General features: G+C 72.7%; 49 protein-coding genes, 1 tRNA gene and 2 riboswitches. Of the genes, 15 read left to right on the top strand and 35 right to left on the bottom strand.

Going from position 1 to position 46,649, the window contains the following annotated elements; translation table 11 throughout:
- Nucleotides 1–125 precede the first annotated feature (125 nt).
- Nucleotides 126–611, bottom strand: a complete 486-nt coding sequence (locus tag ACNAW0_RS21555) for a peroxiredoxin (RefSeq protein WP_416289752.1) — start codon at nt 609–611, stop codon at nt 126–128.
- Between the two features lie 83 nt (nt 612–694).
- Here ACNAW0_RS21555 and ACNAW0_RS21550 point away from each other — a divergent pair, with 83 nt between their 5' ends.
- Nucleotides 695–1,423 (top strand): SDR family oxidoreductase, encoded by a 729-nt coding sequence (locus ACNAW0_RS21550; protein ID WP_416289751.1) that lies wholly within the window; start codon nt 695–697, stop codon nt 1,421–1,423.
- A gap of 34 nt (nt 1,424–1,457) precedes the next feature.
- Here ACNAW0_RS21550 and ACNAW0_RS21545 read toward each other — a convergent pair whose 3' ends face one another.
- Nucleotides 1,458–2,630: a discoidin domain-containing protein gene (locus tag ACNAW0_RS21545; RefSeq protein WP_416289750.1), complete on the bottom strand. Its 1,173-nt coding sequence runs from the start codon at nt 2,628–2,630 to the stop codon at nt 1,458–1,460.
- Nucleotides 2,631–2,864: 234 nt separating this feature from the next.
- Here ACNAW0_RS21545 and ACNAW0_RS21540 point away from each other — a divergent pair, with 234 nt between their 5' ends.
- The 5 genes from ACNAW0_RS21540 to ACNAW0_RS21520 all read left to right on the top strand — a co-directional run bounded on the left by ACNAW0_RS21540 (nt 2,865) and on the right by ACNAW0_RS21520 (nt 8,415).
- A complete protein-coding gene (locus ACNAW0_RS21540; RefSeq protein ID WP_416289749.1) occupies nt 2,865–3,788 on the top strand; it encodes a hypothetical protein in 924 nt (307 codons plus the stop codon).
- A 75-nt stretch (nt 3,789–3,863) separates the two neighbouring features.
- Entirely contained in the window at nt 3,864–4,880 is a 1,017-nt protein-coding gene (locus ACNAW0_RS21535) for a tyrosine-type recombinase/integrase (RefSeq protein WP_416289748.1), read from the top strand.
- A 282-nt stretch (nt 4,881–5,162) separates the two neighbouring features.
- Nucleotides 5,163–6,311 (top strand): NRAMP family divalent metal transporter, encoded by a 1,149-nt coding sequence (locus ACNAW0_RS21530; protein WP_416289747.1) that lies wholly within the window; start codon nt 5,163–5,165, stop codon nt 6,309–6,311.
- Nucleotides 6,312–6,416: 105 nt separating this feature from the next.
- Complete coding sequence (locus ACNAW0_RS21525) at nt 6,417–7,442, top strand: hypothetical protein (RefSeq protein ID WP_416289746.1); 1,026 nt, start codon at nt 6,417–6,419, stop codon at nt 7,440–7,442.
- A riboswitch (ZMP/ZTP riboswitch) is annotated at nt 7,441–7,523 on the top strand. (Overlaps the previous gene by 2 nt.)
- Before the next feature lie 13 nt (nt 7,524–7,536).
- Nucleotides 7,537–8,415, top strand: a complete 879-nt coding sequence (locus ACNAW0_RS21520) for a bifunctional 5,10-methylenetetrahydrofolate dehydrogenase/5,10-methenyltetrahydrofolate cyclohydrolase (protein WP_416289745.1) — start codon at nt 7,537–7,539, stop codon at nt 8,413–8,415.
- Between the two features lie 9 nt (nt 8,416–8,424).
- On the opposite strand, the gene ACNAW0_RS21515 is transcribed toward ACNAW0_RS21520, so the two are convergent.
- From ACNAW0_RS21515 to ACNAW0_RS21505, 3 genes are all read right to left on the bottom strand, one after another.
- Complete coding sequence (locus tag ACNAW0_RS21515; protein ID WP_416289744.1) at nt 8,425–9,447, bottom strand: alpha/beta hydrolase; 1,023 nt, start codon at nt 9,445–9,447, stop codon at nt 8,425–8,427.
- Between the two features lie 3 nt (nt 9,448–9,450).
- Nucleotides 9,451–10,398 (bottom strand): hypothetical protein, encoded by a 948-nt coding sequence (locus tag ACNAW0_RS21510; protein WP_416289743.1) that lies wholly within the window; start codon nt 10,396–10,398, stop codon nt 9,451–9,453.
- A gap of 116 nt (nt 10,399–10,514) precedes the next feature.
- Nucleotides 10,515–11,303 (bottom strand): endonuclease/exonuclease/phosphatase family protein, encoded by a 789-nt coding sequence (locus ACNAW0_RS21505; protein WP_416289742.1) that lies wholly within the window; start codon nt 11,301–11,303, stop codon nt 10,515–10,517.
- Nucleotides 11,304–11,489: 186 nt separating this feature from the next.
- Between ACNAW0_RS21505 and ACNAW0_RS21500 the strand changes: the two genes are divergently transcribed.
- A complete protein-coding gene (locus ACNAW0_RS21500) occupies nt 11,490–12,263 on the top strand; it encodes a sulfite exporter TauE/SafE family protein (RefSeq protein WP_416289741.1) in 774 nt (257 codons plus the stop codon).
- Between the two features lie 159 nt (nt 12,264–12,422).
- Nucleotides 12,423–13,196: a GNAT family N-acetyltransferase gene (locus tag ACNAW0_RS21495; protein WP_416289740.1), complete on the top strand. Its 774-nt coding sequence runs from the start codon at nt 12,423–12,425 to the stop codon at nt 13,194–13,196.
- Between the two features lie 65 nt (nt 13,197–13,261).
- Here the strand turns inward: ACNAW0_RS21495 and def are convergent, their stop codons facing one another.
- From def to ACNAW0_RS21480, 3 genes are read right to left on the bottom strand one after another with little or no spacing between them, the layout of a single operon-like run.
- Nucleotides 13,262–13,771, bottom strand: coding sequence for a peptide deformylase (gene def, locus ACNAW0_RS21490; RefSeq protein ID WP_416289739.1), 510 nt, complete (start codon nt 13,769–13,771; stop codon nt 13,262–13,264).
- A gap of 50 nt (nt 13,772–13,821) precedes the next feature.
- A complete protein-coding gene (locus ACNAW0_RS21485; protein ID WP_416289738.1) occupies nt 13,822–13,998 on the bottom strand; it encodes a hypothetical protein in 177 nt (58 codons plus the stop codon).
- Nucleotides 13,999–14,032: 34 nt separating this feature from the next.
- Entirely contained in the window at nt 14,033–14,521 is a 489-nt protein-coding gene (locus tag ACNAW0_RS21480) for a MarR family winged helix-turn-helix transcriptional regulator (RefSeq protein WP_416289737.1), read from the bottom strand.
- A gap of 51 nt (nt 14,522–14,572) precedes the next feature.
- On the opposite strand from ACNAW0_RS21480, the gene pip reads away from it, so the two are divergent.
- On the top strand, nt 14,573–15,520 hold the full coding sequence (pip, locus tag ACNAW0_RS21475; protein WP_416289736.1) for a prolyl aminopeptidase: 948 nt from the start codon (nt 14,573–14,575) through the stop codon (nt 15,518–15,520).
- 37 nt (nt 15,521–15,557) lie between these two features.
- Here the strand turns inward: pip and ACNAW0_RS21470 are convergent, their stop codons facing one another.
- Entirely contained in the window at nt 15,558–16,751 is a 1,194-nt protein-coding gene (locus tag ACNAW0_RS21470) for a chorismate-binding protein (RefSeq protein ID WP_416289735.1), read from the bottom strand.
- 123 nt (nt 16,752–16,874) lie between these two features.
- On the opposite strand from ACNAW0_RS21470, the gene ACNAW0_RS21465 reads away from it, so the two are divergent.
- The gene (locus tag ACNAW0_RS21465; RefSeq protein WP_123239682.1) at nt 16,875–17,075 is read left to right on the top strand and encodes a DUF5999 family protein; all 201 of its coding nucleotides are present in this window, start codon (nt 16,875–16,877) and stop codon (nt 17,073–17,075) included.
- Nucleotides 17,076–17,187: 112 nt separating this feature from the next.
- Here ACNAW0_RS21465 and gcvP read toward each other — a convergent pair whose 3' ends face one another.
- A complete protein-coding gene (gcvP, locus tag ACNAW0_RS21460) occupies nt 17,188–20,010 on the bottom strand; it encodes an aminomethyl-transferring glycine dehydrogenase (protein ID WP_416289734.1) in 2,823 nt (940 codons plus the stop codon).
- Nucleotides 20,011–20,082: 72 nt separating this feature from the next.
- Nucleotides 20,083–20,182: riboswitch (glycine riboswitch) on the bottom strand.
- Nucleotides 20,183–20,246: 64 nt separating this feature from the next.
- Nucleotides 20,247–21,125 carry an NAD-dependent protein deacetylase gene (locus ACNAW0_RS21455; RefSeq protein ID WP_416289733.1) on the bottom strand — a complete coding sequence of 293 codons (879 nt, stop codon included), beginning with the start codon at nt 21,123–21,125 and terminating at the stop codon, nt 20,247–20,249.
- A 95-nt stretch (nt 21,126–21,220) separates the two neighbouring features.
- Here ACNAW0_RS21455 and ACNAW0_RS21450 point away from each other — a divergent pair, with 95 nt between their 5' ends.
- A complete protein-coding gene (locus ACNAW0_RS21450) occupies nt 21,221–21,877 on the top strand; it encodes an NAD(P)H-binding protein (RefSeq protein ID WP_416289732.1) in 657 nt (218 codons plus the stop codon).
- Between the two features lie 78 nt (nt 21,878–21,955).
- On the opposite strand, the gene ACNAW0_RS21445 is transcribed toward ACNAW0_RS21450, so the two are convergent.
- From ACNAW0_RS21445 to ACNAW0_RS21385, 13 genes are all read right to left on the bottom strand, one after another.
- Nucleotides 21,956–22,684 (bottom strand): DivIVA domain-containing protein, encoded by a 729-nt coding sequence (locus tag ACNAW0_RS21445; protein ID WP_416289731.1) that lies wholly within the window; start codon nt 22,682–22,684, stop codon nt 21,956–21,958.
- A 52-nt stretch (nt 22,685–22,736) separates the two neighbouring features.
- On the bottom strand, nt 22,737–23,903 hold the full coding sequence (locus ACNAW0_RS21440) for a globin domain-containing protein (RefSeq protein ID WP_416289730.1): 1,167 nt from the start codon (nt 23,901–23,903) through the stop codon (nt 22,737–22,739).
- A 2-nt stretch (nt 23,904–23,905) separates the two neighbouring features.
- Nucleotides 23,906–24,301: a group I truncated hemoglobin gene (locus tag ACNAW0_RS21435; RefSeq protein WP_416289729.1), complete on the bottom strand. Its 396-nt coding sequence runs from the start codon at nt 24,299–24,301 to the stop codon at nt 23,906–23,908.
- A gap of 475 nt (nt 24,302–24,776) precedes the next feature.
- Entirely contained in the window at nt 24,777–25,370 is a 594-nt protein-coding gene (locus ACNAW0_RS21430) for a MerR family transcriptional regulator (protein WP_416289728.1), read from the bottom strand.
- Between the two features lie 215 nt (nt 25,371–25,585).
- Nucleotides 25,586–26,050 (bottom strand): bifunctional nuclease family protein, encoded by a 465-nt coding sequence (locus ACNAW0_RS21425; RefSeq protein ID WP_416289727.1) that lies wholly within the window; start codon nt 26,048–26,050, stop codon nt 25,586–25,588.
- Nucleotides 26,051–26,255: 205 nt separating this feature from the next.
- Complete coding sequence (locus ACNAW0_RS21420; protein WP_416289753.1) at nt 26,256–26,957, bottom strand: MerR family transcriptional regulator; 702 nt, start codon at nt 26,955–26,957, stop codon at nt 26,256–26,258.
- 50 nt (nt 26,958–27,007) lie between these two features.
- Complete coding sequence (locus tag ACNAW0_RS21415) at nt 27,008–27,457, bottom strand: FHA domain-containing protein (RefSeq protein WP_416289726.1); 450 nt, start codon at nt 27,455–27,457, stop codon at nt 27,008–27,010.
- 217 nt (nt 27,458–27,674) lie between these two features.
- The gene (gene gcvH / locus ACNAW0_RS21410) at nt 27,675–28,055 is read right to left on the bottom strand and encodes a glycine cleavage system protein GcvH (RefSeq protein ID WP_262284244.1); all 381 of its coding nucleotides are present in this window, start codon (nt 28,053–28,055) and stop codon (nt 27,675–27,677) included.
- A 55-nt stretch (nt 28,056–28,110) separates the two neighbouring features.
- Entirely contained in the window at nt 28,111–29,025 is a 915-nt protein-coding gene (locus tag ACNAW0_RS21405) for a DUF881 domain-containing protein (protein WP_416289725.1), read from the bottom strand.
- A 10-nt stretch (nt 29,026–29,035) separates the two neighbouring features.
- Nucleotides 29,036–29,368: a small basic family protein gene (locus ACNAW0_RS21400; protein WP_416289724.1), complete on the bottom strand. Its 333-nt coding sequence runs from the start codon at nt 29,366–29,368 to the stop codon at nt 29,036–29,038.
- A complete protein-coding gene (locus ACNAW0_RS21395) occupies nt 29,365–30,309 on the bottom strand; it encodes a DUF881 domain-containing protein (RefSeq protein WP_416289723.1) in 945 nt (314 codons plus the stop codon). The genes ACNAW0_RS21400 and ACNAW0_RS21395 overlap by 4 nt, the downstream gene beginning before the upstream one ends.
- Nucleotides 30,306–30,947: a CDP-alcohol phosphatidyltransferase family protein gene (locus tag ACNAW0_RS21390; protein ID WP_416289722.1), complete on the bottom strand. Its 642-nt coding sequence runs from the start codon at nt 30,945–30,947 to the stop codon at nt 30,306–30,308. Before ACNAW0_RS21390 ends, ACNAW0_RS21395 begins: the two co-directional genes overlap by 4 nt.
- A gap of 312 nt (nt 30,948–31,259) precedes the next feature.
- Nucleotides 31,260–32,012: an SAM-dependent methyltransferase gene (locus tag ACNAW0_RS21385; protein ID WP_416289721.1), complete on the bottom strand. Its 753-nt coding sequence runs from the start codon at nt 32,010–32,012 to the stop codon at nt 31,260–31,262.
- A gap of 128 nt (nt 32,013–32,140) precedes the next feature.
- Between ACNAW0_RS21385 and ACNAW0_RS21380 the strand changes: the two genes are divergently transcribed.
- From ACNAW0_RS21380 to ACNAW0_RS21370, 3 genes are all read left to right on the top strand, one after another.
- The gene (locus tag ACNAW0_RS21380; RefSeq protein ID WP_416289720.1) at nt 32,141–33,022 is read left to right on the top strand and encodes a universal stress protein; all 882 of its coding nucleotides are present in this window, start codon (nt 32,141–32,143) and stop codon (nt 33,020–33,022) included.
- Between the two features lie 64 nt (nt 33,023–33,086).
- Nucleotides 33,087–33,296 carry a phosphatidylethanolamine-binding protein gene (locus ACNAW0_RS21375; protein ID WP_416289719.1) on the top strand — a complete coding sequence of 70 codons (210 nt, stop codon included), beginning with the start codon at nt 33,087–33,089 and terminating at the stop codon, nt 33,294–33,296.
- A complete protein-coding gene (locus ACNAW0_RS21370; protein WP_416289718.1) occupies nt 33,293–33,769 on the top strand; it encodes a hypothetical protein in 477 nt (158 codons plus the stop codon). Before ACNAW0_RS21375 ends, ACNAW0_RS21370 begins: the two co-directional genes overlap by 4 nt.
- Here ACNAW0_RS21370 and ACNAW0_RS21365 read toward each other — a convergent pair.
- Complete coding sequence (locus ACNAW0_RS21365) at nt 33,766–33,975, bottom strand: hypothetical protein (RefSeq protein WP_416289717.1); 210 nt, start codon at nt 33,973–33,975, stop codon at nt 33,766–33,768. The genes ACNAW0_RS21370 and ACNAW0_RS21365 overlap by 4 nt on opposite strands.
- Nucleotides 33,976–34,101: 126 nt before the next feature.
- On the opposite strand from ACNAW0_RS21365, the gene ACNAW0_RS21360 reads away from it, so the two are divergent.
- Entirely contained in the window at nt 34,102–34,755 is a 654-nt protein-coding gene (locus ACNAW0_RS21360) for a hypothetical protein (protein WP_416289716.1), read from the top strand.
- Between the two features lie 62 nt (nt 34,756–34,817).
- On the opposite strand, the gene ACNAW0_RS21355 is transcribed toward ACNAW0_RS21360, so the two are convergent.
- From ACNAW0_RS21355 to fdh, 10 genes are all read right to left on the bottom strand, one after another.
- Complete coding sequence (locus tag ACNAW0_RS21355) at nt 34,818–35,003, bottom strand: hypothetical protein (protein WP_416289715.1); 186 nt, start codon at nt 35,001–35,003, stop codon at nt 34,818–34,820.
- Between the two features lie 135 nt (nt 35,004–35,138).
- Complete coding sequence (locus ACNAW0_RS21350; RefSeq protein WP_416289714.1) at nt 35,139–36,416, bottom strand: hemolysin family protein; 1,278 nt, start codon at nt 36,414–36,416, stop codon at nt 35,139–35,141.
- A gap of 24 nt (nt 36,417–36,440) precedes the next feature.
- Nucleotides 36,441–36,638, bottom strand: a complete 198-nt coding sequence (locus tag ACNAW0_RS21345; protein WP_416289713.1) for a hypothetical protein — start codon at nt 36,636–36,638, stop codon at nt 36,441–36,443.
- Between the two features lie 235 nt (nt 36,639–36,873).
- Nucleotides 36,874–37,596 carry a hypothetical protein gene (locus ACNAW0_RS21340; RefSeq protein WP_416289712.1) on the bottom strand — a complete coding sequence of 241 codons (723 nt, stop codon included), beginning with the start codon at nt 37,594–37,596 and terminating at the stop codon, nt 36,874–36,876.
- Nucleotides 37,597–37,626: 30 nt separating this feature from the next.
- On the bottom strand, nt 37,627–39,390 hold the full coding sequence (gene selB / locus ACNAW0_RS21335; protein ID WP_416289711.1) for a selenocysteine-specific translation elongation factor: 1,764 nt from the start codon (nt 39,388–39,390) through the stop codon (nt 37,627–37,629).
- Nucleotides 39,391–39,393: 3 nt separating this feature from the next.
- Nucleotides 39,394–40,686, bottom strand: a complete 1,293-nt coding sequence (gene selA, locus ACNAW0_RS21330) for an L-seryl-tRNA(Sec) selenium transferase (protein WP_416289710.1) — start codon at nt 40,684–40,686, stop codon at nt 39,394–39,396.
- 97 nt (nt 40,687–40,783) lie between these two features.
- A tRNA-Sec gene (locus ACNAW0_RS21325) sits at nt 40,784–40,879 on the bottom strand.
- 45 nt (nt 40,880–40,924) lie between these two features.
- Complete coding sequence (gene nrfD, locus ACNAW0_RS21320) at nt 40,925–41,995, bottom strand: NrfD/PsrC family molybdoenzyme membrane anchor subunit (RefSeq protein WP_416289709.1); 1,071 nt, start codon at nt 41,993–41,995, stop codon at nt 40,925–40,927.
- Complete coding sequence (locus tag ACNAW0_RS21315; protein ID WP_416289708.1) at nt 41,992–43,026, bottom strand: 4Fe-4S dicluster domain-containing protein; 1,035 nt, start codon at nt 43,024–43,026, stop codon at nt 41,992–41,994. Before ACNAW0_RS21315 ends, nrfD begins: the two co-directional genes overlap by 4 nt.
- Nucleotides 43,023–46,295: a formate dehydrogenase gene (gene fdh / locus ACNAW0_RS21310; RefSeq protein ID WP_416289707.1), complete on the bottom strand. Its 3,273-nt coding sequence runs from the start codon at nt 46,293–46,295 to the stop codon at nt 43,023–43,025. Before fdh ends, ACNAW0_RS21315 begins: the two co-directional genes overlap by 4 nt.
- Between the last annotated feature and the right edge of the window lie 354 nt (nt 46,296–46,649).

Below are 46,649 nucleotides of genomic sequence, written 5' to 3'. Positions count from 1 at the left end.
GTGCCGTTCGACCGCAGGGTCACAGACACCCGTCCAGTATGCAGCATCGCGCTATCTACTGCACGCGCGGGTTGACGCGCTAACCCCACGGCTAAAGCCGGAGGTCTGCGCGCTACCCAATTCGATCAACCCCCCAGCGCACGCAACGCCGCGTCGGCGTGCGCGTTCATGCTGAACTCACTGCGCACCACCGCCAGCACCCGCCGATCCTGGCCGATCACGAAGGTCATCCGACGCGTACTCAACGCACCGAGCGGCACCCGCCGCCGCACCCCGAACGCCTTCGCCACCACCCCGTCGGCGTCCGACAGCAGCGGATAGTCGAACCCGTGCCGCCGCGAAAACTCCGCCTGCCGCTCCACCGGATCCCGGCTGATCCCCACCCGCTGCGCGCCGACCGCCGCGAACTCCGCCGCCAGATCCCGGAAGTGACAGCTCTCCGTCGTGCACCCCGGCGTCATCGCCGCCGGGTAGAAGAACAACACCAGCGGACCCGCGGTCAGGAGCTCCGACAACCGCCGCGGCGTCCCCGTCTCGTCCGGCAGCTCGAAATCCTCGACCAGGTCCCCGACATCCACACCCACCACACCCTCCAGCCGATCCCACGCCATTGTGACCAACCACTCCACCACACCACCGGAGCGTGCCGGCAACGGTAACGTCACCGGCACCAGCGGGGCAGGGGAGAGGTCCATTGACTTTCGTAACAATCGTCACCGGCGGCAGCCGCGGCATCGGCGCCGCCACCGCCCGCCGGCTCGCCGCCGGCGGCCACGACGTCGCGGTCGCCTACCACCGCGAACACACCGCCGCCCAGGCCGTCGTCGCCGACATCCACCGCCTCGGCCGACGCGCCATCGCGGTCGCCGCCGACACCACCAACCCCGACCAGGTGCAACACCTGTTCGACACCGCCGCCGACCTCGGCTCCCTCACCGGTTTGGTCAACAACGCCGGCATCACCAGCCCGATCGGCCCCTTCACCGACCTGCGCTTCGACGACCTGCGCCGGGTCGTCGACGTCAACCTCATCGGGTACGTCCTCTGCGCCCAGCAGGCCGCCCGCCGGATGACCGACGGGGGCGCCATCGTCAACGTCTCCTCCGCCGCCGCCACCCTCGGCGCCCCCAACGAATACATCCACTACGCGGCAGTCAAGGCCGCCACCGACGCCCTCACCATCGGCCTGGCCAAGGAACTCGCGCCGCGCGGTATCCGGGTCAACGCCATCGCCCCCGGCATCATCCGCACCGACATCCACGCCCTCTCCGGCGAACCCGACCGTCCCGACCGGGCCGCCGGACGCATCCCCGTGGGCCGCGCCGGCGAACCCGACGAGGTTGCCGGTGCCATCGCCTTCCTCCTCGGCCCCGACTCCTCCTACACCACCGGCGCCGTGCTGCGCATCGCCGGCGGCCTCTGAACCGACCGACCCGGCCGGCTCCGGCCAACGACGGCTACGACCAGACGGCGAGCTCGGCCAGCTCGGATATCACGTACCCCCCATCCTCGGACAGCCGAACGTATCTGGCATCGACTCCAGATGACAGGACGGCTTCGAGGAAACGTGACTGACGGACGTCAGCCCGTCGCGACCATGAGGTTCCGTCGTCACTCGTCTCAATCACGGTCCGGCTCGAAACAGACAGGCCATGCGCGAACACGGCCGAAACCGGACGGCGGGCACCGAGGTCGATCTGCACGAACGTGTTCGACCGGCAGGCCTTCGCCGATCTTGTCGGCTGCGGGCTCGGTGGGGCGCCGGAAGCCTCCGTATCCTGGCACGGCTGCTGGCGAAACGACGGCCCGTATTCGCCGTCGGTCAGGGAACACGGTACGAGGGGTTCCGGCTCACCCTCGCGCCCGGCGACCGCGCAGCCCGTGCCGCGTGACTGCGGCGGTCCGAGAACCCCCACCAATCTGACACTCTGGCTGTCGTGGAGCGTGGTGAACTTCGTTCCGCTGCCCTCGGCCTCGGCCGTTGCCGTCACCCGGAGGTAGCCGCGAAGATCACCAATCGCGCGCGCGTCCAACGCTCCGCCCGGCCGCATGTCCTCGGCCACCCACACCACATCGTTGGCGTCGTTGTCGGACGTCGCGGTGACGCTGTACCGCAGGGACTTCTGGACTTCCTGAGCGGGCCGGCCAGACCATTTGACACTGACCTTGGCGCGGTCCGCGCGGGCCACCAGGTCTGCCGGTTCCCAGAAGGCGAGCGTCGGGACGGCCACGACAGCCTGTTGGACCTTGAAACGGGCTTGCACGGCGGGCCCGAGCGCCGTTCCGCCCGACAGTCGGGCACTGATGCCCATGGTGGACGCCGTATTGAACGTTCCCTGCGTGTCTCGGCCGGTGAGCCGGAACGTGTACGTGCCAGCGCTGTCGGTCGTCACCTTTCTGGCGCCCTTGCACAGCTCCACGGCGCGAGCAAGACAAAGAAGGCCGAGGCTGGTCACGGTGGCCAAAACGCCGCCGGCGACTTCGCCCAGGTCGGGTTCCTTGTACAGCATGACGCTCACTCCGGCGGCAGGCGCGCCGTCGGCGCGAGTCAGCCGTCCGGAGATGGTCACCTCGGCGTCTTCCGGGATCTTGCTGGCTGAACATCCCGTCACCAGCAGAGCAACCGCCATGGATGAGGCTAGCCGGCGGCGCAGGCGAGTGGCGCGGGAGGCACGCATGGCGGGCAGCCTATAGCGACATCGGTCAGCGCTCCGCCCGCATTCGATAATGTACATTATGTCAAGTTGGGTGGGTGAAGCCTCCCTCGCCGGTCACTACATGCGCCGACGGGCAGCGGATCGGATGATCTTCAGAGGGCCGGGTGACTGTTCCATGGCAGCCCCCCGCACCCGTACCGTCGTCCGGTGGACAGGCGCAAGGTCATCGTGGCAGGGCTCGGGGTTTTCGCCGCCGAACTGGTCGCCAGTGTCTGGTATCCGGTGCCGGTCTACATCGCCTGCTCCGCGAGCGGGCTGATCCTGTTCGTCGCGGCCATGATTCCCGCCTGGCGACGCAGCAGGCGGCCCTGGGCGACGTTCCTGGTTGCCGAGGGTGACCGCAGCTTCCGGACGCCGGTGCACGCCGATAACCTTCTCCTCGGCCTAGCCGCCCTGCAGTTCGCCGGGTTGGGCCTGGCGGTCAGCCGTGAGATCTGGGCTGGCCTCGCCGTCGGGCTGTTCTTCGGCGGCGCGGTCGCTGGAATGTGGCGGGCGCTGTGGCGCGGCGCCGGGTTGACCCTGCGGCCCATCGGGATCGAAGCCGACAAGGCGGCCGGTGCTCTACTCATTCCCTGGGAAGCGCTCGCCCCGAACCAGTCGGGCGGCGGCGACAACTGGTGGCGGCTCAAGCTGCACTACGTCCGGCCCGAGCTGGTCACCTCGACGGGATGGACACTGGCGCGCGACGAGGTCTTCTTCGAGGACGGGGACCGGGACTTCCTGGCCAAGGTGATCGCCACGTACGCCGCGGAGCCGGACCGCCGGCACGCGATCGGCACCCTCGCCGAACTCGAGCGCCTGCAGGCAGGCGTACCCGCGCAGCGACGACGCCGGATCCGGGAGACCGTCGAACCGGCGCCGACCCGCACGACCGTGCGGCGGGTGATCACGGGGCTGGTTCTGTTAGCCATCAGCGCCGCCGTCGACGCCAACGTTGCCGACGACAGGCAAAACTGGCCGTACCTGCTCGCCAGACTGTTCGGCGGGATCGGGGTGGGCCAGATCTATTGGGCGGTCGCCGGATGGCGGGCGGCCCGCCGAGCCCGGCGCGGCGCGGCCGAGTCCGGCTGAGGAACGGCCATTGAACACGACGCACTCCCCTCGGCCCGGCTGACCCGAACGCGAAAATCATGCATAATATGCCTTATGCATGACAAACCGGACGAGTCAGTTACAAACCTGATCGAGGAGTTCCTGACCGCCCGGGCGACCCGCAAGCCCTCCCCCCACACCCTCGCCGCGTACCGGCGGGATCTGCTCGCGGTCGCCCGGCTCGCGGCCGAAAGTGTCACCCCTCCCCTCCCCCTCGACGAGCTGGAGATCACTGCCCTCTCCCCCCGTGTCATGCGGGCGGCGTTCGCCCGGTTCGCCGCTCCGCGCGCCGCCGCCTCGGTCCACCGTGCCTGGTCCACCTGGAACAGCTTCTTCACGTTCCTGGTCGCCGAGGGCGTCGTACCGGGAAACCCGATGCCGGCGGTGGGGCGGCCCCGCACGCCGCTCCCCCAGCCCAAGCCGCTGCGCGGCGAGGAGACCCCGGAGGAGCTGCTGGCCGCGGTCGCCCGCGCGGAGGGCCGGCAGCGCGACCCGTGGCCGGAGCGCGACCTGGCGGTGCTGGCGTTGGCGCTCTGCGCGGGGCTGCGCCTGTCCGAACTGCTGGCGCTGCGGGTGGCGTCGCTGGCTGGCCGCGAGGGTGAGCGGCGGGTGGACGTCGCCGGCAAGGGCGGGCGGCCGCGTACGGTGCCGATCGAGGCGGGCGTGGACCGGGTCCTGGTGGACTACCTCGACAGCCGCCGTCGCCGGTTCGGCGCGCGCAGCGTACGGCCGGGCTCGCCGCTGCTGGTGGACCGGCGGGATGAGCCGCTGCGCCGGGGTGGCCTGCAGTATCTGGTGGAGTCCTGCTACCGGCGGGCGGGGATCGGTGACCGGGTGCCGCGTGGGGCGCGGCTGCATGCGTTGCGGCACACGTTCGCGACCCGGTTGGCGGAGGACGGGGCGAGCGCGGCGGAGATCATGCGGTTGCTGGGGCACGCGTCGTTGGCGTCGTCGCAGACGTACATCGAGGTGACGGCGGGTCAGCAGCGGGCGGCGGTGCGGTCGAACCGCACGAACCGGGCGTTGGCGGATCTGTTGGGTTCGGCGCCGTCCGGCTCGTGGGCGGAGTGACGCTTTCCCGAAGTTGCGTCCTCGGTCGGCGGCTCGCTGTCACACTCTGAGAGTGCGCGATCGTCGACGGGTTGGAGGCCCGAGCAGCGGCCGGATGTGAATCATCCGGCCGTCTTGTCGAGCTGGCCGGGGATGGCGCTCAGGCCTGGTGCGGCGATGGGTGAGCGGCGGTTGTCGCGGATTGGTCGTAGGCGTAGGGCGCATTCGTCGGCGGACTCCCGTGGGTTCAGGTCGCTCGGTGCGGGCCTGGTGTCGGGGGCCGCGGATACCGATCCGACCACGGTGGCGACGCTTGTCGTGGTCGGGGCGGGCACGATGTTCGGGCTGGCGTGGCTGACCTTGTTGATGATGCCGGCGCTGGTGGTGGTGCAGGTTCTTGCCACGCGGGTGGGTGTGCTGTCCGGGCGTGATCTTCAGCGGGCGGTGCGCGACGGGTATGGCCGCTGGGTGAGCGCGGTGTTGCTGGTCTCGATTCTGGCGGTCAACGTGGTGACGATCGCCGCGGATGTCGCCGCCGGGGCGGCGGCGATCGGTCTGCTGGTCGGGATGGATTCGCGTTGGCTGGTTCCCGCCTTCGCGGCGGGGGTGCTCGCTCTGCTGATGCTCGGCAAGTATGACGAGGTCGAGCGGGTGCTGAAGGTGGTGATGCTGGGTCTGCTCGCGTACGGGGCGGCGGTGGTTCTGGCGCGGCCGGACTGGGGGGCGGTGGCGCGGGGCAGCCTGGTGCCGACGGTGCCATTCAACCAGGAGCACGTGGCGGGGATGTTGGCGATCCTGGGTACCACGCTGACGAGCTACATGTATGTGTGGCAGTCGGTGGAGCAGGTCGAGGAGCGGTGTTCCCGGCAGGATCTGCGGTTTCGGCAGTTCGACGCGTTGGTGGGGGCGGGTCTGGCCGCGGTGATCTTTTGGTCCATCCTGGTGGCCAGTGGCGCGACTCTGGGCAAGCACCATCAGCACGTCGAGACGGCCGAGCAGGCCGCGCAGGCGCTTGGGCCGTTGGCGGGGCCGTTGGCGGGCGAGATGTTCGCAGGTGGGTTGCTCGCCTCGGCGATCATCGCCGTGCCGGTGATCGCGGCCAGCGGTGGGTATGTGATTGCCAGTGCTTTCGGTTGGCGACGCGGGTTGAGTTGTACGCCTCGCCAGGCGCCCCGTTACTACGCGGTGATCGTGGCGGAGGCGCTGGCGGGTGTTGCGCTGGCCATGACGGGTATCGGTCCGATCCAGCTGCTGTTCGTGGCGAGTTTGATCGGTGGTATCGCGACTCCGCTGGGGTTGGTCCTGCTGGTGTTGGCGGCGGGGAATCCGGAACTGGTCGGCCCGGACCGGGCCCATGTGGCTCTGCGGGTGGCGGGGTGGGTGATCGCCGTGGTGGTCGCCGCGGTCAGTGTGATTTTCCTGGCCCAGCAGGTGCATCTCGTTCCGGGGTGAGCGCGGCGCGGTTGGCGGCGGGTCGGCCTGGATCCCGCTCGGACATCGTGGTGGGGCCGCGTTCGGGGGACGGTGCACGGCTGGCGCCGGTGGCAGCATCGTGGGATGCGGGTGGGTCAGGCGCGGGCGGTGGCGGTCGACTGGGTACGTGAGCAGGTGCGGCGGGATCCGGGGATCCGGGGGGCGTTCTTCAGCGGTTCCACGGTGGGGGTGTCGGGTGACGCGGTGTTGCCGGTGTGGTCGGACGTGGATGTGTTGTTGGTGCGGGACGGGCCGGCCGGGAAGCTGGGCAAGTTCCGCCATCGCGGGGTGCTGTTGGAGGTTACGGCGCTGACCTGGGCGGATCTGGGGTCGGCGGAGGATGTGCTGGGGTCGTGGGTTTTCGCGCCGTTGTTGCGTACGGACACGGTGATCATGGATCCGACGGGGCGGCTGGCCGCGTTGCGGCAGCGGGTGGCGGCGGGGTTCGCGGATCCGGTGTGGGTGCGGCGGCGGTGTGCGGGGGTGTGCCGGCGGATCGAGGCGGGGCTTCGGGCGCTGGGCGAGGGGGCGCCGCTGCACGAGCAGGTGACGGCGTGGTTGTTCCCGACGTCGGTGCTGGCGTTGTTGCCGGTGGTGGCGGCGTTGCGGGATCCGACGGTGCGGCGGCGGTACGTGCGGGCGCGGGAGGTGCTGACCGGGTACGGGTTCGGTGACCGGTATCCGGAACTGCTGGCGTCGTTGGACGGTGGCGGGGTGGGTCCGGGGCGGGTGCGGGAGCATCTGGCCGGGTTGGCGGTGACGTTCGACGAGGCGGCGCGGGTGGCGCGTACCCCGTTTTCGTTCAGTGCGGACGTCACGCCGGCGGGACGGCCGGTGGTGGTGGACGGGAGCGCGGAGCTGATCGGGGTGGGTGCGCACCGGGAGGCGATGTTCTGGATCGTGGCGACGTTCGCGCGTTGCCACGCGATCCTGGCGGCGGACGCCCCGGGGCGGGAGCGGGCGTTGCGGCCGGCGTTCGAGGCGGCGGTGGCGGATCTGGGGGTGGGGTCGGTGGTGGACCGGCGGCGCCGGGCGGAGGAGCTGCTGGGGTCGTTGCCGCGGTGGCGGGTGGTGGCGGATGCGGTCGCGGGGCGGGCTGTGGCAGGCTGAGCGTCGACGCGACTGGCGGCACGGGGATGGCATCAACCATCGGGGAGCTCGTCGCGGGGGTCGACCGCCTGGGCCTCCGTGGGCGAGGTGTGGCATGTCTTTTTCGGGTACGTCGGCTCGGCTGTTGCCGGGTGGGCCGGTGGCGGAGCGGGTGCTGGCGGGGGTCGCCGCGGATGTGGCGGTGTTGCGCGCGGCGGGGGTGACGCCGGCGTTGGCGACGGTGCTGGTGGGTGACGACGACGCGAGCGCGGGGTACATCCGGATCAAGCAGCGGCAGGCGGCGGAGTTGGGGTTTGTCTCTGCGCATGTGCATCTGCCGGCGTCGGCGTCGCAGGCGGATCTGCACGCGGTGTTGGCGGACTTCAACGCTGACCGGGATGTGCACGCGGTGCTGGTGCAGTATCCGATTCCGGGGCATCTGGACTACGACCGGGCGTTGCAGGTTCTCGATCCGGACAAGGACGTGGATGGGCTGCATCCGGTGAACATGGGCCGGTTGGCGTTGGGGCAGCCGGGTCCGTTGCCGTGTACGCCGGCGGGGATCGAGGCGTTGCTGGCGTTCCACGGGGTGCCGGTGGCGGGCCGGGAGGTGGTGATCCTGGGTCGGGGTGCCACGTTGGGTCGGCCGTTGGCGATGTTGTTGGCGCAGAAGCGGCCGACGGCGAATGCGGCGGTGACGGTGGTGCACACCGGGGTGGCGGATTGGCCGCGGTACACGCGGCGGGCGGAGATTCTGGTGGCGGCGGTGGGGGTGCCGGGGATCGTGCGGCCGGAGCATGTGCGGCCGGGTGCGGTGGTGGTCGGTGGCGGGGTGCGGTATGAGGGGCGGCGGCTGTTGCCGGATGTGGACGAGTCGTGTGCGGAGGTGGCGGGGGCGATCACGCCGCGGGTCGGCGGGGTGGGTCCGACGACGGTGGCGATGTTGTTCCGTAATGCGGTGCGGGCGGCGCAGCGGGCGTCGGGGGTGGGTTGAGCGGGGTCGTCAGTGGACGGGGCGGCCGAGCCAGGTGGACAGCCAGTCGAAGGCGGGGCTTTCGGCGGCTTCCCAGACGGTCATGCTGTGGCCGCCGCCGTCGGCGTAGTTGGTGGTGACGGTGAGCGGGGGGTGGGCGAGGTGGGCGAGGGTTTCGGCGTCGTGTTGGGCTTTGTGGTCGGCGCGGCCGCTGGACAGGTAGAGGGCGATGGCGGGTTGGGGTAGGTGGCGCAGTCGCCAGGTGTCGTCGTTGAGTGTGTGTTCGGTGCCGTCGCCGATGGTGATGCCGGGGTTGGCGTAGCCGGAGAGGCTGGCGGCGGTGGCGTATCGGTCGGGGTGGCGCAGGGCGAGGTTGGTGGCGCAGTAGCCGCCGGCGGAGTAGCCGATCAGTCCCCAGCTGGCGCGGTCGGTGCGTACCCGTAGGTGGGCTTGGGCGGCGGTGGGCACGTCGACGGTGAGGAAGGTTTCGGTTCGGGGGCCGTTGGCGAGGTCGGTGCATTCGGTGTCGAGCAGGGGGTTGGGGGTCTGTGGGGGGAACAGCACGACGGTGGGTGCCATCCGGCCGGCGGCGATTTCCTGGTCGAGGTGGCGGGTGGCGGCGAGGCGGTTGAGCCAGGAGGAGGGCGAGCCGGGGTAGCCGTGCAGCGCTTCGATGACGGGGAAACGTGCGGTGGGTTGTTCCCGGTAGGCGTCGGGCAGGTAGGCGTGGACGGGCAGGGTGAGGCCGCTGGCGGTGCCGGTGACGGTGAAGGTGACGAGTTGTCCGCTGGTGTGGTCGGTGGTGGGGGCCGGGTCGGTGCTGGTGATGTGGTGGCCGGCGAGGGCGGACCAGGTGGGGAAGGTGTCGACCTGGCGGTTGATCCAGAGGCCGGTGGCGGTCAGGGCGGTGGTGAGGCAGCAGGCGGCGGTGGTGGCGCGCAGGGCGGCGCGGCGTGGGCCGGTGGCGCGGTCCCAGGTGGCGGAGAGCAGTACGGCGGCGAGGACGGCGGCGATGGTGGCGGTGAGGGCGGCGGTGAGGCTGTCGGGTGCCATTGGTCAGCCTCCGGTCGGTGGATTGTGGTGGTGATGGTGGGGGCGGCGGGACGGTGGTGGGATCAGTTGGGTGGGTGCGCTGAGCGGTGGGGGTGTCTGCTGGCAGGCCCAGGTCAGGGCGGCGGTGAGCTGCTCTGCGGGGGGCGTGTCGAGGTGGGTGGCCGGGTCGCCGGGTCGGGTGGGTATGCCGGCGACGGCGACGGTTTCGGTGGCGGGCAGGTCGGTGGGTGCGGGGGTGGCGGGCTGGTTCGGGTTGTCGCCGATCAGGGCGAGGGTGGGATAGCGGGTGGGTGCGGCGTGGACGGCGGCCCGGGCGAGCGGGGTGAGCTGGTCGCCGGCGACGAGCGCCCAGTTGTGGGTGGTGACGCGTAGGTCTCGGGTGAGGCTGGTGGGCAGGGTCTCGGTGAGGATGTCGGGGGTGGCGGCGGGGCGCAGGTGGGTGAGGACGATGACGGCGGGTCCGGCGCGGTCCTCGGCGGTGTGCGCGGCGCTGGTTTCGTGGGCGGGGTTGGCCGGGGCGGCGAGGATGATCACCGGGTAGCGCCAGGTGGGGTGCTGTGGGTAGTCGGCGGGGACGACGACGGTGGGGGCGGCGGTGACGGGCCAGCTGGTCCAGCGGGGTGGGTGCCAGGTGAAGCTGACGGGGCCGCCGGCGGTGCGGCCGGCCCGGCTGGTGATGACGTGGTCGAGGTGGCCGGGCCGGGCGGGGCCGGTGTCGCGGTGGATGGTGTCGGCGGGCAGCAGGTCGGCCCAGGTGGGGTAGAACTGCGCGGTCCGGTTGACGGCGAGGCCGGCGGCGACCAGGGCGAGGGTTTCGGTGAGCAGCACGGCGGCGGCCCGGGTGAGGTGTGTCCAGCGGCGGTGGTGTCGCCAGGTGCGGGCGGTGGCCGCGGCGGCGGCGACGGCGGCGGCGGCGACCAGGAGCAGCAGCGGTAGGCCGGTCAGCGACATGGGCTGGCCCCTCCCCTCGTTGCACCATCGCATCATGGGGCGGCCGGTGGCCGGGGGGTTTTCCGGGCCGTCGCCCGGTGGTGATGGCCGTTGCTGGCAGGTGTGGTGGTTGAGGGTCAGCTGGGAGTGCTGAGGTCGACGACGAGGGGCCGGTGGTCGGAGATGGTGGACAGCGGCGTGTCGACGCTGGTGACGGGTGGTAGCCGGTCGCGGCCGTGCCGGTCGGCGAGGATGTGGTCGAGTTGGACGCGGGGCTGGCCGGCGGGGTAGGTGGGGCGCCGGCCGAGGGGCCGCCAGCGGGACAGCAGGGCGGCGGGCCCGGCGGGCAGGTTGAGGTCGCCGAGGAGGATCCGCGGTGCGGGCAAGGCGCGCAGGGCGCGTACGACGCGGCGCAGTTGCAGCATGTTCCAGCCGGGGACGAAGGACAGGTGGGTGGCGGCGACGGTGAGTGGCCCGTACGGGGTGTCGAGGACGGCGGCGAGGACGACGCGGGGTTCGTCGTGCAGCAGCACCAGTCCCCCGCCGGGGCCGGGGACGTAGACCGGGGAGCGTACCGGGGCGGGGCGTAGCCGGGTGACCTGCCAGGAGCGGACGGGGTGCCGGCTGACCAGGCCGATGCCGTAGCAGGGTTCGCCGTGGCCGTCGTCGTCGTGGGTGAGTGGGCGCAGCTGTTCGCCGGGGGTGCCGACGACGGCGGCGGCGAAGCGGTGTTCGGGGGCGTGGAGGGCGCGGGCGGCGATGGCGGTGAGGTCCAGGTTGCCGCTGCGGGACTGGTCGCGGTCGACCTCCTGCAGGGCGAGGATGTCGGCGTCGAGTGCGGTGACGGCGGCGGTGAGCCGGTCGGGGTCGACGAGTCCGTCGGTGAGGGACCGGCCGTGCAGCAGGTTGAAGGTGACCAGGCGCACGAACTCACCCTACGTCCGCGTGGCAGGCTTGCCGGATGCTGAAGGCGGTGGTCTGTTCGATGCTGGTGTTCGTGGCGGTGGCGTCGGCGGGTTTGTGGTTGCGGCGTCGCCGGGGGCGTTGAGCTGGGGTGAGGCTGGCCACAGCGGGGCTCGTCGGCGTGGTGGCGGTGGGCAGAATGGCCGCCTGTGGATCTTCTGTCGCTGACGACGTTGTTGACCGCGGCCGCGATGGCGGGCTGGGTGGACGCGGTGGTGGGCGGTGGGGGTCTGTTGCTGTTGCCGGCGCTGCTGGTGGCGGCGCCGGGGGTGCCGGTGGCCACGGCGTTGGGCACGAACAAGTTGGCCGCGATCTTCGGTACGTCGACGGCGGCGGTGACGTATGCGCGGCGTACCAAGCTGGACTGGGCGGTGGCGGGGCCGTCGGCGGGGCTGGCGGTGCTGACCGCGGGGCTGGGTGCGGCGTTGGCGGGGGCGGTGCCGGCGGGGGCCTACCGGCCGGTGGTGCTGGTGGTGCTGGTGTCGGTGGCGGTGTTCGTGTTGACGCGGCCGCGGTTGGGGGTGCTGGCGTTGCCGCATCGGCGTACGTCGGCACGGGTGGTGGTGGCGGTGGCGGTGGCCGGGTTGGGTATTGCCCTGTACGACGGGTTGATCGGGCCGGGTACGGGGACATTCCTGGTGTTGGCGTTCACCGCGCTGGTGGGGGCGGATTTCGTGCACGCCTCGGCGATGGCGAAGGTGGTCAACGCGGGTACGAACCTGGGGGCGTTGGTGGTGTTCGCGGCGACGGGGCACGTGTGGTGGCTGCTGGGGGCGGCGATGGCGGTGTGCAACGTCGCGGGGGCGGCGTTGGGTGCGCGGATGGCGTTGCGGCGCGGCGCTGGTTTCGTGCGGGTGGTGCTGCTGGTCGTGGTGGTGGCGTTGGTGGGCAAGTTGGGTTACGACCAGTGGGTGGCCGGCTGACCGGGCCGGGGTGTGGCCGGGCCCGGTCAGCCGAGAGCCGACCGGGGCGGCGCCCTGGTGCCGGCCCTGGGCGCGCTCGCCCGGTGGGGCCACGACAACCTGCCCGCCGCGGCGGGACGCGCTTACGGCTGCTGAACGCCGGCATGTGATCATCAGCGGATGCCCGTCCGCGCCGAACACGACCGGGCCGTCCTGGCCGAGCTGCTGGGCCGGGACCCGGTGCTGCACGCCTACCAGCTGGGCGACCTCGACGACTTCTTCTGGCCCTACACGTCGTGGTTCCGGCGCGGCGACCAGGTGGCGCTGCTCTACCACGGCGTCGAGCTGCCGACGCTGCTGGCGTTCGCCGCGCCGGGGCGGACCGGGGAGCTGGCGGCGCTGCTGGACGATCTCGCGCCGATGCTGCCGGCCCGGCTGTGGGCGCACCTCTCCCCCGGCCTGGACGTCGCGGTGGCGCGCTGGTGCGAGGTGTCCGACGCCGCCGTGCACCACCGGATGGCGTTGACCGACCCGGACCGCCTGGCCCGGGTCACCCCGGCCGGCCAGGTGCTCGGCCGCGCCGACCTGCCGGCGCTGCTCGACCTGTACGCGGCCGCGTACCCGGGCAACTGGTTCGACCCGCGGATGCTGGACACCGGCCAGTACGTGGGCGTCCGGGACGGCGGCGAGCTTGTCGCGGTGGCCGGGGTGCATGTGTGGTCTCCCACCTGGCGGGTGGCTGCCCTGGGCAACGTCACCACCCACCCCCGTGCCCGCGGCCGGGGGCTGGCCGCCGCGGCCGTGGCCGCGCTCTGCGCCCGGCTGCGCGCCGAGGTCGACCACGTGATGCTCAACGTCCGGGCCGACAACACCACCGCCGTACGCCTCTACGAACGGCTCGGTTTCACCCGCGTCGCCGACTTCACCGAGTGCGCGCTGCGGCGGCGCACCTGATCGGACGGCGCGCCCGTCTGCCCGGCGTGGGGGTGGCCGGTCGGGCCGGTCACCCCCACGAGTTGTCACAACCCCCGGCTGGGCGAGTCGAACCGGCCGGCGCGGATCTCCCGCAGCGCCCGGCGGCGGGTGTCGCCGCGCAGCGTGTCGACGTACAGGCGGCCGTGCAGGTGGTCGGTCTCGTGTTGCAGGGCCCGGGCCAGGAAGCCGCTGCCGGAGATGGTCAACGGCTCGCCGTGCTGGTCGACGCCGCGCGCGGTGGCGTGCGTCGCCCGCCGGGTCGGGAAGTACAGGCCGGGAATGGACAGGCAGCCCTCGTCGTCGTCCTGGAGTTCCTCGGACAGGTCCAGCGTCGGGTTGATCAGATGGCCGCGGTGGCCGTCGGCGTCGTAGACGAACACCTGCGCGCTCACCCCGATCTGCGGGGCGGCCACGCCGGCCCGGCCGGGCGCGCCGAGCAGCGTGTCCATCAGGTCCTGCACGAGCGCGCGCAGGTCGGCGTCGAAGCTGGTCACCGGCTCGCAGCGGGTACGCAGCACGGGATCACCGATGATCCGGATCGGGCGCATAGTCATGCCCGGAAGGCTAACCGGTCGTTACCCGCGGTGGCGTGCGCACCGGTCGGTCAGTCGGCGGACCGCTGCCGCACCAGGACCTCGATGTCGTCGAGGACGCGGGCGAGGCCGAACTCGATCCGCTCCACGGTGAGGTCGGCGCCCTTGCGGCTGGGCTTGTCCCGGGTCCGCCACGACAGGGCGAGGCTGCGGGCGGGATCCCCGGTGCCGCTGTACTCGGTGGTCACCTCGGGGGGCCCTACCGGCGACTGCGCCGGCTGGTCAGGGCGCGCTGGTGGGGGCCAGGCCGGTGTCGGCGATCCGGTCGCGCAGCGGACGCCGGGCCAGCGCCGCGAGGACCGCGTACAGCTCGTCGGCCAGGGGTACGGGCAGTTCGGCGTCGAGTTGCCGCATGGCGGTGGTGGTGGCGGCCCATTCGGCCTCGATGACGGGCAGCAGGGCCCGTGTCCGGTCGGTGAGGGTGACGATGCGCTGCCGGGCGTCGGTGCCGGGGGTGAGGGTGACCAGGCCGGCGCGGCTCATCTGGGCGACGGTCTGGCTGGCGGCGGAGTGGGTGACCCCGATCCGGGCGGCGAGGTCGCGGATGGGCAGCGGCCCGTCGGCGACCAGCACCCGCACCAGCGGTGAGTACCGGGGCCGGTAGTCGGCCAGGTCGAGGTTGGTGTAGGTGGCGGCGACGTCGCCGTCGAGCAGTTCCAGGACGTGGCGCAGCAGGGTGCCCAGTGCCTCGCGGTCGGGGGTGGCGGTCACGTCCGCTAATGTAACAGCGCTGTTGTGTCTGGTGTGTGGGAGGGAACCCGGATGTATCCACCGATCGAGCCGTACGCGCACGGGCTGCTCGACGTCGGCGACGGCCAGCAGGTGTACTGGGAGACCTGCGGCAACCCCGACGGCCGGCCCGCCCTGGTGGTGCACGGCGGCCCCGGCTCCGGCGCCACCCCGTCATGGCGGCAACTGTTCGACCCGGCCGCCTACCGGATCATCCTGTTCGACCAGCGCGGCTGCGGGCGCAGCACCCCGCACGCCGCCGACCCGGCGGTGGACCTGTCGGTCAACACCACCGCGCACCTGCTCGCCGACATGCAACGGCTGCGCGAGCACCTGGAGGTCGACCGGTGGCTGCTGTGCGGGGCCTCGTGGGGGTCGTCGCTGTCCCTGGCGTACGCCCAGCGCCACCCGCAGCGGGTCAGCGCGCTGGTGCTGTTCAGCGTGGTCGCCAACACCCGCCGGGAGATCGACTGGGTGACCCGGGACATGGGGCGGATCTTCCCGCGGGAGTGGGCCCGGTTCCGCGACGGCGTGCCCGAGGCCGACCGCGACGGCGACCTGTCCGCCGCGTACGCCCGGCTGGTCAACGACGCGGACCCGGCGGTGCGGGAGCAGGCCGAGCGTGACTGGTGCGACTGGGAGGACGTGCACGTCTCCCTCGCCGGCGGCTTCAAGCCCAGCCCCCGCTACGCCGACCCGGTGTTCCGGGCCGCCTTCGTCCGGATCGTGACCCACTACTTCAGCAACCTGGGCTTCCTGCCCGACGGGGCGCTGCTGCGCGACGCCGGGAAGCTCGCCGGCATCCCCGGCGTGCTGGTGCAGGGTCGCCTCGACGTCAGCGGCCCGCCGGACATCGCCTGGCAGCTCACCCAGGCCTGGCCGGATGCCCGGCTGGAGATCGTCGAGGCCGGCGGCCACGGCAGCGGCCACGGGGTGGGCGAGCGGGTGGTCGCCGCGCTCGACGCCTTCGCCCGCGCCTGACCGGCCCCGCCGCCCGGAGGCCGCAAGCCGCGGCGGCTCAGCCGGCGGCGAGCAGGGCGCGTACCGGGGCGGCCTTCGCCGCCGCCTCGGCGACCTCGGCCGCCGGGTCGCTGCCCCAGGTGATGCCGCCGCCGGCCCACAGGTGCAGCCGCTGCGCGTCGGCCGCGGCCGTGCGGATGGTCAGCCCCAGGTCGATCCGCCCGGGTCCGACCCAGCCCAGCGCGCCCATGCTGGCGCCCCGGCCGACCGGTTCGAGGGCCGCGATCCGCTCCAGCGCGGCGAGCTTGGGCGCGCCGGTCACCGACCCGCCCGGGCAGACCGCGCGCAGCAGCGCCGCCAGGCCCAGCCCGTCGGCGGGCGCCGCCGACACCGTCGACTCCGCCTGCCACAGGTCACACCATCGGCGTACGGCGAACAGCTCGTCCACCCGCACCGAGCCGGTGCGGGCCACCCGGGCCAGGTCGTTGCGTTCCAGGTCGACGATCATGACGTGCTCGGCGCGTTCCTTGGCGGAGGCGAGCAGGTCCCGGCGTCCGGCGGGGGTTGCCGGCCGGGTGCCTTTGATCGGCCGGGTGACCAAACGGCCGTCCTCGAGGGCGATCAGGGTCTCCGGCGAGGCGCAGCCGATCGCCCAGCCCGCACCGGTCAGGGTGCCGCCGTAGCGGGCGCCGGGCAGGGCGGCCAGCCGGGCGAGCGCCGGCCGCGGGTCCCCGGCGTACGGCGCGGCGGCGTGGCCGACCAGGTTGACCTGGTAGACGTCGCCGCGGCCGATGGCGGCGCGCACCGCCGCCACGGCGTCGGCGTGCTGGCGGGGGGTCCAGCTGTCCCGCCAGTCCCCCAGCCACCAGCCGCGCTCGGCCGGGCGCTGGGGGGCGGGCGGCCGGTCGGCGTGGCCGTAGACGACCACCACCAGGTCGGGCAGCGCCGGGACGGGGGTGGGCGCGCCGGGCGGGCCACCGGCGGCCCGGGCCCCGGCGGCGGCGGACAGGTACAGGGCGGCGCCGCAGGCGCCGTGCGGGTCGTGGGCGGCCGGGCGGGCCAGGTCGTGCAGGGCGATGCCGTGTACGGCGAGGAACTCCTGCGCGAGCGCGGCGGGGTCGCCGCCGTCGGCGGGCCGCCACTGCAGGCGGGCCCGTTCCACGAGTCGTGTCCGGCAGGCCGCGGGGGCGCCGGGCACGTCGATCACTCGCTGTGGGAGCGCTTCCACGCCGTCCGGCCCATTTCTACTCATCCGTTCAGCCGATTTAAGGTGAACAAGACGGAAGCATGCTCGATAGCGCGCGCTTTCGCTTGGTACTGTGCGTCACTGGTCATGTGAACCATGACACAGCGCCCCCACAGCCCGGAGAACCCGATGTGCCAGCACCAACCCACCTGCCCCTCCGCTGAGGCGACCGACCGCGAAGCCGCCCGCGTCATCGCCTGCTTCCCCGAGCAGGGCTGGAGCCTGCTCTGCAACGGCGTCATCGTCTTCGAGGACACCGGCGAACTGCTTCCCGACGGCAGCAGCATCGCCCCGCACCGCGGGCCCGCCCGGCACGCCCTCGTCGCCTGATCTCACCACGCTGCGTGACCGCAGCGCGGGCGTCCGACCCGGGCCCAGCCGGCCTTGACCAGGTCGGACGCCCGGCCGGGGCGTCCCCGACGACCGCCCCGGCACCCGCGCGTCAGCTTTCGAACACCTCCGGTGACGGGCACGAGCAGACCAGGTTCCGGTCGCCGTACGCGCCGTCGATCCGCCGCACCGGCGGCCAGTACTTCCCCGCCCGGTCCACCCCGGCCGGATACGCGCCCACCGACCGCGGATACGGGTGCGGCCACTCGTCGCCGGACGCCATCGCCGCCGTGTGCGGGGCGTTGGACAGCGGGTTGTCCCCGGCCGGCCACTCACCCGAAGCCACCTTGTCGATCTCCACCCGGATCGCGATCATCGCGTCGCAGAACCGGTCCAGCTCGGCCAGGTCCTCACTCTCGGTCGGCTCCACCATCAGCGTCCCCGCCACCGGGAACGACATCGTCGGCGCGTGGAAGCCGTAGTCGATCAGCCGCTTCGCCACATCGTCGACGCTCACCCCGCTCGCCTTGGTCAGCGGCCGCAGATCCAGGATGCACTCGTGCGCCACCAGGCCCTTGTTGCCGGCGTACAGCACCGGGAAGTGGTTGCGCAACCGCGCCGCCACGTAGTTCGCCGCCAACACCGCCACCCCGGTCGCCCGGGTCAGCCCCTCAGCGCCCATCATCCGCAGGTACGCCCACGGGATCGGCAGGATCCCCGCCGACCCGTGGTTCGCCGCGGAGATCGCCGGCCGGCCCTGCTCGCGCGCCCCCACCGGGTCGCCAGGCAGGAACGGCGCCAGGTGCGCCCGCACCGCCACCGGACCCACGCCCGGACCGCCGCCACCGTGCGGAATGCAGAACGTCTTGTGCAGGTTCAGGTGCGACACGTCCGCGCCGAACCGCCCCGGCTTGGCGAACCCGACCAGGGCGTTGAGGTTCGCGCCGTCGACGTACACCTGGCCGCCGGCGTCGTGCACCTTCGCGCACAACGACGCGATGCCCGTCTCGTACACCCCGTGCGTCGACGGGTACGTCACCATGATCGCCGCCAGGGCGTCCCGATGCTTGTCGATCTTCGCATCGAGGTCGACCAGGTCGACGTTGCCGTCCACATCACAGGCCACCACGACCACCCGCATCCCGGCCATCACCGCCGACGCCGCGTTGGTGCCGTGCGCCGACGACGGGATCACGCACACGTCCCGGTCCCCCTGCCCACGCTGCCGGTGGTACGCCCGGATGGCCAGCAGCCCGGCCAGCTCCCCCTGCGAGCCGGCGTTGGGCTGCACGCTGACCGCGTCGTACCCGGTCAGCTCCGCCAGCCAGTCCTCCAACTGGCCGATCAGCTCCCGGTACCCGGCGGTCTGCTCGGCCGGCGCGAACGGGTGCAGGTGGGCGAACTCCGGCCAGGTGATCGCCTCCATCTCGGTGGTGGCGTTCAGCTTCATCGTGCACGACCCCAGCGGGATCATGCCCCGGTCCAGCGCGTAGTCGAAGTCGGCCAGCCGCCGCAGATACCGCAGCATCGCCGTCTCCGAGTGGTGGCTGTGGAACACCGGGTGGGTGAGGAAATCCGACGTGCGGCTCAGCTCGGCCGGCAGCCCGTCATCGACAGCGCCGTCGAAGTGCGGCACCCCGAACGCCGCCCACACCGCCGCCAGGTGCGCCGGCGTGGTCGTCTCGTCGCAGGAGACACCCACCCGGTCGGCGTCGACCAGCCGCAGGTTGACGTTGCGCGCCACGGCGGCGGCCACCACCTCCGCGGCACGCCCCGGCACCGCCGCGGTGACGGTGTCGAAGAACGCCACGTCCGCGACCTCGACGCCCCCGGCGCGCAGCCCGGCCGCGAGCCGCGCCGCCATGCCGTGGGTACGCCGGGCGATCGCCCGCAGCCCGTCCGGGCCGTGGTAGACCGCGTACATGCCGGCCATCACCGCCAGCAGCACCTGCGCGGTGCAGATGTTGCTGGTCGCCTTCTCCCGGCGGATGTGCTGCTCGCGGGTCTGCAACGCCAACCGGTACGCCGGGTTGCCGTCGGCGTCCTTCGACACGCCGACCAGCCGGCCGGGCAGCATCCGCTCCAGGCCCGCCCGCACCGCCAGGTAGCCCGCATGCGGCCCACCGAAGCCCATCGGCACACCGAACCGCTGGGTGGTGCCGGCGGCGATGTCGACACCGAACTCCCCCGGCGGGCGCAGCAGCGCCAACGCCAGCAGGTCCGCGGCCACGCACACCAGCGCCCCGACCGAGTGCGCCGCCTCGACCAGCCTCGCGTGGTCGCGAACCGCCCCGGACGCGCCCGGGTACTGCAGGTGCAGGCCGAAGAACCCCTCGGGCAGTTCGTCACGCTCGAGGTCGACCACGCGCACGTCGATGCCGAGCGGCTCCGCCCGGCTGGTGATCACCGCGATGGTCTGCGGCAGCGCGTCCGCGTCCACCACGTACACGGTGCTCTTGCTCTTGGACGCGCGGCGGGCGAGCGTCATCGCCTCGGCCGCGGCGGTGCCCTCGTCGAGCATGGAGGCGTTCGCGACCGGCAGCGCGGTCAGCTCCGACACCATGCTCTGGAAGTTCAGCAGCGCCTCCAGCCGGCCCTGGCTGATCTCCGGCTGGTACGGCGTGTACGCGGTGTACCACGCCGGGTTCTCCAGCACGTTGCGGCGGATCACCGCCGGGGTGTGCGTGCCGTGGTAGCCCAGGCCGATCATCGACACGGCGACGGTGTTCCGGGCGGCCAGGGCACGCAGCTCAGCGATCGTCTCCCGCTCACTGGCCGGCGCCGGCAGGTCCAGAGCGCCGTGCCAGCGGATCACCTCGGGGATCGCCGCGTCCATCAGCTCGTCGACGCAGCTGTAGCCGACCGTTTCCAACATCCGGCGCTCGTCACCCAGGTCGGGGCCGATATGCCGGTCGGCGAACTGCTCTGCGGTCATGGGTGCGCTCCTTGTCGGGGCGAGGTCGACAGGTCAACCTCCCCCTGAGTCGCGCTCACGCGCTCCACAGTGCCTGCCCACGTGGTCCTTTTGCCTGAGAGGTTCCGGGGAGGAAGCTGCCCCTTCGGCGCCGCCCGGGGTGTTTCCGGGCGGTCTCTCCCGCGTGGGTGGTACCGGCCTGGTCAACGCTACCAGCGCCCATGTTTCCGGCTCATGTCCTCCCCACCGGGTGCCCCCTACACCGCCGCCGGCTCCCCGGCGACGACGTCGCTGCCGACAGCCGCCGCCGGGCCGGCGACACGGTCGGCAACCGCGGACAGCACCTCACCCAGCGGCCCGTCCACCGCCACGGTGGCGTGGCCGTCACCGCGGGTGGGCCCCTGGTTGACGATGGCGACCGGAATGCCCAGTTTCGCCGCCCGGATCACGAACCGCCGTCCCGACATGACCGTCAACGACGAGCCGAGCACCAGCACCGCCCGGGCCGCCTCGACCAGGGCGAAACAGTCGGCGACGCGGGGCGCGGGCACCGTCTCGCCGAAGAACACCACGTCCGGCTTCAGCATGCCGGTGCCGCAGATACCGCAGTCGACGGTCCGGAACCCGGCGACCCCCTCGTCGGGCAGGTCGACGTCGCCGTCGGGGTTGACCTGGGCCACCCGCGCCGCGAAGCCCGGGTTGGCCTCGCGCAGCCGCCGGTCCAACTCCTCCCGGGAGGTCAGGTTGCCGCAGTCCAGGCAAACCACCTCGTCGAGCCGGCCGTGCAACTCGATCACCCCGGTGCTGCCGGCCGCCGTGTGCAGACCGTCGACGTTCTGCGTGATGATCCCACTGACCAGGCCGGCGTGCTGCAGCCGCGCCACCGCCCGATGCCCCGCGTTCGGGGCGGCCCGGGCGATCAGCCGCCACCCCAGGTGACTACGCGCCCAGTAGCGCCGCCGCGCGTCCGGGTCCCGGGTGAACGCCTGATACGTCATCGGGGTGTGCCGGCGAGCCGCGCCGCTCGGCCCCCGATAGTCCGGGATGCCCGACTCGGTGGACAACCCGGCGCCGCTGAGCACCACCACGTCCCCCGCGCCCACCAGCCGGGTCAACGCGTCGAAGATCTGCCTCACCCGTCCATGCTGCCTCAACCGCCGCCCGCCGGCGACCGGGGCGGGGCTCACGCGCTCGCCCGCCGGGCGGCCCGCCCGGCGGCTACGTTGAGGGCATGCGAGTCGTCATCGCCGGAGGCCACGGCAAGATCGCCAAACTGTTGGAGCGGGAACTCGCCGGACGCGGCGACACCGCCGTGGGGCTGATCCGCAACCCCGAGCACGCCGCCGCGCTGCACGCCGCCGGCGCCGAACCGGTCGTGGCCGACCTGGAACACACCGACGTCGACACCGTCGCCGCCCACGTGGCCGGCGCGGACGCGGTGGTGTTCGCCGCCGGCGCCGGGCCGGGCAGCGGCGCCGCCCGTAAAGACACCGTCGACCGGGCCGCCGCCGTGCTGCTCGCCGACGCCGCCCAGCGCGCCGGCGTCCGCCGCTACCTGCTGGTCTCCTCGATGGGCGTGGACGCCCCGCCCAAGCCCGACAGCGACGAGGTGTGGGCGGCGTACCTGCGGGCGAAGAAGGCCGCCGAGGTTGAGGTCATCGGCCAGGACCTCGAGGTGACCGTGCTGCGTCCCGGGCGGCTCACCGACGACCAGCCCGTCGGGCGGATCAGCCTCGCCCGACACGTCGACCCCGGCGAGGTCACCCGCGCCGACGTGGCCCGGGTCCTGCTCGCGCTCCTCTACGAGCCGGCCACCGCCGGTCTGACCCTGGAACTGGTCGGCGGGGAGACGCCGATCGCCGACGCGATCCGCGCCGCCGCCCGCTGACCGTCCCCGGCCAGCGGGCTGGGGGGGCCACGACGAAGTCGGCCCGCCAGTCACCAGGGACCGGCGGGCCGAACCGGGTCAGCGCTGGTGGCGGGGCGCCACGGCGACCCGTACCCGACCACCATCCACCGCCGGCGCCCTGCCGCCGTTCACGGCCGCAGGGCTGACGCCCACCGTCATGCCGCCGACCTCCGCGGCGATCCGCTGCATCGTCCGCGACAGCTGCTCACTGCCGTCGTCCAAGTGCCGGGCCGCCGCCTGCATGTGCGAGATCATCATGTCGCCAAAGATCCGCAACGCCTCCCGGGCGGCCACGGAGTCGTCGAACTTCACGCCGGCGCTGGTGCGGTACTCCTCCACCACCCGCTCGGCCTCCTGCCTCGCCTCCTCCACCGCCGCCCGCATGTAGCTCTCGTACTGCGCCCGGGCGTACTCGGCCACCCGCTGGGCGTAGTCGTGTGCCTGGGCGATGATCTGCTCGGCCTCCCGCTGCGCCGCCGACAGCAGGTTGATCTCCTTCGCCGCGGGCAGCTTCGCCCCGGTACTCGGAATCACCCCGTGCCGGTGCAGCTCCAGATGGTCGTTGAGCCGCTCGTTCTCGGCCCGCAGATCCGCCACCTGCGTCGCCAGCAGATCCAGCTCGTCGGCCACCTGCATCCGGAACCGGTCGACTTCCGTCGGGTCATAGCCACGGCGGGCGAACGACGCCGCGTCGAACTCCCACCGGCGCACCCGATCCGAGGTCATCCGAACCTGCACGCTGGAGACCTCACCGCCGTCGTACCTGCTGATCGGGGTCGCGCTCACCGGACCCCCCTTTCGCTCGCGACTGCGGGGCTCGCAAGCACACTACTCGCACTCACCGAACACCTCTGGAATCGTCAGGGGCGGTCGACGTCCGCCACATCGGCCCGTACCAGTGCTTGCCGAAACCCTCGTGGTGCATCTGAGCGGCGTGATAACCCGACTCGGTCAACCTGGCCACCGAATGGCTGACCATCTCGTCGGAACCGCAGATGTAGACATGCCGGGACCGGAAATCCTCGTCGGCCAACGCCTGGTCCACCACGTGCGCGAACGCCCCGGGCTGCTGGAAGTCCGCCCCCACCACGTAGGTGACGTTCAACCACGGGTACGACGCCGCGAACTTGTCGATGGCATCGTTGTCGTAGAACTCGTTGCGCGAACGGGCCCCCACGTACAGGTCGACCCGGCGGCGGGAACCCTCCGCCCCGACCTGCTCCACCAGCGACTTCAACGGTGCCCAGCCGGTACCGCTGGCCAACAGCAGCAGATCGGCCGACCCGGCCGGCCACAGCGTCAACCGGTCACCCACCGGCGCCGACAGGTAGATCTGGTCACCCACCGTGCACCCGTACACCAGACGCGGCGACACGGTGCCACCCGGCGCCGCCCGCACGTGCAGCTCCAGCGTGCCGTCCCCGCGTGGCGCGTTCGCCGGCGAGTAGTACCGCCACGCCCGCACCGACGGGTGGGACACCCCGATCGACTGGCCCGGCGTGAACGGCAGCAGGTACTGCGGGCGCAGCGTCAACACCGACAGGTCGAACGTGCGCCGCTCGTGACCGAGGATCTCGGCCACCCACCACGGCGGGGCCTTCGTCTCGGCCGCCTGCGCGGCGTCGATCATCACCTGCGAGACCAACCCGTACGCGGCCGTCCAGTCCTGGGCCAGGTCGTCCGTCCACGCCTCGCCGAGGAAATGCTGCAGCGTCGCCACCAGCGCCTCCCCGACCGCCGGATAGTGCTCCTCGCGCACCGCGAACTTGCGATGGTCGACACCCAGATCCTGCAGGAACCCGACCAGGCCGTCGACCTGGTCCACGTTGGACACGATGTGCCCCAACGCGGTCACCAGCCGATCCCGCTGCCCGGCCATGTTCGTGGGGAACATCTGCCGGACCTCGGGATGGGCCAGGAACAACATCGAATAGAAATAGAACGGCACCTGCTCGCCGTGCGCGGCGACCTGGGACCAGCTCTGCTTCAGCCGTTCCGCGTCCACACTCAGACGCCCGTCCCGCTCCGCGGGGCCACCACCTGGTCCTGCACCTTCTCCAGGACGACCTCCACGTAACCGATGGTGTCCGCCGGCACACGCAGCTCCACCAGCGTCGCGGTCAGGTGCGCACCCACCTTGACGTAGTGCGCCACCGGGATGTTCAACGGCTTGTGCGCCTCGGCCAGGTCACGACCGTCGTACTCGTTCGGCCCGCCGAGCACCACGGTCAGCATCAGCGCCAGGTGCCGCCGCTGCTCCGGCATGTTCAGATCGGCGAAGTAACCGGCCAGCTCCGGGTCGGCGAGGACCTTGTCGTAGAACAGCGCCACCGCCGCCTTGACCGAGCTGGCGCCACCGATGCGCTCGTAGTGGGAGGGCGCGGTCTCTTCAGTAACTGTCACGGTCGTTCCTTCCAGGTTGCAGGGCCACGCCGATCGGCGCGGAGGGGCAGCCGGTCGGCTGGCGAGGAACTGGCGTGACGTGATTGCCAGCACGACCGTGTGGGACGATAGCGCGCCAACTGGGCAGGGTCACGCCCGGCCTATCAGGTTCGTGACAACAGCCGACCGGCCGGCACCTTCATCGTCCACAAGAATCGCCCCCGGCGGCGCGCCGAAAACCTCAACAATCTGTCATCGGCGGCGGGCAGCCCAACGTAGCGCCCATCCACAATGGAAGGGACCCAGCGCCCGGCCGCCCAGCCCCAGTTCACCACCGCTGACCAGCGGAAACGCCACCTGCAACCCGCCCCGGCCCACCCCGAACGCAGTCCCGCCCACCGGACGCAACCGCCCCGCCGCACGGCACGCTGCGTCACCAAAAGCAAGATCGCGCCGGGCCCCAGCCACAGCGCGATCCGCAGGTGCCCTCGCCGGCTCAGCCCGCCCGACGCCGCGCCCGCCGCGCCGCCAACTCGTCACCCACCGACTCCGGCGACTCCGGCGAATCCGACGAATCCACCACCGGCGGACCACCCACCGACTCCGCCGGCAGATGCGACAACGACCCCTGGATCTCCTTGAACGCACCACCGATCGCGATGCCGAACACCCCCTGGCCGCCCTGCAACAGGTCGACCACCTCCTCCGGCGACCGGCACTCGTACACCGTCGTCCCATCGGAGATCAACGTGATGCCCGCCAGGTCCTCCACCCCACGCGACCGCAGCGCCTCGATCGCCTTCCGGATGTTCTGCAACGACACCCCGGCGTCCAACAGCCGCTTCACGACCTTCAACACCACGAGGTCACGGAAGGAATACAGCCGGGACGTCCCCGACCCCGAAGCGTCCCGCACGCTCGGCACCACCAGACCCGTCCGGGCCCAGTAGTCCAACTGCCGGTAACTGATACCCACCGCGTGGCACGCCGTCACACCCCGGTAGCCGACCTCACCGTCACCGTCCGGCTCAGGCCCCACCACACCCGCCTGCTGCTCCATACCCGGACCAGGATCCTGCGGCTCGTGCATCCGGACAACCTCCCCGCCCGTGCGGTGCCACGCCCTAATCTCCCCGTACGTGCACCCCTCGACACCGCAACCCTATAGCCGCCCTCGGGAGTTACCACGCAGGAAGCACCGCGACACGCCGCGCACCAACTCGGAAGATCACCCACCGCAGCCAACGGTCACCCCACCGTGACGACCGCCGTCGCTCCACGCCGACCTGCCCAGTCGGCGGCCATTCACCCCGCGAAGTCCTCCGGCCGCACCTGCTCCAGGAACTCCCGGAACTTCTCCACTTCGTCCTCCTGCTCGTCCGGGATCACGATCCCCGCCTCACTGAGGACCTGCTCGGCACAACGAATCGGAGCCCCCACCCGCAACGCCAACGCAATGGAATCGCTCGGCCGCGCCGACACCCGCACGCCGTCACCGATCAACAGATCGGCGTAGAAGACGTTCTCCTTCAGCTCGGTGATCTCCACCGCCCGCAACGGCGCCTGCAACGCAGTCAGCACATCCCGCAGCAGATCATGCGTCAACGGCCGTGCCGGCTTGACGCCCTGCTGCTCATAGGCGATCGCCGTCGCCTCGACCGCGCCGATCCAGATCGGCAGATAGCGGTCCCCCTCGACCTCCCGCAGCAGGACGATCGGCTGGTTGCTGGGCAGCTCCACCCGAACTCCGACCACGCTCAGCTCGCGCACCGCCGCCTCCGTGTCGTCGTCGCCTACGCACCGCCCTTCCCTGCACGGTACACGGACCGCGACACGAGAGCCTCATGCGCTATTTGCACCACGCCTCGTCAGGAAGGGTTACCCCGGCAAGCCTACGACACGCTTCCGAAGGCAGAACTTTCCGAACCCACCAGCGGCCGAAGCCGGGCACCACACGGCACCCGGCCCCACACCCTCACCGACCCAACGTCGACCGCAGCCCCACCCGCACCAACGCCGCGTGCAACTGCTGCGACAACGCCACCAGCTCCCGCGCCGTCTCCGCCGCCCGAGCCGGCGCCGCCGGATCGCTCTGCCGCGCCAACGGAGCCACCAACTGCGCGAACAGACCGACCTCCCGATCCGCCGCCGTCCGATACCCCCGCAGGTGCCGCGGCTCCAACCCGTACGCAGCCAACCCCGCCACCGCCCGCGCGATGATCAACGCATCCGCGTCGTACCAACCCGGCGGATCCGACACCAGCACACCGAGCCGCTCCAACTCGACCAACGTCGACTCGTCGAGGCCACTCCGCGACAGCAGATCCGCCCGCCCCAGCCGCACCTCGGCCGACTCAGCCGGCTCCGCCCCCTCCCGACCCGGCACCTCACCACCGGGACCGACCGCCACCAACGTCGGCCGCTGCCGACCCGGCACCCCACCCGACCCGTCCCAATCCGCCAACTGATCACGGATCACCCGCAACGGCAGATACTGGTCCCGCTGCGCGGTCAACACGAACCGCAACCGCGCCACATCGTCCCAGCTGTACTTCCGATACCCCGCCGGCGTCCGCTGCGGCTCCACCAGGCCCTCGGCCTCCAGAAACCGCAACTTCGAGATGGTGACGTCCGGGAACTCCACCCGCAGCTGCGCCAACACCTCACCGATGCTCATCAGCGCGGTGGGACGCGCCGCCCCGGGCGGCGTCGAAGCCGCAGGCTCGTTCACCCCCGGCCGGCCTCCTCCGGACGCGGACCGGCGATGAACACCACCCGGAACTTACCGATCTGCACCTCGTCACCATTGCTCAACGTGGCAGCCTCGACCCGCTCCCGATTCACGTACGTGCCATTCAAGCTGCCCACGTCCCGCACCGTGAACGTGCCAGCATCCCGATGGAACTCGGCGTGCCGCCGCGAAACCGTCACGTCATCGAGGAAAATGTCACTGTCCGGGTGCCGGCCGCTGGTCGTCACATCGTGGTCCAACAGGAACCGGGCACCCGCGTTCGGACCCCGCCGAACCACCAGCAGAGCCATCCCCGGCGGCAACGAACCGGACATCCGGCCCGGCACCACATCGGTGTCCGGCCCCTCCAGCACTTCGTCGAGCGAACCGAGATTGAGCGTCGAAGTGACGTCGAGTGGGGGGAACTCGTCGTCTGGGCGCGTCATGGGACCACCTCACGGATCTGTTCGGTCGGCGTCAGGGTAATGGCGGGTCTGGCCGCCGGGCAGTCACACACCCGGCGGCTGGCTCCCCGTGCCCGGGAAGGCGCATTCCACAACGCTCAACTATCGGGGTTTTCGGTCGACTGGGCGAGCCTAGCCAGCGCCGAAATGCAGGGCAACCGGACGCGCGGAGACAAGCCCGCCGCCCGGAACGACACACTCAGCTCTCAGTGAGCTCGCGGTACGCACCAGCGGTCAACAAACCCTCGACCGCCGCCGGATCATCCGGAGTGATCTCCACCAACCACCCCGCACCGTACGGATCCGTGTTGATCACCTCAGGGGTGTCGGCCAACGCCTCGTTGCGCGCCGCCACCGTGCCACTCAGCGGCGCGTAGATCTCCGACACACTCTTGGTCGACTCGATCTCACCCAACGACTCGCCCGCAGCCACCACCGCGCCCTCGTCCGGCAACTGGACGAACACGATGTCACCCAGCGCGTCCTGCGCGAAGTGCGTGATACCGATCCGGACGGCGCCACCGTCCCCACCCGCCACCCACTCGTGCTCGGCGGTGTACCGCAGATCCTCAGGAATCACCAGCTGCATCCTTCATCCATCGGTGCACCGGGGGAACCGGCGCGGCCGCGGCCGGTCAGGAAACCGGCCGGGCGTGTTCCAGCTTGATCGGCGCGTGCAGCTGCGAAACCTCCACAGCCCCACGATCCTCGACGATCACGTTACCGCCGTCATCCGCCACCGCTGCGACCACCCCGCCGGGGATGTTCAACGCCGTACGCATCGTCGCCGAATCACCGATCACCAGAATCGTGTACGGACCGGTCAACCGCCGCCCGTCCACCACCAGGCCACCGCCCTGCGCATCCACGAAATACGTTGACGCGATGATCCGCACCGCCGAGCCGTCCGCCCCGACGATCTGCATCGCCTCCGCGCCCGCCCCCCGCAACTCCTGCACCGCGTCCAGGATCCGCGTCGACGAGATCGCCTTGCCGCCACTCTCGAACCGCACCGACAACCCCGGCCCCACCGCAGGCAACGTACCCGCCAGGATGCCCAGCTCGTCCGCCCGCCGCGTCGCCTCCTCCAACGCCGCCTGCCGGCCCTGCTCACCCGAGCGCAACTGCCGCTGACTCTCCTCCAGCGCCGCGATGTCCTGCCGCAGCCGCCGCTCCCGCGAATCCAGATCCGACGAGATCCGGACCAGGTCCTCCTCGCGCGTCGCCGCCAGCGTCGGATCCGTCGACGTCGTCTTCAACTGCACCACCAGGGTGAACCCCAGCAACGCCAACAACACCGCGATCATCGCGCCCGCCGACGTCAAGCGCCGCGACGCCGGCCGCGACGCCGCCGACCCGCCCGGCGCATCGCCTTCCGGCTCACCCACCGGCGGCGCGTCCACCTCCCGCTCGGCCGGCGCCAACGGGCTCAACTCATCCGGATCGGGCGCCTCCGGCCGCGGATCCGGCTCACCCGCCGGACCCGAGGGCCGCACCGGCTCCGCCGGCTCCGGCCAACCGGTACCCGTCTCCCTGTGCTCCTCGCTCATCGCCCCAAACCTACGCCCGGAACAGGTGTCGGCGGATCGCCGCCACATTTCCGAAGATGCGCACCCCGAGCACGACCACCACAGCGGTGGACAGCTGGCCGCCCGCCCCCAGCTGGTCACCCAGATACACGATCAGAGCCGCTACCAGCACGTTCGAGATGAACGACACGACGAACTGCTTGTCGTCGAAGATCTTGTCCAGCTTCGCCCGAACCCCGCCGAACACCGCGTCGAGCGCCGCCACCACCGCGATCGGCAGGTACGGCTGCAATGCTGCAGGCACCGTGGGGTCCAAATACACCCCGAGCACCACACCGACGAGCAACGCCAGCACCGCGATCATCGACCACCTCCGGAGGGGCTGGGAGACGTCCCCGAGCGGGACGGCCCGGGACTGGAAGAACCGGCGGCCCCCGAACCCGACAGCGACGGGCTCGGACTCACCGGGGGCTCGGCGTAGCGTAGCCGCGGCTGCGGGGCCGCCGGCAGGGTCAGGTCCCCCGCCTTCTTCACCCCGAACGACAACCCCGTGGCTCGCGCCACCTCACGCATCAGAGCCGCCGACCGGCTCTCCTCGAACCGGTCCCGCATCGACCCCGGGCCGATCGCCGTCACCTCGTACGGGCTCGTCACCGGCCGGTAATCCACCAGGATCGCCTCACCGGCCTGACGGATCGTGGTCGTCGCCGTCAACCGCTGCCCGTTGATCGCGATCGCCTCCGCGCCCGCCGCCCACAGATCGTTCGCCACCTTCTGCAGGTCCGAGTACAACACCTGGGAGGGACCGGCATCCGCGCCCGTCACCGCGTTCTTGTCCCGCGGAGCGTCGGCCAGCCGCACCACCACACCGTCACCACGCACCCGGCCCAGGCCCGTGCCGGCCTCCAGCTTCCGCAGCCGGGACGCCTGCGAACCGCTCAGCGCCGCGTCCCGCTCCCGGCCGACCTCCTCGCGCAACTGGTCCGCGCGGTCCGTCAACCGGTCCGTCTCCGCCTCCCGCTGCTTGATGTCGGCGATCAACCCGGCTCGCGCCTTCGCCCGGCTCGGCTCCTCCGCGGCCGTCACCCGGTACGCCACCGCGAACAGGAACCCGATCGTCACCAGCACCAGCAGGCTGACCGGACGGGCCAGCAGGCGCCGCCACCGCGACGGTGGCGCCTGCTTCCGCCGCTCCGCCGCAGCCACGTACCCCGGCTCGAGGGGTTTGTGGAACAACTCGGTGAGGAAGTCCGGCGCGTACACCCGCGACGACGGGTCCCGACGGCCCTCCGGTGCCGCGGTCACGCCGCCGCTCCCGCCCGCCGCTCCCGCATCGCCCGGACCAGCCGGCTGGCCTGCACCACGTACATCGCCCCAGCCACCCAGTAGAGCACCAGGCCCCACCAGGCCAGCCCCCAGCCGATCGCCCCGGCCGCCGTGGCGATGGCCGGCGATGCGGTGGCCAGCAGCAGGATCGGGAACGCGGCCAGCAGCAGGAACGTGGCCGTCTTGCCGACGTAGTGCACCGGCGGCGGCCCGTAACCGTAACGGCGTAGCACCCCGAGCGAGCCGAGCAGCAGCAGCTCGCGGGCCAGCAGCGCCGCGGTGAACTGCCACGGCACCACCTCGCGCGCGGTGAACGCCAGCAGCGTCGCCAGGATGTAGAGCCGGTCGGCGAGTGGATCGAGCAGCTCACCCAGGCGGCTGACCTGGTGCAGCCGGCGGGCGAGCCAGCCGTCCACCCAGTCGCTGGTGCCACCGATCGCCAGCACGACGATCGCCGCCACGTCCGCCCGGACGACGAGGAAGAGGTAGAGGAAGAGCGGTACGCCGGCGAGCCGGACGAAACTGATCATGTTCGGCAGGGTGAGGACACGATCCCCCACGACCGCTGTCGAACCGCTCGGAGCCGGATGCTCCGCCGGAGCCGGCCGACGCGACACCGAACCCTCCCTTCGCAGCACGGTCAGGCGGCCGACCGCGATCGGCCGCTGGAGGACGTGCGCGTTGCCGGCCGGTCAGTGCCGGCGCCCTTTGCGATCCCGGGCTGGGACCTCCCCGAGGCGGTCCACGATCGCGTCGATCATGGACCGGCCAGTTGCGCTGCCACTATATCGGGCCGGCCCGGCCTGCCCCGCGCCCTACTTTTCGTGGCTGTTTCGTCTGGTTTCTCCGTGTCGGGTGACACCACGTCTAAGGCATCCTAGGATACTGGCTGGGGGTCCGGCGAGTGGCGATGGCGGACGCGGGGGCCCTCAGGCGGCGGGCTTGGTCGCCACGGCGCCGTAGAATGCCTCCGGCACCGGCTCGGGCTCGGGCACACCCTCCGGGCGCCACCCGGCGACCGGCACGACACCGTCCACGGTGGGCTGCCAACGACCCAGCAGCGGCGCGAACGCCGCAGGCGGACGCATCCGGAACGCCGGCCCCATCATCGCCAACGCCTCCGGGTACGCGGCCAGCTCGTCGCTGTCGAAGTCGATCGCCAGGAAGCTGCCCGGCGCCACCGCCCCGTACAGCTCGTCGAGAGTGCGTCCGAGGGTGGCGTCGTCGAGAAAGGCGGCCAGCCCAAGGAAGACCACGCCGACCGGTCTCCTCCCCCACCCTGGCACGAAGCGGTGCAGCTGGGCCGGGTCGATCGTGCCGATGTCGGTGGCGTCGCCGAAGCCGTACCCGGCGCGGTCGCTGCCGGCGAGCAGGCGCTGGCCGAGCCGGATGGTCACCGGATCGACGTCGGTGTAGAGCACGGTGGCGTCCGGGACCACCTCGTGCACGTTGCCCCGGGTCGGCACGCCCGCGCCGAAGACCAGGAAGCCGTCCACCCCTTCGTCGGCAATCGACCGGACCGCCCGGCCGAGGAAGTCCCGCAGCGAGCGGAAGATCGCCGCACAGGGCCCGTACGCTCCCTCGAACGCGCGGGCCGCGGCCACGTCCACCGGGAAGTGGTGCTCGCCGCCGAGCCAAAAGTCGATCATGCGGGCGGTGCTCGGCTGGTCGGGCTCGGCCATCGACGAGGCTCCCTTCCTCGGGCGGTGGGCGACAGCGTACCCACGGTCCGGCTCCGGCGGTATCGCCCCGGCGACACCCCGCCGGCCGCGATACTGGCCGCGGGCGTCGGCGGCCAGGAGGTGACGCGGTGAACTCGGCGAACGGCGCGGCCGTGGTGGTCGGAGTGGACGGCTCGGAGCCGGCCCTGCGGGCCGTACGCCTCGCGGCAGCCGAAGCCGCCCGACGCCACCGGCCGCTGCGTGTGGTGCACGGCTTCATCTGGCCGCTGCTGCGCGTGGCCGGGTCACCGCCGCCCGGGGCACCACCCGGCGCCGGCCTGCGGAAACAGGCCGAGGAGCTGGTCTCCGCGGCGGTCGCCGAGGCTGAGACGGCCGCGCCCGGGCTGCGCGTCTCCGGAGAGATCATCGACGGGGAGGCGGCCGCCGTGCTGCTCGGCGAGTCCCCCACCGCCACGATGATCGTGCTCGGCGACCGGGGCCTCGGCGGTTTCGCCGCCCTGGTGGTCGGCTCGGTGGCCATCCAGGTCGCCGCGCACGCCGACTGCCCGGTGCTGGTGGCCCGCGGCACCCAGCGGTCCGTCGGCCCGGTGGTGGTCGGGGTGGACGGCTCAGCGCTGTCCCAGGCCGCGATCGAGTTCGCCGCCGAGGAGGCGGCGGTGCGCGGCGCCCGGCTGCACGCCGTGCACGCCTACACCCACCCCACGTCCAGCGGCCCCGGCGACATGCTGCCGCTGGTCTACGAGGAGAGCATGCTGCGCGACGAGGAGGACCGGATCCTGGCCGAGTCGCTCACCGGGCTGTCCGACCGCCACCCCCAGGTGCCGCTGACCCGGGAGGTAGTGCACGGGCGAGCGGCCGCCGTGCTGACCGAGGCCGCCCGCACCGCCCAACTGGTGGTCGTCGGCGCGCACGGCCGGAGCGGGCTGACCGGGCTGCTGCTGGGATCGGTGAGCCAGGGGGTGCTGCACCACGCCGACTGTCCGGTTGCCGTGGTCCGCTCACCCACCTGAACGGTTGCCGCCGCCCCGGGCGGGTAGACGCCTGCGGAGAGCACAGCGACCGGAGGAGGCGGTAATGCCAGGACCACGGCCGGGCAGTAACGCGTACGACAAGGAACGGGCACGGCTGCGCGATCTGATCGAGAATTCCGGGCGGGCAGCCGACCAGGAGGCGAACCAGGTCGCGAACCGGATCCTGCAGGAGGATCGCGGCCAGCGGGGCGTCGTGCGGGGCGATCGCACGTTCGGCCCCAAGGGCGAGCGCGAACCGGGCGACCCGAAGTGAGGGCCGCGCCCGTCGTCGACGGCGCCATCGCCGGCGCCGTCGGCACCGCCGCGTTGAACATCGTCACCTACCTGGACATCGCGACCCGGGCCCGCCCGGTGAGCAGCACGCCGGAGGAGACCGCCGGGCGGCTGGCCGACGAGGCACACGTCAACCTGGGGCCGGAGAAGAAGGCGGCCAACCGGCGGTCTGGCATCGGGGCCGTCATCGGTTACGCCACCGGGATCGCCGCCGGCGCCGCCTTCGGCGTGTTGGCAGCCCGACGGCGGATCCCGCTGCCCGTGGCCGCGGGGCTGCTCGGCGGCGGGGTGATGGCGACCTCCGACGGGTCGCTCGCCGTGCTGGGCGTCAGCGATCTACGGACGTGGCGGCCCGTCGACTGGCTGTCGGACATCGTGCCGCACATGGCATACGGAATGGCGGCCGCAGCCACCTGGCGGAGGCTGCGGCCGCCGTCACGGCGGGGTCGTTAGCGATCCCGCCGGCCGCTCTCGTCGTCGGCCACCGGCTCGCCGGCCGGACCGTACGGCGATACCTGCCCCTTCGGGACCGGTCGCCCGACGTCGGCGTTGGACGTGCCGCGATTGCGCGGATTCCCGGCGACACCAGGCACCTTGCTGTCCTGACTGGTGCCGCCCCGGTTGTTGCGGCGGAACTCCTCCTGCTGCGGATTGACCACGGGTCTCCCCCTCCCGGTGGAGCACGCGGCGTGGGGCCGCGCACCTCGTCGGGGTACCCGCCCCCGCCGAGCGCATTCCGGGCCCGGCCGGCGTCTGGCCCGGTCCACGGCGGGTACCCCGACGGGATGGCGAACGATCGGAACGTGGCGCGGGCCCTGCTGGACCGGCAGGGCCGCACGTACGCCGAGGAGGCGGGGATCAGCCTCACCGACCGGCCCGGGCCGCTCTACCAGCTGCTCGTGCTCACCACCCTGCTGAGCACCCGGATCCGGGCCGGGGTGGCGCTCGCGGCGGCCCGGGAGCTCTTCACCGCCGGCTACCGCACGCCGCAGGCGATGGAGGCGGCGAGCTGGCAGGACCGGGTCGACGCGCTCGGTCGCGGCCACTACCGGCGCTTCGACGAGCGCACCGCCACCATGTTGGGCACCGGCGCGCGGCTCTGCCTGGACCGGTGGCACGGGGACCTGCGCCGGATGCACCGGGAGGCAGACGGCGACCGGACGGCGCTGCGCCGGCTGCTGACCGAGTTCCCCGGCATCGGCCCCACCGGGGCGGACATCTTCCTGCGCGAGGTGCAGGCGGTCTGGCCGGACGTACGCCCGTATGCCGACCGCCGGACGCTCGCCGGGGCGCGGCGACTGGGCCTGCCGGCCAACCCGGGCGGCCTGGCCGGCCTGGTCGGCGGGGCCGACTTCGGGCGGCTCGCGTCGGCGCTGGTGCGGGTGGCGCTCGGCCAGGAGTCGGCGGACGAGGTTAGCCGGACCGCCGCGGCCCGCTGAACCCCGCGCCCGGCGCCGCTCGCCGGGCCGGCGTCACTCGCGGGCCGGAGCGGGACAAGGCGTCACTTGGCCGGGCCGGGCCGGGTCAGGTACCAGACCGCCGCCGCGGCGAGCAGGGCGAGCAGCACCACGCCGCCGGAGATGCCGTTACCCTCGCCGCCGCTGCTGCGGTGCCCCGTGGCACCGAAATAGATCACCGCGAGCCCGGCGAGCACCGCGATGAACGTCCGCAATCCTCGGTCCCTCACGCCCCGGACGGTACGTCCGGTCGTCACCGACTGGTGCCGCTTCGACCCGGCGTTCCCCCGTCCGGGGTCACCGCCGCCGGCCGCCGTCGCGGAACCACTGCTCCGGGCGACCGGCGCCGGATGGCCGGTCCCGGCTCACTGCTCCGGGCAGCCGGCCGCCGGGCCGCGCAGGCGCACCCGGCGGATAGCCCGGTCGGCCACCTCGACCACCTCGATGGTGAGCCCGGGCAGCCGCACCCGGTCTCCCGGTCCGGCGGGCAGCCTCCCCAGATCGGCCAGCAGCAGCCCGGCGACCGTGGCGTACTCGCGGGACAGCGGGAAGCTCAGTCGGACGCCGGCGTCGGGCAGGTCGTGCAGCGGGAAGTCACCGGGCAGCAGCAGCGCGCCGTCGGGCTCCCGGACCGCGCGGCGCACGTACCGGTCGGTCTCGTCGTACACCTCGCCGACGACCTCCTCCAGCAGGTCCTCCATGGTGACCAGGCCGTCGATCCCGCCGTACTCGTCGACCACGAGGGCGAGTTGCTCGTGGCGTTGGCGCAGCTGGCGGATCGCGTCGGCGACCGGCAGGGTGGCGGGCAGCAGCAGCGGTGGCCGGGACCGCTCCCCGGTGGTGGCGCCGTCGCCGTCCACCAGGTCGCGGATGTGCACCACGCCGCACACGTCGTCCAGGCCGCCTGGGCCGGTGACCGGGGCGCGGGAGCGCCCGGCGGCGGCGAGCCGGCGCATCGCCTCCGCCGCCGGCATCGACGCCGGCAGGACCGTCATGTCGCGGCGCGAGACGAGGATCTCCCGCAGATTACGGCCGGCGATCTCGAACGCCCCGGCCACAATCTCCCGCTGCTGCGGCGACAGCCCGCGCTGGCTGACCAGCATCTCCCGCAGCTCCTCCTCGGTCACCTCCGGCCGGCTGGCCCGCGGATCCCCGCCGGCGAGCCGGACCAGCAGGTCGGTGGTGCGGCTGAGCAGCCATATCGCCGGGCGGGACAGCCCGGCCAGCGTGTCCAGCGGCGTGGCGGCGAGCAACGCCCACCGTTCGGCCGTCTGCATGGCCAGGCGTTTCGGCACCAGCTCGCCGACGACCAGCGTGAGGTAGGTCAGCACGACGGTCACCAGCAGCACTGCGGCCGGGTGCGCAGCCCGACCGAGAAAGCCCAGCAGGCCGACCAGCGGCTGCGCCAGCGACACCGCGGCGGCCGCCGAGGCGAGGAACCCGGCGAGAGTGATGCCGAGCTGTGTGGTGGCCAGGTAGCGGTTCGGCTCCCGGGTCAGCCGGAGCAGCCGCGCCCCGGCGCGCCCGGATCGACCCAGCCGCCGCAGCTGCCCCTCACGCAGCGTCACCAGCGCCATCTCGCTCCCGGCCAGCGCCGCGTTGATCAGCACCAGGACCAGCACCAGGACGAGCTGCCCGGCCATCCGTACCCCCTCTCGGCGCGACGGTCAGTCGTTCTCCAGATCGTCCAGGGAGATCTTGTGGGTCATCAGCCACCGGGCCAAGGCGGCCATCCCGAACAGCCACAGCGGCGCCGACTCCGTGGTGCCGTTCGTGGCGAAGATGGCGAACCGCAGATCCGGTGCCCGGTACGCCTCGATCCGCCACTTGTGGTTCTTGTCCCGCCAGACCGCAGAAGGGTCCATGGCGTCACCTTGACATCCTCTCCCGCCTAAAGGACTCCGTTGGGAAATCCGCAACAGCCATCTTTCTGTGGGCTGACATGATTGCCGGGCCTGTCGGGTGTGGGGGGTGCGGGTGTCGCTGGAATTGCGGGATGATCACGGGGTGCCGGAGTTGACGGCGCGGGTGGTGCGGGCGTCGTTTCCGAGGGTTTGACGCGGCGCCGTCACCGATGCCGCTTGGCCCACCCGCGCGCGCTCACCAGCTGGGAACGACGTGGTCGCCGAACACGCTGCCCAGCCCGGCCAGGGCGGCGGCCAGCAGGAGACCACCGAGGAGGGACCAGCCGAGGCCGGCCCACCCCGACTGCCGGTCCCTGCCGGCCGGCACCCTGGCATGCCACTGCTCCCTGAACAGCCAGGCGAGCAGGCCGACGCCGAACGGCAGCAGCCCGATCCAGAACCAGAACCAGCGGCTGCCGGCACCGGGTGCCGGGCCGGCGACCAGCATCACGAGCCAGGCCAGCGCCATCGCCGCGGCCAGCTGCGCCGCGGCGTCCGCGAGCCGGTCGGCGGGTGCTCCGTCGGCGCGCCAGGCCGACGCGACGCGGGCCAGGCGCGCGTCCTCGCCGTCGATCGGCGATTCCGTGGCCGGTGCGCCGACGTCGGCCCAGCGGACCCGGCCGTCGGGCATGCTCCACACCATCACCCAGCCGTGGGTGTCGTACCGCGGCTCCGGCCGCCGCCCCCAGAAACCGCCCTGGTCGTCCCAGCCGTCGGCGCGGGTGAAGGTGACGACCCGGCCGGCGACCAGATCCTGGTCCAGCTGCCCAGCGGTGACCTCGCGCGGTGCCGTCCACCAGGCCAGAGCGGCCCAGATCAGCCAGCAGCCGGCGACCGCGACGCAGGCGGCCCGGCGAAACCGGCGCCGACGGCGGTCATCGCTGAACCAGGCGCGGACGGCGGGCAGCTGGACGATCATGGCGACACCTTCGCATCCCGGCGCAACGGATCAGCCGGGCGGTGCCACCACCTGCCGGGCGTCGTCGGGCAGCCGGCGGGTGGCGCCGCGCCGGTCCAGCAGTTCCAGCAGCGGCACCGCGACCCGGCGGGTGGTGTCGAGGGCCTGCCGGGCGGCGCTGAGGGTGAACGGCTGCGGCAGACGGGTTAGGACCCGGACCGCGTCGTCGACCGCGCCGGGCAGCAGCACGACGTTCTCGGCCAGCTTCAGCAGGGCGCCCGCCCGTACGGCCGCGCCGATCTCCCGCGGGCCGAGGCCGAGGTCGGCGAGGCGGTGCGCCTCGGGGGCCCGGAACGGGTGGTCGCCGTACTCGGCGCGTACCCGCTCGACGGCGCGGGCCACCGGTTCGGGCAGCGCGTCGGCCACGGCGGCGGTGACCCGGCCGGCGCGCAGCCGCAGCGGCGGCCGCAGCAGCGCCGCCACGAGGGCCCGGTCGGGCAGGTCGAGACGCTGGCGCAGCACCTCGACCGGGGCGCCGGGTTCCAGGGGGTGCTCGCGGGCGTACCGGGCGACCTCCTCGCCGAGGCGTACGCCCAGGGTCCGCCAGTGCTCCGGGTCGGCCAGCCAGTCCCCGGCCACCGGCGCGACGGTGACCGGCACCCCCATGCGGGTCAGCTCGCCGGCCCGGACCAGGCGCCGGCGGCGCAGTTCCCCGGCCGAATCAGGGCGGCCGTCCAACCCTTCCAGGACGGTCGCCCGAGCGGCGGCGGCCCCCCGCCGGCGCAACGGCGACGGGTCCACGTCCAGCACGGTCACCCCGCCGGCGACGTGATGCCGGCCGGGATCCCGCAACAGCGCCCGGTCCCCGATCAGCAGCGGCAGCGGACGGGCCAGCCGCAGCCGGACGGTGTCCGGGCCGAGCGGGCGCACCCGGGCGGGCACGGCGGCGGAGCCGACGTGCAGGGTGAGCGTGGCCGGCAGATCGGCGGCCGGGTCGCCGGCGAGTCGCACGTCGAGCAGATCGGTGCGGGCGAACCGGCCCGGGCTGAGCAGCGCGTCGCCGCGGGCGATCCGGTCGCGGGACAACCCACGCAGGTTCACCGCGACCCGGGCCACCGCGCCGACCCGGTCCCGGGCGGCGTTCAGCGAATGCAGGCCGCGGACCCGGATCGGTTCGCCGGTGGCGGCGAGTTCGAGCTGGTCACCGACGCACAGCCGGCCGGCACCGAGGGTGCCGGTGACCACCGTGCCGCTGCCTCGGATGGTGAACGAGCGGTCCACCCAGAGCCGGACCGGGACGTCGAGCGCCGGGGCGGGCAGCCGGGCGACCAGGCGGTCCAGGGCGGCCCGCAGCTCGGGCAGGCCGGCGCCGGTGACGCCGCTGACCGCCACCGCCTCCACCTCGCCGAGGGCGGTGGCGGCGATCTCTGTGCGGGCCCGGGCCAGGGCCGGCCCCGGATCGGCCAGGTCCGCGCGGGTCACCGCCAGCAGACCGTACGACACCCCCAGCGCGTCCAGCGCGGCCAGGTGCTCGGCGGACTGGGGCATCCAGCCCTCGTCGGCGCCGACGACGATCAGTGCGGCGGGGACCGGGCCGACGCCGGCGAGCATGTTCGGCACGAACCGTTCGTGCCCGGGCACGTCGACGAAGGCGATGGTCCCGCCGGAGGGCAGGGTGGTCCACGCGAAGCCGAGGTCGATGGTCATGCCCCGGCGGCGTTCCTCCGCCCACCGGTCGGGTTCCATCCCGGTCAGCGCCCGGACCAGGGTGGACTTGCCGTGGTCGACGTGCCCGGCGGTGGCGACTACCCGCATGACTCAGTCGCCCGCCCGCAGGATCGCCGCGCGGACGGTCTCGTCGGCGCCGGCCGGTACGCAGCGCAGGTCGAGCAGGAGCCGGCCGCGCAGCACCCGGCCCAGTACCGGTGGCTCGCCGGTACGCAGTGGCTCGGCGTACCGCTCGGGCAGGCTCAACGCCCACGAGTCGAGTTCCACGCCGGGGGCGCCGCCACCGCCGACCACCGCGGCGGTGGGCACCACCTCGGCCTTGCAGCCGTCCTCGCCGAGCCGGTCGCGCAGCCGTTCCACCCGGTCGCGCAGCCCGGCCGGGTGGGCGTGCAGGGCGTCGCGGGTGGGGGTGGTCGGGGCGTGCAGGGTGGCGGCGAGCGCGGCGAGGGTGAGCTTGTCCACTCGCAGCGCCCGGGCCAGCGGGTGCCGGCGCAGCCGTTCGACCAGGTCGGTCGCGCCGAGCAGCAGGCCGGCCTGCGGGCCGCCGAGCAGCTTGTCGCCGCTGGCGGTGACCAGGTGGGCGCCGGCGCGCAGGGTGGTGGCGGCATCCGGCTCGTCGGGCAGCAGCGGGTCGGGGGCGAGCAGCCCGGAGCCGATGTCGGCCACCACGGGCACGCCGAGGGTGGCCAGTTCCCGCACCGGCACGGCCGAGGTGAAGCCGGTGACCACGAAGTTCGACGGGTGCACCTTCAGCACGAACCCGGTGCGGGGGCCGACCGCGGCGGCGTAGTCGGCGAGCGTGGTGCGGTTGGTGGTGCCGACCTCGCGGAGCCGGGCGCCGGTGCTCTCCAGCAGGTCGGGCAGGCGGAAGCCGTCGCCGATCTCGACCAGTTCGCCGCGGCCGACCACGATCTCCCGGCCAGCCGCGAGGGCGGTGGCGGCGAGCACCAGGGCCGCGGCGCCGTTGTTGACCACGTGCACGGCCGGCGCGTCGGGAACGGCGGCGGCGAGCGCGTCGAGGGCGTCCCGGCCGCGCCGGGCCCGCCGCCCGGTCCGCAGGTCCAGTTCCACATCGGTGTGCCCGGCGGCCGCGACGAGTGCCGCGACGGCGGCGGCGGAGAGCGGGGCGCGGCCGAGGTTGGTGTGCAGCACGACGCCGGTGGCGTTGAGCACCGCACGGGGCGTCGGCGCGGGCAGTTCGGCCAGCGCGGCGTCGCGTACCTCTTCGGGGGTGAGCTCGCCGCGGCGGGCGCGCTGCTGGGCCCGGACGATCGCGGCCTTGACCCGGTCACGGCCGAGCGTGCCGGCGGCGGCGGCGAGGGCCGGGTCGGCGAGCAGCGCGTCGGTACGCGGCACGCGCCGCCGCGGGTCGGCGTCACGCATGCGGTCATCTCCCTGGCGTGCCTCACGGCGGCGGAATCCCTGGTCGCCTCGTGGAGGCGAAATCCCGTCGGTCGCCTCGCGGAGTCCCCTGGCTGCATGGCGGAGACGGACGGGAATCGAACCCGCCTGGCCCGGGTCCCGGACCACACCGGTTTTGAAGACCGGGAGGGGCACCAGCCGCCTGAACGCCTCCACGCAGCAGTCAACCACAGCGCGGCGCCGCCCGTGCGGTGAGGTGTCAGTCCTGCTCGGACGTGCGCCGGTTGACGCGTTCCCGCTGCGGCACGACGGTGTACCTGGGGTCCTTCGCCGAGGCGACCCCGCCGTGGAAGATGCCGAACCGGGTGCAGACGGCGGCGGCCAGCAGCGCGCCGCCGGAGAGGGCGGACAGCGCCCGGTTGCGGCGGCCGGCCAGCGCGCCGGCCAGCCCGGCGACGGTCAGCGCCCGGCCGGCCCGCAGCAGCCTGCCGGCGGTGCCGGTCGCGTACGGCTCGCTGAGCAGGCCGAGCCGGTTCTCCACCCGGTGCGAGCCCCACAGCTCCAGGGCCGCGCCGGCGACCGCGAACCGCCGGGCCGGGCCGGCCTGCGCGGTGGGCGCGGCCAGCAGCCCCACGCCGGCACCGCTGGCCAGGGCGCTGCCGGCGAAGATGACCGGCAGTTCCGGGTACGCCTCGTGCCAGGACGGCACGGCCGTGTCGGCAAGCAGCACCCCGGTGTACGTGGCGAGGGCCGGTGCGGTGACGGCGGCGACCAGTCCGGCGGTGTGTCCCGCCGGGGGCAGCAGCCGGCGGCCGAGGCCGAGCAGCCCCCGCTCGGGCAGCCAGGGGGCGGCCTCGGCGACCGCGGCGACCCCGGCGGCCGGCCCGAAGGCGGTGAGGATCCAGGTGCCCACGGACATCGGCGAGGTCAGCTTCGCCACCCGCAGCATGTGGTGGAAGCGGCTCGGCTTGCCGAGGTCGTTGACCAGGAAGTACGCGCTCGCGGTGACCGCCGCCAGGGAGGTGACCCGGCCGGCGCGGCGCAGCGCCGGCCGGCCGGTGAGCTGGCCGCCGGCGGCGAGCAGCGACGACCCGGCCGCGAGCCCTCCGGTGAACAGGTACGCGGGGATGTCCCACTTCCACACCGGGGCCTTGAGGACGGGCCGGCCGTAGTAGGAGGTGAACTCTGCCGGCGGCACGTTCACCTGCTCCCCTCCGCCTCGGCGCCGCTGCTGCCGCACCGGTTCGCCGAGGCGTTCCGGCCCCTCGGCGGCCAGCCGCTCCCGGAAGCGGCGGAACAGGGCGCCGACCGGGGCGCGGTCCGGACTCACGAGGAACCTCCGACGAACGCGGCGACGGCGGCCGCCGCCATGGCCAGGGCGGCCAGCCCCGCCCGCTTCCACATTTTCGGCAGGTCCCGGGTGGTGACCACCGGGTCCGGCGGCAGGCCGTACACCTCGGGCTCGTCGAGCAGCAGGAAGAACGCGCCGTCCCCGCCGACGCCGTCGGTCGGGTCGTGGCCGTAGAGCCGGGCCTCGGGAACCCCCCGCTCGTGCAGCGTGGCGACCCGCTGGGCGGCGCGTTCGCGCAGCTCGTCGAGGGGGCCGAACTGGATGGACTCGGTCGGGCAGGCCTGCGCGCAGGCCGGGGTCATCCCGGCGCCGAGCCGGTCGTAGCAGAGCGTGCACTTCCACGCCCGGCCGTCGTCCTTGCGCTGGTCGATGACCCCGTACGGGCAGGCGGAGATGCAGTAGCCGCAGCCGTTGCAGATGTCCTCCTGCACCACCACGGTGCCGAACTCGGTGCGGAACAGCGCGCCGGTCGGGCAGACGTCCAGGCATGCCGCATGGGTGCAGTGCTTGCAGACGTCCGACATCATCAGCCAGCGGAAGTCGGTGCGGGACTCCGGGCCGGTGGCCCGCCCGGGCGGCCGGGAGCCGGGCATGCCGAGGAACTCCGGGCCGGCGGCCATCCGGGCCGCGGCCTCCGGCTGCCCCGGGGGTACGCCGGGACTGGTGCCGGTGTCGGTCGTCGTGCCGGCGGCTGAGGCGGCGCTGGCCGGGCTGGCCGCCGGGCCGGTCGGGTTCGCCGCGAACGGCGGGGTGCGGTGCCCGGCCGGGCGTGGCTGCTCGATGAAGGCGACGTGCCGCCAGGAGTTGGCGGTCAGTGCGCCGGTGTTGTCGTACGACATGCCGAGCAGGTCGAAACCCGAGGCCGGGACGCCGTTCCACTCCTTGCAGGCCACCTCGCAGGCCTTGCAGCCGATGCAGACGCTGGTGTCGGTGAAGAAGCCCATCCGGGGCGGGGCGTCGGTCCACCCGGCGTCCGGGGCGGGGTCGAGCGGCCCGTAGAGGCTGTTCACTGGTCGCTGCTCCCGTCCGCGCCGGCCTCGGTGGTGACGATCGGGGTACGGTGCTCGCGGGTCAGCCCGGCGCGCCGCTGGTATTCCCCGACCAGGTCGAGCAGGGCCGGGCCGGTGGGCCGCCGGCCGGGCCGGATGTCGCAGGTGCCGACCTTGCTCTCCTGGATCAGCACGTTCGGGTCCAGGGTGATCCCGAAGAGGTCGTTGACCGAGTCGCCGGTCACCAACCCTTCCCGGCCGAAGTGGTACGGCAACCAGACCTGGTGGATCAGCCGCCCCTCGACGCGAAGCGGGGTGAGCCGGTCGGTCACCAGCACCTTGGCCTCGATCGCCGCACGGCCGGTGATCAGGTGTGCCCAACCGAGGTGTGTCAGCCCGACCTCCGCGGCCAGCTCCGGCGACACCTCCACGAACAGCTCCGGCTGCAACTCCGACAGGGTCCGGACGAAGCGGCTCATGCCGCCGGCGGTGTGGTGCTCGGTGAGCCGGCTGACCGTGAAGACGTACGGGAAGACGTCGCTGTGCTGCTCCGGCGGGCTCGGGTTCATCCGGTTCACCGGATGGGTGTAGACCTTGCGGGTCGGATTCGTCTGCTGGCCGTACATCGGGTTGCGCATCGGCGACTCGGCGGGCTCGTAGTGCGCCGGCAGCGGCCCGTCGAGGACCCCGCTCGGCGCGTACAGCCAGCCCTTGCCGTCGCCCTGCATGACGAACGGGTCGTCACCGGCGATCCCCTCGGGGCCCGAGGCGCCCTTGGACGGCCGGTACGTCGGCGGCTTCGTCCTCTCGAAGTCCGGCACGTCGTACCCGGTCCACTCACCCTTGTCGGCGTCCCACCAGACGTACTTCTTCCGCTCGCTCCACGGGCGTCCCTCCGGGTCGGCGGAGGCGCGGTTGTAGAGGGTGCGGCGGTTGGCCGGCCACGCCCAGCCCCACTCGGGGGCGACCCAGTTCTGCTCGTGCCGGGGCTTGCGCCGGGCGGCCTGGTTCACCCCGTCGGCGTAGACGCCGGCGTAGATCCAGCAGCCGATGGCGGTCGAGCCGTCGTCGCGGGCCTCGACGAACCCGCCGAGCGGGCGGCCGGTACGCACGTCGAAGCCGTTGATCTCGCGCAGCACCGCCTCGGCGCTCGGCTCCGCCTCCGGCCCGTGCGTCGGGTAGTCCCACGCGAGGTCGAGCAGCGCCTGGTCGCGCGGCCTGTCGGAGTGGGCCAGCCGCTCCCGCAGCCTGCGCCCGAGGTGGTAGAAGAACCACAGTTCGGAACGGCAGTCGCCCGGCGGATCCAGGGCCTTCTCCCGCCACTGCAGCAGCCGCTGCGTCTGGGTGAAGGTGCCTTCCTTCTCCACGTGCGAGGCGGCGGGCAGGAAGAAGACCTCGGTACGGCACTCCTCCGGCACGATCTCGCCGGTCTCCACCTCCGGGCTGTTCTGCCAGAACGTGGCGCTCTCGATCATGAACAGGTCACGGACGACCAACCAGTCGAGGTTGGCCATGCCCAGGCGCTGGGCCCGGCCGTGCGCGGAGCCGACCGCCGGATTCTGGCCGAGCAGGAAGTAGCCCTTGACCTTGCCGTCGATCATGTTCAGCACCTGCTGGTACGTGCCGTGATCGCCGGTCATCCGGGGCAGGTAGCCGTAGCAGAAGTCGTTCTCCGGGGTCGCCGCGTCCCCCCAGTACGCCTTGAGCAGGCTTGCCGCGAAGGCGCGCGCGTTGCCCCAGAAGCCCTTCTGCCCGGGGTTACGGATGCTGTCCACCCACGCGTCGAAGGTCGGGTGGATGGCGTGGTGCGGCATCGGCAGGTAGCCCGGCAGCAGGTTGAACAGCGTCGGGATGTCCGTCGAGCCCTGGATGCTGGCATGCCCGCGCAACGCCAGGACCCCACCGCCCGGGCGCCCCACGTTCCCCAGCAGCAGCTGGATGATCGCCCCGGTACGGATGTACTGCACTCCGACGCTGTGCTGGGTCCAGCCCACCGAGTAGACCAGCGCGCCGGTCCGCTCCCGGCCCGAGTTCTCCGTCCAGGCCCGGGCCAACTCCAGGAACTTCTCCTGCGGGATGCCGCAGACCCGCTCGACCATCTCCGGGGTGTACCGGGAGAAGTGCCGCCTGAGGATCTGGTAGACGCAGTGTGGGTGCTGCAGCGTCTCGTCCCGCTCGGTCTGGCCGGACACCGGCATACCGTGCGACTCGTGCAGCAGCCCGGCTGCGGTCTCCCGCTCCGTGCCGGTGTCCGCGGCCCCGCCGTCGCCTTCCTGCCCCGCGTACTGCCAGCTCGTCTGGTCGTATGCCCGGGTCTGCGGGTTGAAGCCGGAGAAGAGACCGTCGAGGTCCTCCGTGTCGACGAACTGCTCGCTGACGATGGTCGCCGCGTTGGTGTACGCCAGCACGTACTCCCGGAAGTCCAGCTCGTTCTCCAGGATGTACCGCACCACGCCACCGAGCAGCGCGATGTCGCTGCCCACCCGGATCGGCAGGTACGTGTCGGCGAGCGCGCTGGTGCGGGTGAACCGCGGGTCGACGTGGAAGACCTTGACGCCGCGTTTCTTGGCTTCCATCACCCACTGGAAACCCACCGGGTGGGCCTCGGCCATGTTGGAGCCCTGGATGACGATGACGTCAGCGTTGGCGAGGTTCTGCTGGAAGTCCGTCGCGCCGCCGCGACCGAAGCTGGTCCCCAGACCGGGGACGGTGGCAGAGTGTCAAATGCGGGCCTGGTTCTCGATCTGGAGTGCCCCCATCGCCGTGAACAGCTTCTTGATGAGGTAGTTCTCCTCGTTGTCCAAGGTCGCCCCGCCCAGGCTGGAGATGCCCAGCGTCCGGTTCAGCGGCCGGCCCTCGTCGTCGACGTCCTCCCAGGTCGCGTCGCGGGCGGCGAGAACCCGGGCGGCGATCATGTCGAGCGCGACGTCGAGGTCCAGGTCTTCCCACTCGGTCCCGTACGGCCGGCGGTAGCGGACCTTGGTCTGCCGCAGCGGGCTGGTCACCAGGCTTTTGCTGGCCGAACCCTTCGGGCAGAGCCGACCGCGGGAGATCGGGCTGTCCGGGTCGCCCTCGATCTGGGTGACCTGCCCATCCTTGACATAGACCCGCTGCCCACAACCCACCGCGCAGTACGGGCAGACCGACCGGGCCATGCTGTCGGCGGTCTCGGTGCGCGCGGTCAGGGCCGCCGAGCGGGCCGATCGGGCGGCGGCGCCCCGGCCCAGCGGGTCGGTACCGGTGAGCTGCCGGTAGACCGGCCATCCCTCGATGAAGGTCTTCAGGCCCACTGGAACACCTCCTCCCCACTGGCGGAAGCTGACCTTCTGAACCTTAAGGCCAGCCGTCGGGGGCCCGCGACTCGAGTCGCGGATCATTTTCGGCGAATCTGGGGGGTGGGAAGACAGCGGCGCCCCGACCGTGTGGCCGGGGCGCCGCTGGGCGTCGGTGTGCAGGTCGCCTCTCGGCGAGTGGCGCGACGCGGCTCCAGCCGAACGGAATTCCGCGAAGGCAAATTGGGTGAGGCCCGGGGACACTGGACACACCGACGCTCTGCACAACGGTACGAGGCGTTCTCGTTCTTCCGCTCGTTCCGGTGACTACGGTCACGGTCACCTGGGGTAGGTGGTTGCTCTTATGGGCTG

This window comes from Micromonospora sp. SL1-18, from assembly GCF_047921505.1.
Classification (GTDB): Bacteria; Actinomycetota; Actinomycetes; order Mycobacteriales; family Micromonosporaceae; genus Micromonospora.
Note: the sequence above shows the minus strand (reverse complement) of the source record. Positions and strands in the feature narration are given on the sequence as shown.

Bases quoted from the DNA above. Each gene is read 5' to 3' on its own strand.
- ACNAW0_RS21375 (WP_416289719.1), top strand. From the start codon at position 33,087: ATGCCAGGACCACGGCCGGGCAGTAACGCGTACGACAAGGAACGGGCA.
- gcvP (WP_416289734.1), bottom strand. From the start codon at position 20,010: ATGACCGCAGAGCAGTTCGCCGACCGGCATATCGGCCCCGACCTGGGT.
- pip (WP_416289736.1), top strand. From the start codon at position 14,573: ATGTATCCACCGATCGAGCCGTACGCGCACGGGCTGCTCGACGTCGGC.
- ACNAW0_RS21405 (WP_416289725.1), bottom strand. From the start codon at position 29,025: ATGAGCGAGGAGCACAGGGAGACGGGTACCGGTTGGCCGGAGCCGGCG.
- ACNAW0_RS21520 (WP_416289745.1), top strand. From the start codon at position 7,537: ATGTCTTTTTCGGGTACGTCGGCTCGGCTGTTGCCGGGTGGGCCGGTG.
- ACNAW0_RS21385 (WP_416289721.1), bottom strand. From the start codon at position 32,012: ATGGCCGAGCCCGACCAGCCGAGCACCGCCCGCATGATCGACTTTTGG.
- ACNAW0_RS21465 (WP_123239682.1), top strand. From the start codon at position 16,875: ATGTGCCAGCACCAACCCACCTGCCCCTCCGCTGAGGCGACCGACCGC.
- ACNAW0_RS21545 (WP_416289750.1), bottom strand. From the start codon at position 2,630: ATGGCGGTTGCTCTGCTGGTGACGGGATGTTCAGCCAGCAAGATCCCG.
- selA (WP_416289710.1), bottom strand. From the start codon at position 40,686: ATGCGTGACGCCGACCCGCGGCGGCGCGTGCCGCGTACCGACGCGCTG.
- ACNAW0_RS21360 (WP_416289716.1), top strand. From the start codon at position 34,102: ATGGCGAACGATCGGAACGTGGCGCGGGCCCTGCTGGACCGGCAGGGC.
- ACNAW0_RS21555 (WP_416289752.1), bottom strand. From the start codon at position 611: ATGGCGTGGGATCGGCTGGAGGGTGTGGTGGGTGTGGATGTCGGGGAC.
- ACNAW0_RS21400 (WP_416289724.1), bottom strand. From the start codon at position 29,368: ATGATCGCGGTGCTGGCGTTGCTCGTCGGTGTGGTGCTCGGGGTGTAT.
- ACNAW0_RS21515 (WP_416289744.1), bottom strand. From the start codon at position 9,447: ATGGCACCCGACAGCCTCACCGCCGCCCTCACCGCCACCATCGCCGCC.
- ACNAW0_RS21420 (WP_416289753.1), bottom strand. From the start codon at position 26,957: ATGAGCATCGGTGAGGTGTTGGCGCAGCTGCGGGTGGAGTTCCCGGAC.
- ACNAW0_RS21535 (WP_416289748.1), top strand. From the start codon at position 3,864: ATGCATGACAAACCGGACGAGTCAGTTACAAACCTGATCGAGGAGTTC.
- ACNAW0_RS21450 (WP_416289732.1), top strand. From the start codon at position 21,221: ATGCGAGTCGTCATCGCCGGAGGCCACGGCAAGATCGCCAAACTGTTG.
- ACNAW0_RS21495 (WP_416289740.1), top strand. From the start codon at position 12,423: ATGCCCGTCCGCGCCGAACACGACCGGGCCGTCCTGGCCGAGCTGCTG.
- ACNAW0_RS21350 (WP_416289714.1), bottom strand. From the start codon at position 36,416: ATGGCCGGGCAGCTCGTCCTGGTGCTGGTCCTGGTGCTGATCAACGCG.
- ACNAW0_RS21340 (WP_416289712.1), bottom strand. From the start codon at position 37,596: ATGATCGTCCAGCTGCCCGCCGTCCGCGCCTGGTTCAGCGATGACCGC.
- ACNAW0_RS21415 (WP_416289726.1), bottom strand. From the start codon at position 27,457: ATGACGCGCCCAGACGACGAGTTCCCCCCACTCGACGTCACTTCGACG.
- selB (WP_416289711.1), bottom strand. From the start codon at position 39,390: ATGCGGGTAGTCGCCACCGCCGGGCACGTCGACCACGGCAAGTCCACC.
- ACNAW0_RS21430 (WP_416289728.1), bottom strand. From the start codon at position 25,370: ATGCACGAGCCGCAGGATCCTGGTCCGGGTATGGAGCAGCAGGCGGGT.
- def (WP_416289739.1), bottom strand. From the start codon at position 13,771: ATGACTATGCGCCCGATCCGGATCATCGGTGATCCCGTGCTGCGTACC.
- ACNAW0_RS21510 (WP_416289743.1), bottom strand. From the start codon at position 10,398: ATGTCGCTGACCGGCCTACCGCTGCTGCTCCTGGTCGCCGCCGCCGCC.
- ACNAW0_RS21525 (WP_416289746.1), top strand. From the start codon at position 6,417: ATGCGGGTGGGTCAGGCGCGGGCGGTGGCGGTCGACTGGGTACGTGAG.
- ACNAW0_RS21470 (WP_416289735.1), bottom strand. From the start codon at position 16,751: ATGAGTAGAAATGGGCCGGACGGCGTGGAAGCGCTCCCACAGCGAGTG.
- ACNAW0_RS21345 (WP_416289713.1), bottom strand. From the start codon at position 36,638: ATGGACCCTTCTGCGGTCTGGCGGGACAAGAACCACAAGTGGCGGATC.